Origin of the sequence: Aeromonas dhakensis (assembly GCF_002285935.1) — a bacterium.
Taxonomy (GTDB): Bacteria; Pseudomonadota; Gammaproteobacteria; order Enterobacterales; family Aeromonadaceae; genus Aeromonas; species Aeromonas dhakensis.
The window spans coordinates 3915324-3971878 of record NZ_CP023141.1 but is presented as its reverse complement, the minus strand read 5'-3'; the positions used below and the strand labels follow the sequence as shown (position 1 = coordinate 3971878).

The window sequence follows — 56555 nt, the reverse complement described above, 5'->3', positions numbered from 1 at the left end:
GTTCCGCGATCGCAGTGTGGAAGAGAACCTGGCCCTGTTCGAGAAGATGAAGAACGGCGAGTTTGCCGAAGGCACCGCCTGCCTGCGTGCCAAGATCGACATGGCTTCCCCTTTCATGGTGATGCGTGACCCCGTCATCTATCGCATCAAGTTTGCCCACCACCACCAGACCGGTGACAAGTGGTGCATCTACCCGATGTATGACTTCACTCACTGCATCTCGGACGCCCTGGAAGGGATCACCCACTCGATCTGTACGCTGGAGTTCCAGGACAACCGTCGCCTGTACGACTGGGTGCTGGACAACATCACCATCGACTGCCACCCGCGTCAGTACGAGTTCTCTCGTCTGAACCTCGAATACACCGTCATGTCCAAGCGCAAGCTGAACCTGCTGGTGACCGAGAAGCACGTGGACGGTTGGGACGATCCGCGCATGCTGACCGTCTCCGGCCTGCGCCGCCGCGGCTACACCCCGGCCTCCATCCGCGAGTTCTGCAAGCGCATCGGCGTCACCAAGCAGGACAACATCGTCGAGATGAGCATGCTGGAAGCCTGCATCCGCGAAGATCTCAACGAGAACGCCCCGCGTGCCATGGCCGTGCTGCATCCGGTGAAGGTGGTCATCGAGAACCTGGCCGCCGATGAAGTGCTGACTGCACCGGCGCACCCGAGCAATGCCGAGATGGGTACCCGCGAGTTGAACTTCACCCGCGAGATCCTCATCGATGAAGCGGACTTCAAAGAAGAAGCCAACAAGCAGTTCAAGCGTCTGGTACTGGGCAAGGAAGTGCGCCTGCGCAACGCCTATGTCATCAAGGCCGAGCGGGTCGAGAAGGATGCCGATGGCAAGGTCACCTGCATCTATTGCTCTTACGATCCCGAGACCCTGGGCAAGGACCCGGCCGATGGCCGCAAGGTGAAAGGGGTGATCCACTGGGTCAGCGCCACTCACTCCCTGCCGGCCGAAGTGCGCCTCTACGATCGTCTGTTCAAGGTGCCGAACCCGGGTGCCGAAGAGGACTTCGAAGCGGCCCTGAATCCGGAATCCCTGGTGATCATCGAGGGTGCCCGCGTGGAAGCTTCCCTCAAGGACGCCAAGCCGGAGCAGGCTTACCAGTTCGAGCGTGAAGGGTATTTCTGCGCCGACAACAAGCTCTCCAGCCCGGAACACCTGGTGTTCAACCGCACCGTGGCCCTGCGCGACGTGTGGGGCAAGGCCGAGGCCTGATGAAGGAGGGCAGGGGAGACCCTGCCCTTTCTTGTCCGGAATACGGGCACAAAAAAGCCAGCATCATGCTGGCTTTTTTATTGCGCTGGTTCTGCCAATCAATCGTCGTGCTTGCAGTCGCCGGCGGCGCAGTGGCCATAGAGATAGAGGCTGTGATTGGTCAGACGGATGTTGTGCTTCTTGGCGATCTCGGTCTGGCGCTGCTCGATCACCTCGTCGGAGAACTCGATCACCTTGCCGCAGTCGAGGCAGACCAGGTGGTCGTGGTGTTCCTGGGTGGCCAGCTCGAACACCGACTTGCCCCCTTCGAAGTGGTGACGGGTGACGATACCGGCATCATCAAACTGGTTGAGAACGCGGTAGACGGTAGCGAGACCAATCTCTTCACCCTGGTCGATCAGTCGTTTGTACAGATCTTCCGCACTGGTGTGCTGGCAGTCCGGCTGTTGCAGGATTTCCAGGATCTTGACGCGGGGCAAGGTGATCTTGAGCCCGGCCTTTTTTAACGCTTGGTTGTTGTCTGCCATTTCTATTTATTCGCATTCTCGAAGGTGTGGTTATTCTGATTGACTGCCGCTGTAATGGCAACCACGAACTCGCTTGGCCTGTCATTATAGGTCGTAGCTCACCTAAAAATAAACCCAGTAATTCAAGGGCTTTAGTGCAGCTGACCGCCTATCCACGAATTGTGCGGATTGTGACGGTGGCTTGCTCACCCGCCGAATGTTGATAAAATGTAACCTTCTTCACTCTGGTCGGATGAGATCCATGGATTGGCTTTTTGACAACGCGGCCTGGGTGCGCCGCGCCCTCAACGCCTGGCCCCCCTTCTGGGGCGCGGGCATCAAGATAGAGACATTGAGCGATGATTTTCGCTTCTGCCGGGTCACCCTCAAGTCCCGCTGGTGGAACAAGAATGCCAACCGCACCCAGTTTGGCGGCAGCATGTTTGCGATGACCGATCCCATCTATCCACTGATGCTGATGGGTTATTTCAAGAACCGCTACTACGTCTGGGACAAAGCGGGCAGCATCAACTACATCAAGCCCGGCAAGGGCAAGCTGGTGGCCGAATTCAACCTGACCGACGGCAAGCTGGCCGCCATAGTCGCGGCGACCGAAGGGGGAGACAAGCACTTTCCAGAGTTCGAGGTGACGGTACAGGATGGCCAGGGCGAGCTGGTGGCCCAGGTCAAGCGCACCCTCTATGTGCGGGCCAAGCCCGAGCACAGGGGCGGCGAGAGCGCATGACCAGAAAACAACAAGGGCCCCGCGGGGCCCTTGTTGTCAGAGGTGCTGGCAAGCGTGGATCACTCCAGCTCGGCCAGGCACATCTCTTCATGCAGCTGTTTGCACCAGCCCTTGACGCGCTCGGCAGTCATCTCGGGTTGGCGATCTTCGTCGATGCCCAGACCCACGAAGTGCTTGTCGTCCACCAGCGCCTTGGAGGCTTCGAACTCGTAACCGGCGGTCGGCCAGTGGCCGATGACGATGGCGCCTTTGGCTTCGACGATGTCACGCAGGGTGCCCATGGCGTCGAGGAAGTACTCGGCATAATCTTCCTGATCGCCGCATCCGAAGATGGCGACCAGCTTGTTGGTGAAGTCGATCTCTTCCAGCTCGGGGAAGAAGTCATCCCAGTCGGCCTGGGCTTCGCCATAGTACCAAGTCGGGATACCGAACATCAGCAGATCGAAGCTGTCGATGTCGGCCTTGCTGCTCTTGGCAATGTCACGGACTTCAATCAGTTGTTTGCCCAGTTCTTTCTGGATCATCTTGGCGACAGCTTCGGTATTACCGGTATCGCTGCCGAAAAACAGACCTACACTAGCCATAGTGTTTAGTTACCCGTATCTGGTGTTAATGCTTAACGGTCAGATTGCGATGCCTGCTGCATGTGCAGACTCAATCTGTTGCTTCAGGATAGATTGGATCAGCTCGGCTCGGCTGACGTTCTGTTGTAACGCAAGTTGGTTCAGGCGCTCCAGCAATTCGGCCTCCACCTTTAACTCTACCCGCTTCAAACCGTTCTCTCGATCGCGCTTGAGCTGGTTGCGCTTGTTGATCTTGAGCTGGGTCTCGCGGGGGAGTGGGTTGGTCTTTGGCCTGCCGGGGCGCTTCTCGTTTGCGAACAGATCCAGTGTTGTTCGATCAGTTTGCTGTTTGGCCATACATCACAGATGGAAATAAGTTAGCCGATGCCTGAGCCTTCCCAGCCCAGTTCGATCAGCCCCTTGGCGACAAAACCTGCACAACCCAGGAAGAGTACCAACCAGACGATGAATCGGCCGAAACGGGGCACATTGCCGCGTTTGAGCACGTCCTGAATGGCCAGGCCAATCAATACGAAAATGGCCACAAAGAATAACTTCAGGCCCAGACTCTCGATCAGGTCGATATGTTCACTTAGCATGGATTGCGCACACTCCTTATGACGGGCGCACTATATCACAAAGGATTTGAAACTGTTAACCGCCTGTCGACAGGAAATCCACAACCAGTTTGTTGAACAAAACCGGCTTTTCCGCGTGCAGCCAGTGACCGGTGCCGGCGATGACGCGGGCCTTGGCGGCGGGAAATTGGGCCATCACCGTCTCGGTATGCGCGGGCAGCATGTAGTCGGAATCGCCCCCCTTGATGAAGAGCGCAGGCCCTTCGAAACGGCTCTGTGGATCGGGCCAGCCCATGATGTTGGCGTAGTTGCGCTCAAGGGCCGGCACGTTGAAACGCCAGCCCCAACCCGACTCCCCCTTGGCGAAGGACTTGAGCAGGAACTGGCGCACGCCGGCAATCTCGACATGCTCGGCCAGGATGGCTTCCGCCTCGCTGCGGCTTTGCGGAGCCTGTTCGAGCGTGGCATTGAGGCTGGCAAACACGTTCTGGTGGCGGGCGTGAGGGTAGGCGACCGGCGCTATGTCGGCCACTACCAGCCTGGCGACGCGGGTCGGTGCCTGCTTGGCAACCTGCATGGCTACCTTGCCCCCCATGGAGTGGCCCACGAGCGCCACCTGTTCAAGCCCCAGCCGATCGAGCAGGGCGAGCAGATCGGCTGCCTGGGCCGGGTAGCTCATCTCGTCGGAGTGAAAGGAGGCGCCGTGGTTGCGCAGATCGACGCTGATGACCCGGTATTGTTCGCTCAGCGGGCGTGCCAGCAGGCCCAGGTTGTCCAGGCTGCCGAACAGCCCGTGGATCAGCACGACGGGTTGGCCCTGGCCCTGCTCCTTGAAGTTCAATAATGGGTTTTGTTGCAAAATGACACCTTGTCGGTCGTGAGTACGTTGCTCGCCATGATTTAACGCACTGGAAAGAAAAGGATTTCACTCATCACGGAGCAAAAAAATGTGGTTTTTTTCCTAAAAAAAGCCAGCCAGATCGGCTATCAGTGCGACGGATCACACACTTGGGCCGCTATTATGCCGTATTCTCGATGAGATTCATGCACATCTGTCCGCCCCTTGCTTGGGCTGCCGGGTTTGCCTATGTATAATCGCCGCATCCGAATTTCGACGAGTCCAGCGCATCCCTATGAAAACCATCGAGCTTGATGACGATCTCTACTTCTATATCGCCAGCCAGACCCGGCACATCGGCGAGAGTGCCTCCGATATCCTGCGCCGCCTGCTGGAACAGCCTGCCCGCCAGGCCTCGCCGGTCGCAGCAGAGGTGACGGCGGCTCCGTCGCCCACCGTGGCCGACGCCATGGGGCTGGAAACGCTGCTCGATTCCGGCGAGCTGCAAAAAGAAGAGAAGTCCATCAACCGCTTCATGCAGGTGCTCAGTACCCTCTACCGGGATGATCCGGTCGGGTTTACCCAGGCCACCGAAATCAAGGGGCGCAAGCGCGTCTATTTCTCGCGAGATCCCGATGCCCTACGCGCCAGCGGCAGCACCACCAAGCCCAAGCAGGTGCCACAAACCCCGTTCTGGGTGATCACCAACACCAACACCAGTCGCAAACAGAACATGGTGGCCCAGCTGATGGCCAGCATGGGGTATGGCGACGAGGTGATTGCCCGGGTGTGCGGCGCAATCTAACGGTTCATCAGACTCAGGCCTTGCCGGGCAAGGCCGCCATCAAGCAAGGACAACGCCATGGCACAGCATTCCCACGCCGGTCAGCCGGCCCGTTTGAGCGACCTGACCAACATTCCCCGTCTGGTCAGCGCCTACTACCTCAACAAGCCGGACATGAGCCGCCCCGAGCAGCGGGTTGCCTTCGGCACCTCCGGCCACCGCGGCAGCGCTCTGCACAATGCCTTCACCGAATCCCACATCCTGGCGGTGACCCAGGCGCTGGTGGAGTATCGCCAGCAGGCCGGCATCACAGGCCCGCTGTTTGTCGGCATGGATACCCACGCCCTGTCTGAATCCGCCTTTGCCAGCGCAGTCGAAGTGCTGGCCGCCAACGGCGTCGAGACCCGCATTCAGGCCGGCCTCGGCTTCACGCCGACCCCGGTCATCTCTCACGCCATCCTGCGCCACAATGCTGGCAAGCCTGCCGCCCGTGCCGACGGCGTGGTGATCACTCCGTCCCACAACCCGCCGGAAGACGGTGGCTTCAAATACAACCCGCCCCACGGCGGCCCCGCGGAAGGGGAGATCACCAAGTGGGTGGAGGATCGCGCCAACGCCATTCTGGAAGCTGGCCTGGCCGGCGTGAAACGGATGCCGTTCGCCGAGGCCCTCAAGAGCCCGTTCGTGGTCCTGCACGACTATGTCACTCCCTATGTGGATGACCTGAAGAACGTGCTGGACATGGATGCCATCAAGCAGGCCGGCATCAAGATCGGTGTCGATCCTCTGGGCGGCTCCGGTGTCGCCTACTGGGACGTCATCGCCAAGACCTATGGTCTGAACATCGAGGTGGTGAACTACAAGGTCGACCCGACCTTCTCCTTCATGACCCTGGATAAAGACGGCAAGATCCGGATGGACTGCTCCAGCCCGTTTGCCATGGCCAGCCTGATTGCCCTCAAGGACAAGTTCGACATCGCCCTTGGCAACGACCCCGACTACGACCGTCACGGCATCGTCACCAAGTCGGGCCTGATGAACCCGAACCACTATCTGGCGGTCGCGATCCAGTATCTGTTTACCCATCGCACTGGCTGGTCTGCCGATGCGGCCGTCGGCAAGACGCTGGTCTCCTCTTCCATGATCGACCGGGTGGCCGGCGAGATTGGCCGCACCCTGAAAGAGGTGCCGGTCGGCTTCAAGTGGTTCGTGGATGGCCTCTACAGCGGCGAGTTCGGTTTTGGTGGCGAGGAGAGCGCGGGCGCCTCCTTCCTGCGCAAAGACGGCACCGTCTGGACCACCGACAAGGATGGCTTCATCCTGGCGCTGCTGGCGGCCGAAATTCTGGCGGTGACCGGCAAGGATCCGCAGGCCCACTACGACGCGCTGGAAGCCAAGTTCGGCCGCTCCAGCTACCGCCGTATCGACGCCCCGGCCAACAGCGCCCAGAAGGCGGTGCTCTCCAAGCTGGATCCGGCGTTGGTGGAAGCCTCCACCCTGGCCGGCGAGCCCATCGTCGCCAAGCTGACCAAGGCGCCGGGCAACGATGCCGCCATCGGCGGCCTCAAGGTGGTGACCGAGAACGGCTGGTTCGCGGCGCGCCCCTCCGGCACCGAGTCCATCTACAAGATCTACATGGAGAGCTTCAAGGGCGAGGCGCACCTGGACCTCATCCAGCAGGAAGCCCAGCAGATCGTCTCCGCCGCACTGGCCAAGGCCGGGGTCTGAGTTCGACTCATCCCCCTGCGGAATGTGAAAGAGGAGCCTTGATGGCTCCTCTTTTTTATTGCGCTTTTTGTATTGTCCTTGAGCCGGCTCACGGCTTGCCGCACTGGCCTGTGCACGCCCGGCGGGCCTGCCAGCGCTTGAAGAAGGGGCGGGCTGGCAGCTTCATCAGAAACAGTGAGGCCAGGATCACCCCGATGCCGAGCCATTGGCGAGCATCCAGCGTCTCGCCCACCATCAGCACCCCGCAGGAGACCGCCACCATGGGGTTGGTGAGGGCCAGCATGCCCATCACCTCCGGGCCGTGGCGCTTGAGCCCCCACAGCCAGGCCCAGTAGGCCAGAGCCGTGTTGAGCAGGATCAGCCAGAGCAGGCCGGGGGCGCTTGCCGGCTGCGGCAGCGGCATGGGGCCGGCCAGCCACCAGGCGAGCGGGATCAGCATCAGGCCGCCCAGCAGCAGTTGCCAGGCGGTCAGCGCCAGCAGATCGCTCACCGGCCAGTGGCGCATCCAGCGGCTGGACTGGCCGATGAGCAGTGTGGCCAGCAGAGCGCAGGTCACGCCGACAGGATCCAGATTGGCGGAAGGGTTGAGCAGCAGCAAGACCCCGCCCAGTCCCATCAGGCCCAGCAACAGCCATTTCAGGGACGGTCTGACACTATCCTGCAACCAGGCCAGCAACATCAGGATCAGCGGCAGGGTGGCACCCAGGGTGCCCGCTACGGCCCCGGGCAGCCGGAAGGCGGCCACGAACAGCAGGGCAAAAAACGCAGCGATGTTGCAAAACGCCAGCAGGCACTGCTTGCCCCAGGACAGGGGGGGCAGGCGCGGGTGCAGCAACAGCAGTAGCAGGCCGGCCGGCAACGCCCGCCACACCGCCACCCAGTAGGGGGAGTAGTCGGTCAGATAGAGGCTGACGACGGCATAGGTGCTGCCCCAGAGCAAAGGGGCCAGCAGGGCGATCAGCATGGGCATGTATTTGTCTCTTCATGAAGTATCTTTAAGTAAAGATAAGTTAGCCTCAAATTAGTTTACCATCAAGTATCTCAATAAAAAGATAAGTGGCCGAAGATGGAATCAGATCATGTAGACCTGCTACTGGCCCAGTGGGCCCGGCAGCGACCGGATCTCGACTGCTCTCCCATGGGCGTGCTGGGACGGGTGGCGCGAATGGCGGCGATCGCCGGACGGGAGGTGAGCGAGGAGCTCAAGGAGTGCGGCCTGCTCGGCAGCGACTTCGACATTCTGGCGACCTTGCGCCGGGCCGGCGAACCGCTCACCCCGACCGTGCTCTATCAATCTGCCATGTTGAGCTCGGGGGCCATGACCGCCCGCCTCGACAAACTGGCAGAGCGAGGCTTGGTGGAACGTCAGGCCGCCCCGAGCGATCGGCGCAGCCTGCTGGTCTGCCTGACCGACGCGGGCCGGGAGTTGGTTGACCGGGCGGTGGAGCGGCACGTGGCCAACGAGCGGCGTCTGCTGGCGCCATTGAGCCTGGCCGAGCAGGAGCAGCTGGCCGCCTTGCTCAAGCGCTGGCTGCTGGAAAACGAGTGACCCCCAGAGCCTGGTGAGCGGTCGTCATGCCTCCGCAGACAGGATGGCCTGCATCTGGGCCAGCACGGCGTTCACCTTGGCGGCGGGCGGATGGGTGCGGCCCAGCACGCGCAATCCCCACACCATGGTCATCAGCAAGGCGGCGGTGGCGTCGACGTCGCGCCCTGCGGCCAGCTCCCCTGCCGCCTGCGCCTGGCGCAGGGCTGCACTGACCCGCAGCTCGACCTCGGCGAGGTGGCTGCTGGCGGTCTCCTGAATGAGCGGGTGGTGGCGGCCGATCTCCAGCAAGGTGTTGACCAGCAGGCAGCCACGGTGCGCCTCGCTGGCGATGGCATCCCGGGCCACTGCATCGAGCAGGGCCTGCACGCCCGCCAGGGGGGAGGCTGCCGAACCCAGGATCTGCTCGATCTGCGCCAGGCTCTGCGCCGAATAGCGCTGCAGCACCTCCATGAACAACCCCTCCTTGGAGCTGAAGGCGCCGTACAGGCTGCTGGGTTTGAGTCCCATCCGTTCGACCAGCGCGGCAATGCCGGTGTTGCTGAAGCCGGTATCCCAGAAGGCGTTGAGGGCGATTTCCAGTACCTGTTCTCTGTCAAATGATGCGGGTCTTGCCATCTCGAGTCCTGCCTTGTGCAACTCCATTTTGGAGTGATCGCTAAAAAACAACTTGACCATGGGGTGTGGTCCGCTTGATATTGTAGCGACCACTACAAAAAGGATGGTCATGATGCACACACTCGAGCAAAAAATCAAAGCGTACGATGAGCAGAAGCAGCGTCAGGTACCGGCCCCGGTACTGGCCCTGATGGAGGAGGCGACCCGCAACCTGCAGTCAAGCGGGTTGGAGCAGGCTGCGCTGGGGCGCGGAGAGCGGATGCCCGACTTCGCCCTGCCGGATCAGCACGGGGTGGTGCGCCCGCTCTCCCACTATCTGGCGGAGGGGCCTGTGCTGCTCAACGTCTATCGCGGTGGCTGGTGCCCCTACTGCAACATGGAGATGCAGGCGCTCAACGCCGTGTTGCCGGCGCTGCGCGAGCGCGGCGTGAACCTCATCGGCATGACGCCGGAAACCCCCAGTTCGGCGCAGGATACCCTCACCGCCAACGGGCTGGCGATCACCGTGCTGAGCGACGAGGGCAACCGGGTCTCGGCAGCACTGGGACTGGTGTTCGAACTGCCGGAGGCGCTCAGGCCCATCTATGCCGGCTTTGGCATCGACATCCCGGCGAGCAACGGCGACGAGAGCTTCACCCTGCCGGTGCCGGCCAGTTACATCATCGGCCAGGACCGCACCGTGCTCTACCACTTCATCAACGCCGATTACACCCGTCGGGTCGAGCCGGCCGCCCTGCTTGCCGAGCTGGATCGTCTGGCGAAGGCTGGGGCGCTGTAAACGCACACTGCGCCCGGAGGCGCAGTGTGGATGGTTGGCGAGGCGGCCCCGAGGGCTGCCTTTTTTATCCGGCCGGATCAGAAACCGCCGCGGGCATCCTTGACCGCCAGCCCCAGCTGCCACACCGCCATGGCGTAGTGGGTGCTGTGGTTGTAGCGGGTGATGGTGTAGAAGTTGGGCAAGCCGTACCAGTACTGATAGCCGGTGCCCACGTCCAGACGCAGCAGGCTCGCCTCGCTGTGGTTGCCGAGGGTGCTGGTGGGAGTCAGCCCGGCGCGGCGCAGGGAGGCGACCGGGTAGCGGGTCTGGAAGCCGTGCTCGTAGCCGGGCAGCTGGCCCTGACCGCGCACCGCCACCGGTTGTCCCTTCTCCCAGCCGTGGGCCTTGAAGTAGTTGGCCACGCTGCCGATGGCATCCACCGGATCCCACAGGTTGGTGTGGCCGTTGCCGTTGAAGTCCACCGCGTAGCGCTGGAAGCTGGAGGGCATGAACTGGCCGTAGCCCATGGCGCCGGCGTAGGAGCCCTTGGGTTCGGTGGGATCCATCCCCTCGTCGCGGGTCATCACCAGGAAGGATTCCAGCTCGCTGGTGAAGAACTCGGCCCGGCGCGGGTAGTCGAACGCCAGGGTCGCCAGTGCATCCAGGATGCGGGTCTTGCCCATCACCCGGCCCCAGCGGGTCTCCACGCCTATGATGCCGACGATGATCTCCGGCGGCACCCCATAGACCTGCTGGGCGCGGTTGAGCTCGCTCTCGTACTCACGCCAGAAGCTGACGCCGTTCTGTACGTTGTCCGGGGTGATGAACTTGGCGCGGTAGCGATTCCAGGCGCCGGTCGGGCCGGTGGGTGGCGTGGTGGTGGGGGCCTGGGCATCCATCAGGCGGATGATCCAGTCATAGCGCTCGGCCTGGGCCAGCACCCGGTGCAGCTCGGCGCCGTCGAAGCCGTGCTTTTGCACCATCCGCTGCACGAAGTTGTCTACGTTGGCGCGATTGGCGAAGTCCCCCTTGCTGACTCCCGGCTGGCTCACCTGCCCGTAGAAGGGTTTGCTCGGCGGCGTCTGGTTGATGAAGGCGCTGTTGGGCTGGGGCTTGACCACGGGCTTGGCAGCTGGCGTGCTGCTGCAGCCATAGAGCATGGGAAACAGGGAGAGGGTGAGCACGGAGACAAGGCGACGCATAAGGTTCTCATGAGCCTGAAAAAGAGTGTCGCCATGGTAAAACATTGTCGTCCATGCGCAAGTGTTCCGTAGCGGCCTCCTCCCGCCGTCCTGCCTCAACGCAGGGTGTGGTAACCACTCCAGAGCCGGGTCAGGGTGGTGATGGCGCAGAGCAGGGCAAAGCCGTAGGCGAGCGGGGCGAAGGCGGCAGGCCACAGGCACATCAGCACGAACAGGGTTATGGTCTCGCTCCCCTCGGTGAGGCCACCCAGATAGTAGAGGGACTTGTGATGGTAGACCGGATTGTCGATGCCCCGCTTGCCCGCCATGATGGCAAACGCCAGAAAGCTCGATCCGGTGCCCATGAAGGCAAACAGCAGGGTGGCGGCGGGCAGCGCATTGGCGGGGGTGGCGAGGGCAAAGCCCAGCACCACGGCGGCGTAGAAGATGAAGTCGAGCGTGATGTCGAGAAAACCGCCGCAGTCGGTGATGCCGGTCTCCCGCGCCACTGCGCCGTCGAGCCCGTCCAGCAGCCGGTTGAGCAGGATGGCCGCCAGCGCCCACTGATAGCAGCCAAAGGCCAGCAGCGGCAGCGCCAGCATGCCGATGGCAAAGCCGGTGAGGCTGACCTGGTTGGCGCTGATCCCGGCGCGACAGAGCGGTCTGGCGAGCCGGGCGAGGGGGCTGCGGATAACGGGGATCAGGTGGCGGTCAAACAAGGTGAACTCCTCGGTCAAAAACGGGATTCGGTGAGCTGGATTATGGTGCCCGGCGCGTCATCTTCGTCGTGGGTCACCAGAATGGCGGGGATGGCCAGCGCCTTGATCTGGGCGAATACCAGCGTGCGAAAGGCGGCCCGCAGCGGCTTGTCGAGGCGGGAGAAGGGCTCGTCCAACAACAATGCTTCGGGCTCGGCCAGCAGCGCCCGCAGCAGGCTGACGCGAGCCTTCTGGCCGCCGGAGAGCGCCCCCGGCAGCTTGTCCGCCTGATTTGTCAGATCCACCTGCGCCAGTGCGGCCACCGCCTTTTCCCGCCGCGCTCCGTGGCCCTTCACGCTGGCCGGCATGCCGAACATCAGGTTCTCCGCCACCGTCAGGTGGTCGAACAGCAGATCATCCTGAAACAGCATGCCGATGCGCCGCGCCTGGGGCGGCAGCTGGGTGAGCCGGCGCACGCCCAGGGTCACGTCCCCCGCCAGCCGGATGGGGCCGCTGGCCGGCAATACCCCCGCCAGCCCTGCCAACAGCGAGCTCTTGCCACAGCCACTGGGCCCCATCAGGGTCAACACCTCGCCCGGCGCCACCTGCAGGGCGGGCAGCGAGAGCAGCAGGTTTTCCTCCAGATAGAGGCGAAGAGGCGTGGTGCTCAGCATATGGCTATCTCCATCATGAGAGTTCATCGTCAGCGGGCGCCCTTGAGCGCCGGATTGAGTCGGGCCGGCAGCCAGAGCGCCAGCAGATAAATAACGAGCGGCAACAAGAGTTGCAACAGGCCGTAGAGGCCCGCCAGCCGCCGGTTGAGGCCGCTGCCGATGGCCACCGCCTCGGTGGTGATGGTGACCACCCGGCCTGCCCCAAACAGCAGGGTCGGCAGGTATTGGGCCAGACTTACCGCCGCTCCGACGCCGAAGGCAAACAGCAGCGGCCGGGCCAGCAGCGGCCCTTTCACCTGCCACCAGGCTCGCCACGGGGTTGCCCCGAGCAGCAGGGCGCTCTGGGTGATCCGTGGGTCGAACTGGCGATAGGGGCCCTGCAGGCACAAGTAAACGTAGGGAAAGACAAACAGCAGCTGGCTCCAGAGCACCCAGCCCCAGCCGATGCCATCACCCCCCCACCCGAGGCTGAACCAGTCCACCCCGAGCCGAATGCCGAACAGCAGGCTGGCCTGCGGCAGCAGCAGCGGCAGGCAGATGAGCCAGAGCGGCCAGGGGCGGCGGCCCGCCTGCGCCTCCAGGCTCAGTACCGCCATCACCAGCGCTATCGCCCCGCTCGCCAATGCCAGCAGCATGCTGGTGGTCAGCAGCGGCGACAGGGTCGGCAGCAGTTCGAGCCAATGGCGGCCGCTCCACTGGCTCGGCCAGAGGGCGGGAAAGGGCCAGCGCCGGGTCAGTGACCAGAGCAGCAGCGCCCCCAGCACCGCCAGATTGATGGCGATCAGGGTCACCACGCTGCCGGTGGCAAGGGTGCGGCCAAGAGCGCTTGTGCTGGCTCGTCTGCCATCGAGCCAGCCGGGTTTGCCAAGGGTTCGATGGGCCAGCTCGAGCAGGCGCAACAGGGCCAGCAGCAGCGCCGTGATGGCGAGCAGCAGCAGGGCGCCGCTGGCGGTGGCGCCGCGCCAGGCAAGGTCCGGGTCCTGATACCAGAGCCACAGCCGGACAGCCAGCGGGGCAGGGGCATCGGGCCCGAGCAGCTGGGCCAGATCCACTACGGCTACCCCGTAGGCGGCCACCGCGTAGAGGGGCAGACGCAGGGCAGGCCACAGCGCCGGCAGCAGCAGGCGCCACCAGATCTGGGGGGCGCTGAAGCCAAGGCTGGCCCCCAGCCACTGCTGACGCACCACCCTGGCGGGGTCTTGTGCACCGAGCGCCATCAGCAGCAGAAAGGGGGTCTCCTTGAGGGTCAAGGCGAGGATGAGCCCGAGCCAGGCGGGATCGCGCAGGGTCTGCCAGTCGGGGGGCAGCTCGAATCCGGTGAGGGTCGGCGAGAGCAGGCGCAGCAACCAGCCGGAGGGGGCGAGCAGAAAGGCAAAGCCGATGGCAAAGGCGACGTGGGGCAGCGCCAGCAAGGGCGAGAGCAGCCGACGCAGCCAGCCGACGGCCCGGCTGTCGCTGTGGGCCAACAGCATTGCGGTCAGCAGCAGGCTGGCCAGGGTCGAGGCGGCGCCAATCCACAGGCTCAGCAGCGCCGAGTGCCAAATGCCCGGCTGGGCCAGCAGCCGCTGCAGGTGGGCCAGACTCAGCCCCTCGGCCAGCAGTTGCCAGCCCCCCACCAGCAGCGGGAGGCCAAAAACCAGGGCGCACCCCGCCGTAAACAGGGGGCGCCAAGCGGATGCAGAGCTGCCAAAGCGGCTCATCAGTGGCCGTAACGCTCGGCCCAGGCCGCTTCGAGCCTGAGCTGCCAGCTGGGATGGGGTTCTGCCACCGATTTGAAGCGCAGTGCCGGCGCCTGCTGCTGGGTGGCGGGCAGGGCATCGGCGCGCAGCACGCTGGGATCGCCCCAGAAGGCGGGCTCGGCCTTGCGCTCCTGGGCGGCGGGGCTCAGCAGGAAGTTGGCCACCACCTTGGCACCGGCACGGGCGTTGGCGTTGAAGGGGATGGCGAGGAAATGGCTGTTGGTCAGCGCCCCTTTCGCCATGGCCACCGCCACCACGTTGGGGGGAAGGGTGCCATTTTGCACAGCGCTCTGCGCCTCCTGCGGGTTGAAGCTGATGGCCATCGCCAGCTCGCCGTCATCGAGCAGCTGGCGGGTTTCGGCGGCGCTGGTGGGGAACAGCTTGCCCTTGCGCCAGAGCGTCGGGTGCAGCTCGTCCAGCCAGGCCCAGAGCGGGGCGGTAACTTTGGCAAAATCGGCATCGGTCGCCTCCCGATAGAGGGGGGAGGGATCCGGAGTCAGCTCCAGCAAGATCTGCTTGAGGAAGCTGGAGCCGTGAAACTGGGGCGGCTTGGGATAGGTGAAGCGGCCGGGGTGGGCCTTGGTCCAGGCGAGCAGGGCCGCCGCCGAGGTGGGCAGCTGTATGACCTCTTCGCCGTTGACCATCAGGTTGAGCTGGCCGATACCCCAGGGCGCTTCCAGCCCCTCCACCGGTACGGTGAAGTCCTCACTCACCGGCAGGGTGCCGTCGACCAGCGCCATGTTGGGCAGCTCCCGGGTAAAGGGGGCGCCGAGCAGCCCCTGCTCCTTGAGCGCCTTGAAGTTCTCGCCGTTGACCCAGAGCAGGTCGATGGGGCCACCACTGCGCTTGCCGGCCTGCTTGTTGGCCAGCAGCTGGCTCACGCTCTGGGCGATGTCGTCCACTTTCACCTGCACCAGCTTGACCTGGTATTCGCGTGCCAGCTCCTGGCCGGCCCACACCAGATAGGCGTTGATCTCCGGGCTGCCGCCCCAGGCGTTGAAGTAGACGGTCTGCCCCTTGGCCTCCTCGAGGGTCTGCTGCCACTGCGGGTTGTCGGCGGCGTTGGCCTGAGTGAAGAGGAGGCTGCCTGCCAGCAGGGGCAGGGCGCGCAGCAGCTGTGTGAACGAGGGCAATGAGTGTCGCATCCGGGTTACCTGGAGTTGGGTCTGGCGCCGCGGCGCCAGCGGTGATAACGGGTCAGCAGCGCCAGCAGGGTGGCGGGCTGACGGGCCCGTCGCCACTCGCCCGCCAGATACTTGTTCCCCTCCATCAGGGTGGGGTAGGCGTGAACGGTGGCGAGGATCTTGCCAAGTCCGAGGCGGTGGCGCATGGCGAGCACGAACTCGGCGATCCGCTCGCCGGCGTGAGTGCCCACCAGGGTGGCACCCAGGATCTGATCCTTGCCGGGTACGGTGAGCACCTCGATAAAGCCCTGACGCTCGCCGTCGGCGATGGCCCTGTCCAGTTCGGCCAGCTCGAAGCGGGTCAGCTCGAAGGGGATGCCCTGCGCCCTGGCCTCTTTCTGGTTGAGGCCGACCCGGGCGATTTCTGGGGTGGTGTAGATGGCGGCTGGCATGACCCGATAGTCGGCCCGAAAGCGCTTGAACGGGCTGAACAGGGCGTTGATTGCGGCATACCAGCCCTGATGGGCGGCGGCATGGGTGAGCTGGTAAGGGCCCGCTACGTCCCCCACCGCCAGAATGCTGGGGTAGTTGGTGGCAAGGAAACCATCGACCGCCACTGTGCCGCGCGGTGCCAGCTCCACTCCCAGCGCTTCGAGCCCGAAGCCGCTGACGTTGGCGACCCGGCCTAGCGCCAGCAGCAGCTGATCCCCTTCCACCACCTGCATTTCTTCGCCTCGGCGCAGTTGCAGCCGGATGGGGAGATCCCCTTCGGCCGCAGGCAGATAGTCGGCTCGCTCGGCGCGCCAGCCGGTGAGCACCCGCACGCCGTCGCGGGCCAGCTGTTCCACCAGCAGCTCGGCCACCTCCCGCTCTTCGCGGGGCAGCAGCTGATCCGAGAGCTCTACCAAAGTAACGGGCACCCCAAGCAGGGCAAAACTCTGGGCCAGCTCGCAGCCGATGGGGCCGCCGCCCAGCACCAGCAGCTGGCGTGGCGCGCTGCGCAGTTGCCAGAGGGTGTCGGAGGTGAGCCAAGGCACCTGATCCAGCCCCGGCAGCTCGGGCACCAACGGCCGAGCGCCGGTGGCGAGCACGATATGGCGGCTGGCAAGGCGCTGGCCGTTCACCTCCACCTGCCAGGGGGAGACAAGCTTTGCCTCCCCTTCGATACACTCCACCCCCAGCCCCTGATAGCGCGCCACCGAGTCGTGGGGCTCGACCTCCTTGATGACGCGGGCGACTCGCTCCATCACGGCGGCGAAATCGGCGCTGGTCTGGCTTGGGCCAAAGCCCAGTTCACTGGCCCGGCGCTGTTCGGCGGCAAAGCGGGCGCTTCGGATCAGCGCCTTGGAGGGGACGCAGCCGCTGTTGAGGCAATCGCCTCCCATCTTGTGCTTCTCGATGAGCGCCACCTTGGCCTTCACCGCCGCGGCGATATAGCTGGTCACGAGGCCGCCGGCCCCGGCGCCAATCACCAGCAGGTTGTAGTCATAGCGTGTTGGCTTGCGGTAGGGGGCGTGCAACCGATGCAGGGCGAGGCGCCGCTGCAGGCCCTTGAGCAGCATCGGCATCAGCCCGAGCAGGGTCAGCGCCACCATCAGGCCAGGGGAGAGGATATTGCCGGTACTGGTGAGGTTGGCAAGCTCGCTGCCCGCCAGCACGTAGACGAAGGTGCCGGGCAGCATGCCGAGCTGGCTCACCCAGTAGTAGGTGCTGACTCTGATGGGAGTAAGCCCCATCAGCAGGTTGACCAGAAAGAAGGGGAAGATGGGGATGAGGCGCAGGCTCAGCAGATAAAGCGCTCCCTCTTTTTTCATGCCGGCCTGCAAGCTGGCCAGCTTGTCGCCAAAGCGCCGCTCGACCCAGTCGCGCAGCAGAAAGCGGGCGCTGAGAAAGGCCAGGGTCGCGCCAATGCTGCTGGCAAAGGAGACCAGCAAGAGCCCCCAGGCAACGCCAAACACGGCGCTGCCGGCCAGGGTGAGCAGGCTGGCGCCGGGCAGGGAGAGGGCGGTGCTCACCACGTAGACGGCGACGAACAGCAGGGCGGCGGCGCCAAAATGGCGCTCGACCAGGGCGGCCAGCTCGGCCTGACGGGCCTGCAGCTGGGGCAGGCTCAGGTAGTGGCCCAGGTCGAAGGCGAAGAAGGCGCCGATGAGGCAGCCCATGACCAGCACCAGCAGCAGGCGGGAGCCTCTCATCAGGCGTCCTTGCTGTTCGGCTGGGCTGGCCGCTCGGGTTGCACCGGCAGCTGGCAGAAGCCCTGCGGGGCGATATCGAGGGCGGCGTTGAACTTGGCCGACATGTTCTGGAAGGCGATGAGGCCGGTCAGCTCCACCATGGCGTCGTCATCGAACCAGAGCTTGAGGCGGGCGGCCTGCTCGTCGCTGACCCCATCGAGGCCCGTCATCGCCTCTGTGTAGTCGAGCACGGCCCGCTCACGCTCATCGAACAGCGGGCTTTCGCGCCAGTTGGCGAGCGCCTCCACCTTCTCGCTGGAGCCCGCCCGTTTGATCAGTGTCATGGCGTTGATGTCGACGCAAAAGCGGCACCAGTTGAGCTGGGAGACCCGCACCGTCACCAGGGAGCGCAGCACGGGGTCGATGGGGGAGCGCTTGCGGTTGATGACGCCATAGAGGGTGGCGACGGCGGCAAACAGGCGCGGCGAGCGGCCCCAGCACTTGCCCGGAATGAGCACCTGGCCGTAGTTGCGTTTTTGCAACCAGAAAAAGGGGCGGATGAACCAGGCATATTCCCGGTCGGCTTTCACCTCGACGCGCATGGATGACCTTCTTATTGCTTCAAATTGGGTTTGTAGGCCTGACCCAGCCGCTCGTTGAGGCGGATCAGAAACTCCTCTATACGGGCCCGGTTGGTGCCCAGGTCGCTGCGTCCCTGGCGGGAGGCGGAGCGCATGTCGATGCGGGTTTCGCTGGGCCCGGCAAAGACCCGCAGCGCCACGTCATCCTGAAAACCGAACCAGCCGGTGGTGACTACAGCCTCGAGCCCTTGTGGGCTTGGTCGCACCCGCCAGCCGAGCTGCTCCATCAGGGCGTGGGCCTCGGTGATCACCTCAGCCGGGGGGGCGCTGGTAAAGAGAGGACCGGGTTTCCCCTCAAATGCTTTCAAGGGGGCCGGATTAATGGGCAGATCCTGCGCCGTTCTGAGTTCGGCTGCCCAGAGCAGCTGGGGCGGGTTGTAAGGATCCGTGCTCACGTCGTTGACCAGCGGCGTGCGCAGCGCCTGCACCACGAAGGCCAGGGGCAACAGCAGGGGGACGGCGCCCCAGCCGTTGGCACAGCGGTTGCGACACCAGGGCAGGCGAACCAGCAAGGCGAGGGAGACGAGCGCCCCGAGCAGGCAGAGGGCGAATCCCAGCCACCAGGGCCAGAGGTGAACACGGCTGCCGAGGGCGCCGGCGAGCGGCAGCAACCAGGCCAGCAGTGGCCACCACAAATAACTGGGCATAACGGGGATCCCCTGGTTATGATGAACAAGTGCCCAGAAGGATAAACTTAATTGACTGATAACGTTAGTAAATTTATCTCAATCCTGCTGCTTTTCCCAAGCGTTCCGCTGTGGGCGGACAGCGCCGTGCTGGCGGCGGGGGACATGTGGCGCGCCGAGGCCGTTTACGAGACCCTGCCCGGGGTCAGCCGGGTGGAACCGGGCTATGTGATTCAGCGGGTGGCGACGGGGTCGAGCTGGCGGGAAGTGCCACCGCGGCGCCAGGCGGTGCGCATCGACTATGACCCGGTCAAGGTGGGGTATGGGGATCTGCTCAACGTCTTCTGGCAGCTGGTGGATGGGAACGATGGCGACGGCCAGTATTGCAACCGGGGGCTGGCATTTGCGCCGGCCCTGCTGCCAAAGGATGACTATCAGTGGCGCTTGGCCCAGGTGAGCCTGACACGCTGGCAGGCCCTGCACGGGCGGCCGAGCCGGGTTGCACTCTGGCCGCAGAGCCGGTTCACCCCGGCGCCCGAAATGGAGGACTGGGCGGCGCGCCACCCCTGGCGTTTCGGCTTCTATGCCCGCCGCTGTGGCGGCTGGCCGGTGGAGTTGAACCCAGAACCCTGAACCGGGCCCTGAACTCAGTTGCGGTAGAGCACCTTGATAAGGTGAAAGCCGAACTTGGTGCGCACCGGGCCGAGCACGGTCAGCAGCTCGCCCTTGAACACGGCATCGTCAAACGACTTGACCATGTCCCCTTTCGCAAACTCCCCCAGATCGCCGAAGCGCTTGCCGGAGGGGCAGGTAGAGAAGCGCTTGGCCATCTGGCCGAAGTCGGCTCCCTTGGCAATCTTCTCCTTGATCTCCAGACACTCTTTCTCGGTCTTGACCAGGATGTGCTGGGCACAGGCTTTTTTCATCGGGGTGCTCCTCGGTAGCGGGCAAATCGGGGGCGCAAAGAGTACTCCAATTCCTGCCGCGCGTCAGCCGTCATCGGCATATCAGCTACGGGCACGGGCCCCGAGCCGGGTTCTGGGCCGCGCCTGCCAGAGGATCTCCAGCCCAAGCAGGGCATAGAGGCTCCAGATGGCCAGCGGATTGAGCCAGTTGCCCCCTAGCTGCAGGGTTGCCAGGGCGCTGCCTGCCAGCAACAGGGTGATGCCCGGCAGGCGCCAGTGGGTCGGCAGCGGTGCCAGCATGGCCATGCCCAGCAGGATGGCGAGCCCGAACGGCAGGTTCAGCGCGGTGAAGGCCAGCGCCTGCTGGCCGTTCATGCCGGTCAGCAGGGCCAGCAGGGCGCTGCAACAGGCGAGAAAGGTGATGAATTCGAGTCTATCGGCGATGTAGTCCGCCATCTGTTCGCTGCGTGCGTGCATGCTGTGTCTCCTCTGGTGGGGCAGGGGTCTGATCCAATGGCTCCAGTGTGGGCGAGAAGTGAGCAGGGGGGCAGCGGGATAAATCGATTGGGTTGAACGAGGCTTTGATTGCGTGACGGCAACTGTTTGATCCGGCAAGATAAAATCGACAGTCCCGCGGAGGCGCGAGTGAGACGGCCCAGTGCCGGCCCAGTGTCGGCCAGGGGCCTGGCTGTGCCGCTTGGGGAGAGGGCGTTGCTGCTGTCTTGACCCGTTGCCGACAGTTGGTGTCGCGCCCATCGGGAAATCGGGGAGATTGCGCCGTCGGGCCGGATTGGCCGGCAGGGGCCATCTGGCCAGGCCCTGAGGGTCATGGATTGCCCTTTTGGGCCCATAGTGGCATAAGTCTGCGGGGGAATGCCTGAAAAATAGGCGGCCCGCGCGGGCAAAGGCTTCAATAATATGGCGAAATTCGCGGTCAACCCGCTCTGATGTCGAGCCGGGGATATGCTAGGATGAGGCGCGCTTGCGATCGAGTGAGCCTCATATTCGTTCTGAATATCGCATTATTTTAATCATGTTCTTCGGGGAAATTGACGTTTGACAGGATGCAATCCGCCCCTGCCTGCAGGGATCTCACCGCCCGCACGGGCTTTTCGTCGTGGGCTTCGCGCGCTGGGACTGAGCCTCTGTCTGCTGCTGTTCGTCACGCCCGCCATGGCGGCCAAACTCACCTATCAAATCAAGGGGTTGAAAGGGGAGAACAAGGACAACGTCGAAGCCTACCTCAATGCCCTGCCGGTCTATCAGGAGCGCCAGTACCGCCCGGCCCGCCCCAAGATCACCGAGAGCGTGCAAAAGGCGCTGCAGGTCTATGGCTACTACCAGCCCAAGATCACCCTGAGCCGGGACAAGAAAACCCCCGCTAAAGTGATCATCGAGGTGGATCCCGGCAAGCCGGTCATCATCTCCCGCCTCGACATCCTGCTGGAAGGGGATGCCGGCAGCGACGAGCTCTACAGCGAGCTGTTGGACAAGCTGCCCCTGAAAGAGGGGGATCCCCTCAACCACGGCAAATACGAGTCCATCAAGGCGGATCTGGGCAGCCTGGGGCTGGCCCGCGGCTACTTCGACGCCAAGATCAGCAAGAGCCAGGTCAAGGTGTTTCCGGATCAGGGCACCGCCGAGATCTACATCCTGTTTCGCTCCGGCCCGCGTTACCACTTCGGCGAGATCCGCTACGACGCCACGCCGGAGGCGCTGCGTCTCATCCGCCCTCTCATCAACATCAAGAGCGGCGACCCCTATCTGGCGATCCGGCTGGCGGAGATGTCGCAGGATGTCTCCTCCACCAAGCTGTTCAAGCAGGTGGACATCAAGCCGCTCATCAGCCAGGCCGAGCATAACCGGGTGCCGGTGCAGGTGACCCTCTCCAACCGGGTCGATCACGAGATTGAAACGGGTATCGGCTATGCCACCGACGTGGGGCCGCGCATGAGTGCCACCTGGGAGAAGCCCTGGGTCAACCGCTACGGTCACCGGCTCAACGCCACCGCCAAGGTCTCCCAGCCCGAGGCCGAGCTCAGCTTCGACTACCAGATCCCGGTGGGCAACCCGCTGCGGGACTACTACTCGTTGCAGGCCGGCTATCAGTACAAGGACAACAACGATACCCGCTCCGATCTGACCACCTTCAGCGTGCACCGCTGGAAGCGGCGGCCGGAGAGTTGGGACCGGGACGTGTTCATCCGCCTGGAAAACGAGGTCTATACCCAGGGCGCTGACGAGGGCAACAGCTTGCTGTTGATCCCCGGCGTCTCCTGGTCGCGGCTGCGGGTGCGCGGCGGTCTGGTGCCCGACTGGGGCGATCGCCAGCAGCTCACCCTGGAGTTCTCCGACCCCTACTGGGGCTCCGACATCAGCTTCGTGCGGGTGTGGGGGCGCAGCAAGTGGCTGCGCACCTTGGGGGAGGATCACCGCTTCCTGCTGCGGGCCGAACAGGGGGCCATCATAGGGGACAGCTTCTCGCTGGTGCCGCCCTCCCTGCGCTTCTTTACCGGTGGTGATCAGACGGTGCGGGGCTACGGCTACGAGACCATCTCGCCGCGCGGCAGCGACGGCAAGCTGCTGGGGGGCCGCTACGTGAGCGTCGCCAGTGCCGAGTACAACTACCGCTTCAGCGACAAGTGGCTGGGGGCCCTGTTCGTCGACAGCGGTACCGCCACGGTCGACTACAGCGAGGCCTGGAAGATAGGCACCGGGGTCGGTGTGCGTTGGGTGACCCCCATCGGTCAGGTCAGGCTCGATCTGGCGGTGGGCATTTCCGAAGATGAGAAGCCGCTGCGGCTCCACTTCGCGCTGGGGCCTGAACTATGATCCGGCCGCGCTCCACCTCTCTTCTCTTATGTTCTTCTGACCGGCCGCTGCGGCTGCATCTTTCGCGGGGGTCTGCACTGTGATCTGGGTAAAACGTATCTTTCTGTGGCTGATGGGGCTCATCTTCCTGCTGCTTATCGGCGTCAGCCTGCTGGGCTTCACCCATCAGGGCAACAAGTGGCTGTGGCAGCAGGCCAGGGCCGCCCTGCCCTCCCTCAAGGGGGAGCTGGTGGCGGGCCAGCTCGGCTACGGCTGGACCCTGGAAGGGGTCGGCTGGCAGGACGAGCTGGTGGACGTCACTGTAGATCGCGCCGTGCTGGACTGGGATCTGGGCAAGCTGCTGCAGGGCAAGCTCTGGATCAAATCCCTTAACGTCACCCACCCTGTGGTCAAGGTGGCCGACTCGGAGCCTGCCCCGGAAGAGCCGTCAGAACCCTTTGTCTGGCATCCGCTGCCCCTGAAAATTCAGGTCGACAGCCTGAAGGTGGCGGATCTCGATGTGACTGTGCCCGGGGTGGGAGTGAGCCTCAAGTCTCTCGACATCGGCGCCACCCTCAGCCGCAAGGGGCTGATCGTGCAGGGGCCGGTGCTGGATGGCCTCAAGGTGACCCTGGCCGAGACGCAGGCCACCGAGGCTGCCAAACCGGCTGGCGTCAAGGCGGCCCCCAACCCGCAAAATGTGGCCAAGGCTGCCGGCAACGGGAACAAAGCGGCAAATGCGGGCAAGGCGCAACCGTCCAAGCCGGCGGAGCCGATCGCGCTGCCCGCCATCCGGCTGCCGTTCCCCATCCAGCTGGAAGGCTTGCAGGTCACGGCGTTTCGCTATCAGCAAGGTGAATTGATCGAAGGGCTCGACAAGCTGCTGCTGTCGGCCAGCGCCGAGGGAAGCGATATCGCGCTGCGCGAGCTCTCCCTGCGCCACGCCATGGCGGATCTGGCGCTCAAGGGCAAGATCCAGCTCAAAGAGGATTACCCGCTCGCCCTGACCCTGGATGCCAAGGCCCGCAAGGGGCTGCTGGATGGCGAACTGCAGGGGCAACAGGCCAGCCTGACCCTCGGCGGTTCGGTGGGCAAGCTAGCGCTGGCGCTGCAGGCCAAGGGGCCGGTAGCCGCCAATCTCAAGGGCTCTCTGGCTGCCCTCGACCCCGACTTGCCCTTTGATGCTGGGCTGGAGTGGAAGAGCCTGGGTTGGCCGCTGCACAAGCCTGCCAAAGACGAGCCCAGCTACCGGCTGGAGAAGGGCACGCTGAGCGCCAAAGGCAAGCTCTCCGGCTACCAGTTTGCCTTGAATACCGCCGGCAAGGGCACGGACGTGCCCCCCTTCAAGCTGGCGCTGACCGGCAAGGGGGATCTGACGCAGCTGAACCAGATAAACCTGCTGCTCAACGCCCTCAAGGGGGAGCTCAAACTGGACGGCAAGCTCGCCTGGGACAAGGGGGTACGCTGGCAAGGCACCACGGAGTTCAAGGGGATCAACCCGGCCGAGCTGGTGCCCGAGCTCAAGGGGGCGCTGGCGGGCAAGATTGCCAGCCGTTTCGAGCTCGATGAGGCAGGCCACTGGCAACTGCAACTGCCCGAGCTGAAGGTGGACGGCAAGCTCAACCAGTATCCGCTGGCCATCAAGGGTAGCGCGAGCGGCAACGACAAGATGGAGTGGACCATCCCGGCGCTGGCGCTGCAAAGCGGCCCCAACCAGCTGGAGGCCAAGGGCAGCCTGAGCCAGCAGGCGTGGAAGCTGGATGCGGATCTCGATGCCCCCAACCTGGCCGGGCTCTACCCCGGGCTCAAAGGGGACATCAAGGGGCAGGTGCGCCTGACCGGCAATCAGCAGGCGCCGCGGGTTACCACAGATCTGGCTGCCAGCCGTCTCTATTATGCCGGCACCGACCTGAAGGGGATCGCCATCAAGGGCAATGCCCTGGTCGGCGACAAGCCGGCAGGGGAAGTGGCCCTGACGGTGGCCAGCCTGGTGCAGGGGACGACCAGCCTCAGCCAGCTGGCGCTCAACCTGAGCGGCGATCTCAACCAGCACGCCCTGTCGCTCACCATGAAGGGCGACCCGGTGGCGGCCAACCTCAAGCTGAGCGGCGGCCTGCGCGGGGATCGCTGGCGCGGCGCCCTCGGCGAGCTCAAGTTGAAGACGCCGCTGCGGCGCTGGGAGCTGAGCGCACCTTGGGGTCTGGATGTGGATCTGCCGCGGCAGCGGCTGACCATGGGGGATCTCTGCCTCGGCTCCCAGGGGGCCAGCCTCTGCGTCAAGGGCAGTCAGGTATCGGCCCAGCAGGGCAGCCTGGAGTTTTCCCTCAACCAGTTCGATCTCAAGCGCCTGCGGCCCTGGCTGCCGGACAACTTCCGCTGGCAGGCGGTGCTCTCCGCCGACGGGCGGGCCAGCTGGCGCGGCAATCAGCCGACCCTGCACGCCACCGTGCGCACCACGCCGGGTACCTTCGTGGCCGACGAGCTCAAGACCGACTATCAGCGCCTCGAGCTCGGAGTGGACTTCGAGCGCCAGCAGGCGGCCATCCGGCTCGACTTTGCCTCCGGGCAGATCGGCAACATCGACACCAAGCTCTATATCCGGGAGCCGTCCGGTCGCGGCAATCTCTCCGGTCAGCTCAAGTTTGACGACCTCAAGCTGACCACCTTCGCCCCGCTCATCCCCGAGGTGCGCTCACTGCAGGGGGTCATCTCGGCCGATGCCCGCTTCGATGGCACCCTGGCCTCGCCGCTGCTGTTTGGTCAGCTCAATCTGCTGGATGGGGAAGTACAGACCCACTCCGACATGGTGACCCTCTCCAAGCTGGTGACCCGCCTCAAGATTGAAGGCAACCGGGCCGAGCTGGACGGCACCATGCTGGTGGGCAAGGGCCCGCTGGCGCTGGGAGGCTGGTTGAGCTGGGCGCAGCTGCCGGTCACCGGCAGCCTCACCATCGAGGGCAAGGAGCTGGAAGCCCAGTATCCTGGCATGGGCCGGGTGCGAGTCTCCCCGGACATCGCCATCTCGCTGGGAGAGGAGACCCGGATCACCGGTCAGGTGGACATTCCTTGGGCGCGGATCCTGGTCAAGAGCCTGCCCGAGAGCGCGGTGGCGGTGTCGGATGACGTGACCGTGGTCTACGACGATCTGCCGCCAGTGCCCAAGGCCGCGCCGCTGCCGATGGAGATCAAGCTGGCCATCCGGCTGGGTGATGACGTGCGGCTGGAGGCGATGGGGCTCAAGACCAAGGTGGGGGGCGGCATCAACATTCGCCAGGATCCCTCGCGGCCGCTGGCGGGCAATGGTCAGCTGGTGCTCAACGATGGGCGCTTCAAGGCCTATGGCCAGAACCTCATCATCAAGGATGGCCGTATCCTCTTCTCCGGCCCCCTCGATCAGCCCTACCTCAACATAGAGGCGTATCGGGATCCCGATACCATAGAGGACAAGGTGACGGTGGGGGTGCGGGTGACCGGGCCGGCCAGCAAGCCCAAGATCACCGTCTACTCGGAGCCGCAGATGGCCCAGTCCGAGCAGCTCTCCTACTTGCTGCGCGGCAAGGGGCTGCAGACCAGCGGCGAGGATGGCGGTTTCAACGGCCTGCTGGTGGCGGGCGCAGTCAGCCAGGCCAACGGCGTGGTCTCCAGTCTGGGGGAATCCCTCGGCATGAGCGATGTGGCCCTCGACACCGCCGGCAGTGGTGAGAACACCCAGGTGACCCTGTCGGCCTACCTGCTGCCGGGACTGCAGTTCCAGTACGGGGTCGGGGTGTTCAGCCCCATCGCCGAGTTCAAGCTGCGCTACGAGCTGATGCCAAGGCTCTACCTGCAGGCCATGAGCGGGGTGGCCCAGGCGGTGGATATCTTCTATCGCTTCACCCTGTAACGGGCGACAAGAGACAAAAACGGGAGGCGATTGCCTCCCGTTTTTATTGGAGGCATAGATGCGGCTGACGCTGATGACGAACAGAGAGGGGACGCTGAAAAGCGAAAACCCGGCGCGAGGCCGGGTTTTCTTGAATAGATGGTGGAGGGAGAAGGATTCGAACCTTCGAAGGCAGAGCCGTCAGATTTACAGTCTGATCCCTTTGGCCGCTCGGGAACCCCTCCACGGGGCATTGCTGATGTTGTATCACAACCTGGGGCGTGACGGCACTTGAAATGGTGGAGGGAGAAGGATTCGAACCTTCGAAGGCAGAGCCGTCAGATTTACAGTCTGATCCCTTTGGCCACTCGGGAACCCCTCCACAAGTGCGAGGCGCATACTAACAGATCTTCTGCGGTTGTGAACCCCTCGGCGGGATTTTTCCTGCTCAAAGGATCGGATTTGCGGCCGATAAAGGATGAAACCACCGTTTCCAAGAGTTATCCCATGCTACCCAGTGCCGTTCGTGAGCAATGGCTGGTGGACGAAGCCCAGCTCGGACAACGTCTCAACCAGGATCTCCAGCACGGAGACAGGGCGGACTTTCGTCTGCATCTGGCCCTGCTGACCGATGCGGTGGAAGAGCAGCCCTGGTTTGATCCTAGGCAGCCAGCAAAGGCAGAGAGTCGGGTCTGGCGCAGCCGCTTTGAGCTGCCACCGGCTACCCCATTGCAGGGGCGCGAGGATGATGCCGAGGCAAGCGTGCTCAACGAACGGCTGCAGCAGGGGGGCTCCATGGTGGATGTGCGGCTCTGGCTGGCGCTGCGCTCGCCGCCGCTGCTCGGCACCCCGCCTGCGCTGGAGCCGGCCGTCTATGACAACCTCTCGCCGCTTGGGCGCGAACGCTGGCGAGGCAAGCTGGCGGATCAGCCCAGACGCGAGGATCCCTTGCTGATGCTGCCCGTGCTCGATGCGCTCAAGGAGGGGGTGGATGCCGGTCTGCACTGGCTCAGTTGAGGGGGCCAGGCAGCAAAAAGGCGGGGAGACCCCGCCTTTTGTGTGATGGATGTGTCGTGCTCTGGATCAGGCGTCGGCTTCGTCCGGCAGCGGGACTTCCTTGCCGGCCGCAGCGGCGCGACGGGCGATGGGTTTCTCGGTATGGCGGTTGATCTGACGCTCCAGTTTCTGCCCCAGTTCGGTGATGGCGGCGTACAAGTCCTCATGTTCTGCCTGGGCAAACAGTTTGCCGTTGGGGATGCCAGCAGTGGCTTCAACGATAAACATCAGACGCTCTTTGGAGACAATCACATGGGGTGTGATAAGAGGCACCTGAAGACGTTCGAGCTTGTCAAAGCGGGATTCAATGCGCTCGCGGATAGCCGGGGTGATCTCGATGATTTTGCTGGTAATTTCGATTTTCATATTGGCCCCCTTCGGGTCGTATTGCTTGTGTCTTCACCTTCAGATTACTCATGGCTGAACATTAAAATGTGATCTGCGTCACTAAATGGTGCCTTGCTGCGAAGGGGAGGGGGAAATTGTGATCTTTTCCCGTTCTGCACCAAAAAGCACTTGAGCTCGACGAAACAGGCAGGCAGTATGGGGAAACTTGGATCGTTTCTGTCCCTTCGTGGCAGCGCCGCATGTCGACCTCATGTCCGGTTTTCACCGCTTAGTCTCGCATCTTTCGCACTTCCCCCCGCACCGCCCTTGCCGACGTGCGCGCTGAGAATGTGGGCGCTATCGAGTCGTCAGGGACTTGAACGTGGTTGTTGTGGTGTTGGAGTAGTACATGAAACAGCAAGCCACTCAGATGATGTGGTTTTATGATCGGCAACATGCCCAGTGGAGTCTGTCCGATCATGCCTCCTACCAGCTCTGGCAAGGGGAGGGGCCTCACCCCTGGTTCGGGCAACTGGCGGCAGATGACGAGGCCGGCTTTGCCGACTTTCTCGCCAGACTCTACCACTCCCAGCAACCGGCCCAGTTCATAGGCCACCTCGGCGACGAGAACGGCGAGGTGCGTCACGTGCTCTGGAGCGGCCAGTACGTACCGGCCCAGCAGATGTGCTGTGGCTGGATTGCGCCGCTCGACACCACCCGCAGCACCCAGCTGCCCGCCGATCTCTCCCAGCAACTGCCACTGCTGCAAGACCCTCTGCTGACCCAGCTGGCTCAGGCGCTCTCCGCCCGGACCGGGCTCGATTTCTTCAATACCCTGGTCAGCCAGCTTGCCCACATTCTGGTGGCGGATGCGGTCTGGCTGGCGGAGCGCACCGGCAGCGAGCGGCTCAAGGTGCTGGCCTGTCACGGCATCGACCTCAAGGAGTACGAGCTGGCGGGCATGCCGTGTCAGCAGGTCTACCAGCGCGGCGAGACCTGCATCCTGCCGCTCACCGCCGAGCATCTGCACTGCGCCGGCTTCAAGGCAGGGCAGGGCTACTACGGCCTGCCCCTGTGCGATCGCAACGGCCAGCTGCTGGGGCACCTGGCGCTGCTCTTCTCCGATCAGAGCGCGATCCCCAATCTGGGCTCGGTGCTGACCACCTTCTCCATGCGCATGGTGGCGGAGCTGGAGCGGCTGCAGAGCGACGCCCAGCTGCGCCTCTCGGCGGTGGCCTTCGAAACCCACGAAGGGATCATCATCACCGACCCCGACTTCAAGATCCTGCGAGTCAACCACGCCTTCAGCCAGATCACCGGCTTTGACAGCCAGCGAGTCATCGGCCTGCATCTGGGCAACGATCTCTGGTGCGGACTGGGGGGGCTTGGCTACGAGCTCGGCAGCCTGAGCCGCTGGCAGGGGGAGACCCAGCGCCTGCACGCGGATGGCTATCCCTATCCGCAGTGGGAAATCGTCACCCCGGTGCAGGATGACAGGGGGGCGATCAGCCACTTCGTCATCTGCTTCGAGGATATTTCCGAGCGCAAGGAGGCGGAGCGCCGCATTCAGGATCTCGCCTACTACGACGAGTTGACCGGCCTGCCCAACCGCCGCCAACTGCACGAGACCCTGGCCCACGCCTTTGGCGAGGCGAGCCGCGACTATCTGATCGGCGCCCTGCTGTTCATCGATCTCGACCACTTCAAGACCATCAACGACTCCCTCGGCCACGCCACCGGCGACTGGCTGCTCAAGGAGGTGGCCAGCCGGCTCAAGCGGCTGGTACGCCAAGGGGATTGTCTGGCGCGCCTTGGTGGCGACGAGTTCGTACTGTTGCTGCCCTCCCTCTCGGCCAGTCCCCCCCAGGCGGAGATGCAGGCCGACCTTATCGCAGAGCGGCTCATCAGCGAGATTGCAGCCCCCTACAACCACGCCGGTCAGGTGCTGCACATCGGCGCCAGCGTCGGCATCACCCTGTTCCCCGGCCGGGAGCAGGGGGTGGACGATCTGCTCAAGCAGGCGGACACCGCCATGTATCAGGCCAAGTCGGCCGGTCGCAAGACCCGGCGCTTCTTCGACGCCTCCATGCAGCTGCAGGCGGATCGCCGGCTGCTCATCCACAACGAGCTGCGCAGCGCCCTCAACCAGCAGGAGCTGACCCTCTACTACCAGCCCCAGCACATGGTGGAGGGGGGAGACATCATCGGCGTCGAGGCGCTGATCCGCTGGCAGCCGCCCGGTCGGGCGCTGGTGTCGCCTGCCGAGTTCATCCCCATCGCCGAGGAGACGGACCTTATCGTCGACATCGGCAACTGGGTACTGTACGAGGCCTGCGCCCAGTACGTGCGCTGGGAGGAGAACGGCATCCACATCCCGCAGCTGTCGGTCAACGTCAGTGCCAAGCAGTTTCACGCCGCCGATTTTGTCGACCGGATCCACGACGTGCTGGCCTCCACCGGCATGGATCCCGCCAGCCTGAATCTGGAGATCACCGAATCCGTGGTGCTGGGGCACGCGGAAGACACCATCAGCAAGATGAGCGAGCTCAAAGCGCTCGGCATCAGCTTTGCCATCGACGACTTCGGCGCCGGCTACTCCTCCCTGAGCTACCTCAAGCGGCTGCCGGCGGACGAGCTCAAGATCGACCGCTCCTTCATCCAGGACATACCGCGCGATGGCGACAACATGGCCATCGTCGAGGCGGTGATCGCCATGGCGCGTCACATGGGATTCAACGTGACGGCGGAGGGGGTGGAGTCGCGCCAGCAGCTGGAGTTTCTGCAGGCCCAGGGTTGCCACTTCTACCAGGGCTACCTGGCCTCCAAGCCGCTGCCGGTGCCCTATCTGGAGCGCTATGTGCGGCGCCTCGCCCGCAGTGAAAGCCTCGCCAGCGGCGAGTAAAAATAGTCTCGCCGGCGAGCTGTAGCCCCCGGGGTTAACGGGTAGAATGAGGGAATATGACACCACCGCCAACGGGCGGTGGCATTGCCTCTCAATGGAGACGTCTCTCGTGAAAGCCGTGCAGGGAATCATTTTATCGGCGCTGTGCGTGCCGGGGCTGCTGACGCAGGTGGCGGCGCAGACCTTGGAACAATCTCTCTATCGCCAGGCTTATGACGCTGTGCGTGCCGACGATCAGGCCCGTTTTCAGCAAATTCGTGCCCGTTTGACCCATTATCCGCTGCTGCCCTATCTCGACTACTACCAGCTGGCCTTCCGGCCCGGGGCGGCGGACTATGACGACGTGACCCGCTTCATCCGCGAGCACGGCGACACCCCCCAATCCAACCGGCTGGAGCGCAGCTACCTCACCTATCTGGCCCAGAGCCAGCAGTGGTCCCAGTTCCTGCGTTTCTATCCGGCCAAGCCCAACTCCACCGATCTGCTCTGCATGCACTATCAGGCGCGCTACTACACAGGTCAGCAGAGCCAGGCGCTGCAGGAGGCGGGCAAGCTATGGCTGAGTGGCCAGTCCCGTCCCGATGCTTGCGATCCCCTGTTCCAGCTCTGGCAGCAGGCGGGCTTGCGCACCCAGGAGAAGATCTGGACCCGCATGACCTTGGCCTTCGAGGCGGAGAACCCGAACCTCATCCGCCACCTCGGCGCCCAGCTTGGCAGTGGCATGAAGGCTTATGGGGATCAGATGATCACCCTGTTTGAGCAGCCCGCCAAGGCGATGAACACGGCCTATTTCACTAACGCCGCACCCTCCAAAAAGTTGCTGCTGCTGGGACTGGCCCGCTATGCCAACCAGCAGCCGGAGGCGGTGCTGGGGCAGCTCGGCTATCTGCGCTCGCGTTTTGCACTGAGCGCCGCCGAGCTCAAACCGGTGGAACGGGCGGTGGCCAGACGGCTGCTGCTGGATCGCTCCACTGCCCAGCGTAGCTGGCTGGATGCCACCGTAGTGCGCCAGGCCGACCCGGATCTGCTGGAGCTGCGGGCCCGGCTCGCCATCTGGGAGCAGGACTGGAAAGGACTCTCCGGCTGGGTCAAGCGCATGCCCATGGGCCTGCAGAAGGAGGATCGCTGGCGCTACTGGCTGGCGCGCTCGCTGGAAGTGCAGGGCCAACAGAAACCGGCGCGGGATCTCTATCTGGAGACCGCCAATCTGCGCGGTTTCTACGGCTTCATGGCGGCGCAGCGCACCGGCGTGCCCTATCGGATGAAGAACCAGAGCGTGGCGCACAAGGTGCCGGACTGGCGCACCGCCAGCCGCCGCTGGCCCTTCCTGCTGCGGGTGCGCGAGTTGCTCGACATGAACGAGATCACGGCGGCGCGGGCGGAGTGGATCCACAACATGGATCGCAACCCGGTGGCCCAGCGCCTCGAGTTTGGTCACATCGCCCTCAATCAGGGCTGGCACGAGCTGGCCATTCTGGCCAGCATCCGGGCCGAGGCCTGGGATGCCCTCGACTTGCGCTTCCCGCTGCCGCTCAAGCACACCTTCTCCCAGATGGCGCAGGAGCGAACCATGAACACCAGTCTGCTCTACGCCATCTCCCGCCAAGAGAGCGCCCTCTACCCGCTGGCGCAGTCGCCGGTGGGGGCGAGGGGACTGATGCAGCTGATGCCGACCACCGCCAAGGAGACGGCCAGCAAGCTGGGGGTGCCCTATCGCAACGAGCAGCAGCTGTTTGATCCCGCCATGAACATCCGCCTTGGCAGCGCCTATCTCAAGCGGCTGCTGGATGTGTATGACGGCAACCGGATCCTGGCGGCGGCGGCCTACAACGCCGGCCCCGGCCGGGTCAAACGCTGGCGCGATCAGAGTGCGGACAAGCCGATGGATGTCTGGGTCGAGAGCATTCCCTACAAGGAGACGCGCAATTATGTGCAGAACGTGCTGTCGTTCGACCTCATCTATCAGCACAAGCTGCAGCAGCCGCTGCGCTTCATGTCCGAGCGCGAGCTGAGTCACGCTTATTGAGACGGCTGCCGCCTGGGCGGCAGCCGGATTCCCATTCCTTCCCCAAAATGGTTATTATCCCATAAGGTTTTGTTACAAAAGGAAACCTGCCAGGTGATCGGGCGCCCTCTCTTGGTCTGGCAGGTTCGTTATAATCGCCCGTTCAACACAGACAGGCTTCCCCAACAAAGGAATTGATAGTGGCAACGATTAAAGACGTTTCCCGGTTGGCTAATGTGTCCATTTCAACTGTGTCGCGAGTCATCAACAACACGGCGCAGGTGGCACCAGAAAAGCGTGAGGCCGTATTGGCGGCCATGAAGGAACTGAATTTTCGTCCCAACAGTTTTGCCCAGGCGCTGGTCAGCAAGCGCTCCAACTGCATCGGCGTGCTGGTGGGGGATCTGTGTGGTGGCCCCTTCTTCGCCCAGATGATGCGCGGCATCGAGAGCGTGGTGGACAAGGCGGACAAGTTCACCATCGTCATGTCCGGCAATCACGACGAGGTGCGCGAGCGCCACGCCATCCAGGCCCTGCTGCAGCGCCAGTGCGATGCGCTGATCCTGCACAGCAAGGCGCTGCCCGACGAGGAGCTGAGCGAGCTGGTGGCGGGCAGCACACCGGTGGTCTTCATCAACCGCCAGGTGCCGGGCGCCGAAGATCGCTGCGTCTGGCTGGACAACCAGGCCGGCATCACCACCGCCTGCCAGCACCTGCTGGATGCAGGCCATCGCAAGATTGCCTTCGTCACCTCGGACGATGAAGAGTTCGTCGATGGTCAGCAGCGGATGGCCGGATATCACCACGCCCTGCAGCGGGCCGGCATCGCGATCGATCCTGCTCTCATCGGCCGCGCCTTTGCCGACGAGAACGGTGGCTACGTGGCGATGGGCGAGCTGCTGGATCGGGGCGTCGAGTTTACCGCCGTGCTCGGCTTCAACGACGCCATGGTAGCGGGGGCCATCTCCTGTCTGCTGGAGCGCGGTTACAAGATCCCGCAGCAGATTTCGGTGGTGGGTTTTGATGACATTCCCTATGCCCGTTACATCTATCCCAAGCTCACCACGGTGCGTTACCCCATCGAGGAGATGGGCGGCCGGGCTGCCGAGCTGGCGCTGAGCCTGCTGGATCACAAGCCGGCCGAGGGGTTGGAGCTCAAGTTCGAGGCCGAGTTGGTGAGACGGGAATCCGTCGCCTGAGTGGCCGACATTGGCCCTGAACGGGCCAATGTCGCTCCCGAATTTTGCAGAAAAATTGAAAGCGTTTTCAGAAATCCTTTTCAACTGTGATCCGCTTCAAAGCTTTTTGGACTGCCTGCCACTAGCATAGGCCCCACGAATTAGGAGCCTGCGCTCCCGATTTTCCCGCTGTGGGAGGTAACTGGTTAATCCAGCTATTTCCTTCGTTACTTTCGACGGTCATCATGGATGGCCGTTTTTTTTTTGCCAGGATTTTGTCATGACAACAGAGCGTGAATACCAGACCGGGATCGTGGGGGCAGGCTGGCTGGGACTGCCGCTGGCCCGGGCGCTGCAGGCCGAGGGCCGCCAGGTGGCGGTGACGGTCAGCTCGGCCGAAAAAGCCGCGCAGCTGACCGCAGAGGGGGTGAAGGCCTGGCCGCTGCAACTGGGCACCGGGCTGACCGCCCTGCCGTTTCGCTGCCGCGAGCTGGTGATCTGCGTGCCGCCGAGCAAGGTCGAGGATTACCCGGCCGCCATCGGGCGGGTGGCCGAACTGGCGCAGGTCACCGGCGTGCAGCGGCTGCTGTTCGTGAGTGCCACCTCGGTCTGGGCGCCGGGGCAGGGGGAGGATGAACACCCCATGCCTGCCCACGAGCGCGGGATGCGGATGCTGGCCGCCGAGCAGGCGGCGATGGGGGCCGGCATTCCCTGTGCCATGGTGCTGCGCCCGGCCGGGCTGTACGGGCCATTGCGCCATCCCGGCCGCTTCCTGGCGGGCAAGACCCAGGAGGGGGGCGGCCAGGCGGTGAACCTGGTGCACCTGGATGACGTGGTGGCCGCTTGTCAGTTGTTGCTGGCGCAGGGAAAGGATGGGGATGCCTACAACCTGAGCGCACCAGTGCACCCGCGCCGGGAGCAGTTCTACCCCTTTGCCGCGCGTCAGTTGGGCCTGCTGGCCCCGGTCTTCATTGAGCCGGCCGGCCGGTTTGCTCCCGTCGAGGGGCTGCGCATCTGTGAGCAGCTCGGCTTTGTCTATCGCTGGCCCGATCCGGCGCACTGGTTTGCCGAGCTGGCGGCCCGGGGGCTCTGAGCATACTGCCCGGTGCTATGTGTGGCTATGGCGGTGAGGCACAGGCGGCTCCGCTCCTTGGTCGGGCCTGCCGTTTGACGGGCAATTGAGGTTTGCCAAGGGGGAGCTCGCCCCCTATCATGCCGCCATCCATATAGAGAGAGCGGTAATGATGGTAGATACAAGACGTCACCCCGATGGGGAACTGTTGCTGAGAACCCTGGCAATGCCAGCCGATACCAACCCCAATGGCGATATCTTCGGGGGCTGGATCATGTCCCAGATGGATATAGGTGGGGGCATCATGGCCAAGGAGCTGGCAAAAGGACGTATTTGTACCGTATCCGTCGAGGGCATGACCTTTCACAGCCCGGTCAAGGTGGGCGACGTGGTGTGCTGCTACGGGCGCTGCCTGAAGATTGGTCGCAGTTCCATGCGGCTGAAGCTGGAGGTGTGGGTCAAGCCGGTGTTGCGTGAAAACGAAGCCCAGCGCTACTGCGTCACCGAGGGGATCTTCACCTATGTCGCCATCGACGAACAGGGAAAATCCCGCCCGGTACCGGTCTGATCCGGGTCAGATCAGCCGGGCGTTGATGATGGATATTTCCTGCTCAAACCCGGTTTTTTGCCGTATCATGCGTTCCAGCATCTCTTCCGAGCCGACGCACTGCTGGGTGTCGAACAGGCAGAGATCGCACTGGGGATCCCGTCTGATCTGATAGACGGTGGAAAGCTCCACTTGATGACAATTTCCTTGTTGATCATAAAACGTCACGCGGTACTGGTGCTGTCTCGCCATCGTTGAATTCCTTCTGGATGAGCCGGGCCGGACACGAGTTATGAGCCTAGTCGGCAGCGATGACGTTTGGGATGGTCATGACACAATGCAGAGGCAGGTGGTTGTTAGCCAATGAAAAATAGTTATCGCATTCTGGGTACGTCGCTGCTGACGTTGGGACTGGTCGGCTGTTTCGAGGTGCCGGATCAGGATCACCTGGTCACGGCGCAGGGCATCATCCCCGGCGCCAGCTGCCAGAAGCCGCCGCTGGTGGCGCTGGCCTCCACCGCCTTGCCCCGCGAGTTTGGCATTACCGTCTGGAATCTCTACAAGGGTCAGCGCAAAAACTGGCGCGAGGGACTGGACGAGTATGCCAAGGCCCAGGATCTGGTGCTGTTGCAGGAGTCGGCGACCCGCCCCGAGATGCTGGCGTGGCTCAAGGCCGGTGATTTCCAGTGGCAGCAGCTGCAGGCCTTTACCCAGGGCGGCGTCTCCTTCGGCGTGATGACGGTCGCCAAGACGCCGCAGGCGTTCGTGTGCGGCGTGCGCTCGCCCGAGCCGCTGCTGCGCATTCCCAAATCCGGTCTGGTCAGCCTCTACCCGTTGCAGGGGGATCCTGACGGTGTGCTGGTGGTCAACCTGCATGCGGTCAACTTCGAGCTGGGGATGGCGACCTTTCGCGAGCAGATCAACGATCTGACCGCTCTCATTCATCGTCACCAGGGGCCCGTCATTCTGGCCGGGGATTTCAATACCTGGAGCGACAAGCGGGAGTTCTGGCTGAAGCAGCTGGTAAGCGATCTGGGGCTGCAGGAGGCGATCCCGATGCCGGATCTGCGCCGGACCGCCTTCGGCCGGCCGCTCGATCACCTCTACTACCGCAATCTGGATCTGGTGGAAGTGAGCAGCCCGGCGACCGATGCCTCGGATCACAATCCCATCGTGGCCCGTTTCGCGGCCCAGGCCATCACCCCCTAAGCCCTGCTCCAGATAAAAAAATACCCCGCATCAGGCGGGGTATTTTTTTATGAAGTGATGAACGATCAGCTGTTGTTCTTCACGAACAGGGTCAGCTCCTGACCCGGCTTGAGGTAATCGCTCTTGCCCAGCTGATTCCAGCGCATCACGTCCATCACGGCGACCTGAAAGCGGGCTGCGATGGAGGAGAGGGAATCGCCGCGGCGCACCTGATAGACCATGGACTTGTTGCCGCCCTTGCCCTGCTTGGGCCAGACCACCAGCTTCATGCCAGGTTTCAGGGCCGATTTGGCGTTGAGACCGTTCCACTTGGCCAGCTCGTCATGGGTCACCCCGTGTGCCTGGCTGATGCTCCACAGATTGTCGCCGGCCCGTACCTTGTACTGGATCTTGCCGCTGCCACGGCTGGCGAGCTGCTGTGGCTTGCTCTGGACGCTCTGGCTGACCACCGGTTTGCTGCCGCTGGTCGGGAGCATCAGGGTCTGACCACGGCGCAGGTTGTTGCTGCGCAGGTTGTTGGCCAGCTTGATCTGCTGCACGCTCACCCCGTGATTCTGGGCGATGCGGGAGAGAGTGTCGCCACTGGTCACCTGATAGGAGCGGGTGCGGATGCGCTCGCTCTGCGGCAGGTCGGCCAGGGCCAGCTCCAGGGTATCGGCATATTCAACCGGTACCAGCAGGCGATAGGGGCCCTTGGGCGAGGTCGACCAGCGGGTCAGCGCCGGATTGACCTCTTTCAGCTGGGCCGGGCGCAGGCCCGCCAGCTGGGCTGCCACGTTCAGGTCGATCTGACCCCCCGTGTTGACCACCCGCAGTTGCGGTTTGTTGGCCAGCACCGGCAGGGTGACATTGTACTTGTCCGCATTGCGGATCATGTCAGCCATGGCCAGGATCTTGGGCACGTACATCCGGGTCTCGCGAGGCAGATCGAGCGACCAGTAGTCGGTCGGCCGGCCAGCCTTCTGATTGCGGATGATGGCGTTGCGCACCCGTCCTTCACCGGCATTGTAGGCGGCCAGCGTCTGCAGCCAGTCGCCGTCGAAGAAACGGTTCAGGTACTCCAGATAATCCAGCGCGGCATTGGTGGAGGCCAGTACATCGCGGCGGCCGTCGTACCAGTTGTCGTGGCGCAGGCCGAAGTTCTTGCCGGTCGCAGGAACGAACTGCCACAGACCCACCGCATTGCTGCGGGAACGGGCGTGGGGATCGAACATGCTCTCGATCATGGGAATGGTAATAAGCTCCATTGGCAGCTCACGCCGTTCGATTTCCTCTACCATCAGATACAGGTAGGGCTCAGCCCGGCTGGCAATGGTCGCCAGATGCTTATCATTGCGCAACAACCAATCACGCTGCTGGCGGACACGATCGTTCTCCTGCGGATCAAACTGCATATCATCGCTGATACGCACCCACAGGTTATCGGTGTCATCCAGTTCGTCGATCTGTTCGTCACCGAACAGGAAGCGCGCAGAATGTTTTTTATACGCTTTTTTGTTGACTTGGGGGGACTTGATCGGCTCGATTGCCGTTAGCGCCCGGTCATCCTGATGGCTCAGGTTTTGGCAGCCGCTGAGAAACAGCGCCGCCAATAAGGCCGTTCGTACCTTCATCTCGCTCAGGTCATCTTTGGGAAAAACAGCTCGCATCATAAGGGGCAATGGCCCCCTGATCAAGGTTTGTTCAAAAAACATCCTTCCATTGGCGCAGGATCGTGAAGGTATCTACCGGATTTTCCACGCATTTCAGAGCGTGTTTCTCAGCAGAAAATTTCACGGAATCCAGCTCGCAACGCAGAAAAACATTGAAGCGCTTCTCATCTCCCAGCCGTGAGGGGAGACTCGGCAGGCCCTGCTGGCGCAGCTTGCTGATCAGCCCGATCTGTTGCTGGATCGCCTGGTTGTCGGGCTCGACAGCGTGGGCGAAGCGCAGGTTGGAGAGGGTGTACTCGTGGGCACAATAAATGAGGGTGTCATCGGGCAGGGCGGCGAGGCGCTGCAACGATCCGAACATCTGGGCCGGGGTCCCTTCGAACAGGCGGCCGCAGCCGGCACTGAAGAGGGTGTCGCCACAAAACAGCATGCCGTGACCGTGGTAGGCGATGTGACCGTGGGTGTGACCGGGCACGTGGATCACCTCGAGGCTCAGGCCGTGCCAGTTGATCTGATCCCCGTCATCGAGCCACTGGCCGTGGTGCGCCGGCATGGGGTCAAGCTTGGGGCCATAGAGGCGGGCATGGGGAAAATGTTCCAGCAACTCGCCCACGCCGCCCACATGATCGTGATGGTGGTGGGTAAGCAGGATGGCATCCAGTTGCAGCTCCAGCACGGCCAGCCGTTCCAGCACGGGAGTGGCCTCGCCCGGATCGACGACCAGGCAGTGATTTTCGTGTCGGATCAACCAGATGTAGTTGTCGTTAAAGGCCGGAACTGTGATCACTGGATACATGTGTCTGCTTCTCTTTATGGAGGGTATCTTATATAACTGGATGGCGTTCGAACCCCAAGTTGAGCCCTATTATGCAGGTGGCACGTACCGAACAACAAATCGAGATCCCGACCAGCTGGTCGGCACTGCCCATGGGGGACTGGGTAGCGGCCGAGATCCAGGAGCGACTCGACAGCTGGTGTCCGCATCTGTTTGGTTATCATCTGCTGAAGGTTGGCGCGCTGAGCGCCGAGCTCTCCTGCGGTTGCTCCTCCATTCGCCACCAGATAGGGATCGCCCCTGGCGGTCGCCTGCTGGATCTCAAGGGGGATCCGCTGGCCTTGCCGGTACGCACCGGCAGCGTGGATGCCTGCCTGCTGGCCCACTGTCTCGATTTTTCGCCCGACCCGCACCAAGTGCTGCGGGAGGCGGAGCGGGTACTGACCGACGATGGCTGGATCATCGTCAGCGGCTACAATCCGCTCAGTCTGGTCGGCATCGGCCATTGCCTGCCTTTCCTGCGTCAACATCTGCCCTGGTCCGCCCGCATGTTCATCCCGGCACGGGTCACCGACTGGTTGCAGCTGCTTGGCTGCGAGGTGATGTTTGACGAGCGCTTCGGTTATTCGTTCATGGGCAGGCAGAGCCGGATCGGCTGGTGGCGGGAGAGTGTGGGGCGGGATTACTGTCGGCCGTTTGCGTCTGTCTACGTGATAGCGGCGCGCAAACGGCGCTTCCCCCTGACACCGGTGCGCCGTCGCTGGCGTCTGCCGGGTTCCATCGCCACGCCGGGGATGGCGCGCCAGGGCGGCTAGTCGTCAGCCGCCGATCAGGCTCATGCGTCAGAGGGGAAGGCTGTCAGGGTTGATAGCCGGTATCTTCGGCCAGCTGTTTGCCGCTGGCGGCCTCGCGGGCCAGTTCATCGCAGCGCTCGTTCTCCGGGTGTCCGGAGTGCCCCTTGACCCAGAGCCACTCGATCTGGTGGCGACTGACTTCCGCATCCAGCGCTTTCCAGAGATCGACGTTCTTGACCGGTTGACGGTTGGCGGTCATCCATCCCTTCTTCTTCCAGCCGATGATCCACTGGGTGATCCCCTGGCGCACATACTGGCTGTCGGTGGTGAGGCGTACCTGGCAGGGCTCGTTCAGGGTGCGCAGCCCCATGATGGCGGCCATCAGCTCCATCCGGTTATTGGTGGTGAGGCGAAAGCCGGCGGCGATCTCCTTGCGATGCTTGCCGTAGACCATGACGGCACCATAACCACCCGGGCCCGGGTTGCCGAGGCAGGAACCATCCGTATACAAATCAATCTGTTTTAACATGAGGCTTGGGGTAAACTAGCGGGTAAAGCCGAAGTTTGACATAGATTGGATCATGAGCACACCCCAACTGAATCGCCAGATCATTCTGGATACTGAAACCACTGGTATGAACACGGCCGGTGGCCCCGTCTATCTGGGACACCGGATCATCGAGATCGGCTGTGTGGAGGTGATCAACCGCAAGCTGACCGGGAACCACTTCCACGTCTACATCAAGCCGGACCGGCTGGTGGACCCGGAAGCCATCCAGGTGCACGGCATTACCGACGAGTTTTTGCGTGACAAGCCGTCGTTCAGCCAGATTGCCGACGAGTTCATTGAGTTTATCCGCGGCGCCGAGCTGATTGCCCACAACGCGCCGTTTGACGTGAGCTTCATGGACTATGAGTTCAGCAAGCTCGGCCTCAATTTCAAGACCGCCGACATCTGCGGCATCACGGATACCCTGGCGATGGCGCGGGACCTGTTCCCGGGCAAGCGCAACAACCTGGACGTGCTGTGCGATCGCTACGGTATCGACAACTCGCACCGTACCCTGCACGGGGCCTTGCTCGATGCGGAGATCCTGGCAGACGTCTACCTGTTGATGACGGGTGGCCAGACCAAACTGAACCTGGCCACCGAGAGCAACGAGAATGAAAGCAACCAGGACACCAGTATCCGGCGGCTGGAGAGCAACCGTCCACCGCTCAAGGTGATCCGGGCCAGTGCCGACGTTGAGGCGGTACACGAGGCGCGGCTGGATCTGGTGCAGAAGAAGGGAGGAGCCTGCCTGTGGCGGCAATGAGCAAGCTATGGGGCGGCCTGTTGCTGCTGGCCTCGCTGACGGCTGGGGCCAACGAGGTATTTGCCCCCTCCGACATCCCCCTGCTCGATAATCGCTTTCGCATCGATTACGGGGTGAAGGAGATCACCTTCATCGTGACGCGCAAGCCGGGCACCCCGTCGGTGATCCTGGTGCGGCCCGATGGCAGCAAGCTCTATGTGAGCAAGGTGACGCCGCCCGATGTGGGCTGGCTGGCGCTCAAGGATCAGGATCTCATTACCATCCGCAATCCCATGCCGGGCCCCTGGCAGGCCATTGGCGAGGTGGACCACGACAACCGGGTGCGCCTGCTGTCGAACATCAAGCTGGAAACCGATCTGTTGCCGACCCAGCTTTATCAGGGGGAGAAGGTCAAGCTCAAATCCTGGCTGCTGATCGACGACGCGCCCCCCAAGGATGGCTACTACCTGTCCGATCTCGGCATGACGGTGAGATTGCAGCGTTTCAATGACGCCAAGCCGGAGGGGGAGCCGGTGGTCGATGAGGTGCTCGGTCACTATCGTGACGATGGCAAGGGGCTCGACGAGGTGCCAGGCGACGGCATCATGACCGCCGAGGCGGTGCTGGATGTGCCTGCCGGGAAATACCGGGCCATGTACAGCACAGGCAATCAGGTCTTCTCCCGTGCCCGCTATCAGGATGTGCTGATCTATCCGCTACCTGTCAGTTACTCCCTGGCGCCTCCCTCCCAGGAGTTCGGGGCCAAGCTCTCCTTCCTGATCGACGTGGATGAACTGGATCCCGCTTCCGTGGTGATCCAGGGCAAGGCGAGCAGCACGGTCGGGACCAGCATGGCGTTCAATGCGGTGGCCACCGAACACAAGGTGGAGGTGGATCTCTCCGCCATCAAGGAAGTCGGCCAATATGAGGTGACGGCTACCCTGTTTGGCACGACCCGCTTGGGCCGCGAAATTCAGGTGAGCCTGCCGGTCAAATCCTTCAATATCTTCCCGGTGCTGGCAACGCCGCCATCGGCCGCCTCTGTCGCGTCAGAAGCCTCGGCGGCAATTCCGAGCCAGGTCAAATTCGAGGAAAAGGAGAGCGGCGGCTGGCTGGTTTGGCTGCTGGGTGGCGCTGGCATATTATTGCTGCTTCTGCTCGGCGGCGTGGGCTTCATCGTGCTGCAAAAGCGGCGGGCGCTGAAAAAAGCCATGGCATCGCAAAAAGCCGAGAGCGAGAGCGCCAAGCCGGAGGCCAAGCTGGATCTCAACCTGCCCGAACAGTAGGAGAGGGGAATGCTGTAAGCAGCAAAAAGCCGCCTGTCAGGGCGGCTTTTTCTATATGTGCAGATTATTGGGGTGGTTGAACAACCCATCCAGCTCAATGTTCCCCGACGTATATATCCTTGTGCTGTTCGCGGATCTCGAGGAATTTATCGAGGTTGGCCAGCATCAGCTCCACCAGCTGGGGGTCGAAGTGCTGGCCTTTCTCCTCCTGGATCAGCGCCAGAACCTTGTCCAGCGGCCAGGCCTTCTTGTAGCAGCGATCCGAGCCGAGTGCATCGAACACGTCGGCCAGCGCCACTACCCGCCCTTCCAGCGGAATGGCATCGCCCTTGAGGCCACGGGGATAGCCGCTGCCGTTCCACTTTTCGTGGTGGTTGCCGGCGATGGTGGCACCAATCTGGAACAGCGCCAGATCGCTGCCGGAGAGCATGTCCTGCCCCAGCTGGGCGTGGGTCTTCATGATCTCCCACTCCTCCGGGGTCAGCTTGCCCGGTTTGTGCAGGATGGCATCCGGAATGCCCACCTTGCCGATGTCGTGCAGCGGAGAGGCGCGCTTGATGAGCTCGCTCTGCTCCTCGCTCATGCCCAGCAACTGGCAGAACAGCTCGGTATAGAGGGCGACCCGCTTGACGTGCAGGCCGGACTCCTTGGAGCGGGTCTCCACCAGTTCGCCAATGCGGTAGATGATCTCGCGCTGGTTGTCGGCGATGACCTCGTTGAGTCGGATGTTCTCCAGCGCCACTATGATGTTTTCGGTGAACAGGCTGAGCAGGCCCGTATCCATCTGGCTGAGCTGGCGAGTGGTCTCGATGTGAAACAGCAGATGATGGCGTGGATTCTGGCAGTAGAGCACCATCTGGTTGCCGTCATAGACGTTGGCGCGATTGTTCATGGCCTGACGCAGGATGACGGGAGCATCGGCCAGACGCAGCGACGGATGGCCCGGCAGCAGAGGTTCCAGGATCTGATCCCGTACCTCGTAGGCATACTGCTTCACATCATAGATATGTGAATCTTCCAGATTGAGCAGGGCACTGAGCTGCTCTTGGGCCCCTTCGACAAACTGCCGCAGTGCCCGCTTCTCGAAGATCCCTTTGGAGGCCTCGATGACCTTCTCCAGCCCCTGGCGGTTGCTCTCGAGAGTACGGATGTCGCGATAGGAGCGCAGGCTGGCCCGCAGCAGGGTGCGCAGCTTTTGGGAGGTGAGCTCGGTCTTGTCCTTGTAGTCGTTGATGTCGTAGTTGCTGACCACGTCATCTTCCGGGGCTTGGCCCGGCTGACCGGTACGCAGCACGATGCGCACCATCTTGTTTTGCAGATCCTCGCGCACGAATTTGACCACATCGAGACCGGCGTGATCGACCTCCATGACCACGTCCAGCAGCAGCAAGGCCACGTCCGGGGTCTTGGCGAGCAGCTCCTTGGCCTGAGCGGCTGAATAAGCATGCAAAAATTCAATGGGTCTATTATCGAATTCAAACTTGCTCAGGGTGATCTTGGTGATGCGATGTACTTCGGGCTCATCGTCCACAATCATCACCTTCCATCCAGCTTGCTGGTCATCGAGAAGGGGCAGATCGTCATCGTCAATAATCAGGATTTGGTCATCCATCATGCAATCCTGTTTGGGATCCTGTGCTTACATTAACTGCTTCACTAAGGATAGGAAACTTATTGGGAAATAAAATTTGATCTGTGAAATCTCTTTGTCGTCATCCTGATCCTGCCCCATAAAAAACGCCTCCACTTGGGAGGCGTTTGACTATCTATCAGGCGTTCAGGCGGCTCTGTGATAGGCCGATGGCTCGAACAGGGCCTTGTTGGCGACCAGCTCGATGGGATCAAAATCATCGACGTTGATGGTGCGCAGACGACTCTCTTCGGCGCGGCGCAACAGGTCCGCTTCGGTCTGGTTGAGTACCCCCAGAGTCAGGCCGGCTTCCGCCACCTTGTCCAGTTGCATAAACGGACGCTTGATGCCGTCAGCCTTGCATACTTTCTCAAATAGTGGCTCGGCAGAGAGCACGTCGTCCAGTGCCTGCTCCAGCAGACCGAAGGGGTTGCCCTCTTCGCGGGTGAGATACTGACCCTGAGCCAGTCGACTGCGGGTTTCGCTCGGGGTTTGCAGCAGGCGGGCCACCTGGTTGTCCAGCTTGTCGCTTGGGCGTTTCAGGTCGCGCCCCAGCGGCAACACCACGGCGCGCAGGGCAAGGCCAATCCAGCGGTTCGGGAAGTTACGCAGCAGCTCGTCGATCGCTTCCTGTGCCTTGAACAGGGCATCCTGCAGCGCCCAGTGCAAGAGCGGCAGATCGGCGTGCTGGCGGCCTTCGTCCTGATAGCGCTTGAGGGCGCTGGAGGCCAGATAGAGCTGACTCAGCACGTCGCCGAGGCGGGCGGAGACCCGCTCCTTGCGTTTGAGCTCGCCCCCCAGGGTGCCCATCGCCATGTCCGACAGGAACGCCAGGTTGGCAGAGAGGCGGGAGAGCTGTTGGTAGTAACCCTTGGTCTGGTCCTTGAACGGCGCGGCGGCGAAGCGGGCACCGGTCAGACCCAGCCAGAAGCTGCGCACCAGGTTGCTGATGGCAAAGCCGACGTGGCTGAATACCGCCTTGTCGAAGTCCTTGAGGGCCTGCTCCTGATCCGGGTGGCTGGCCGCCAACATTTCGGGCAGCACGTACGGGTGGCAGCGGATGGCGCCCTGACCGTAGATGATCATGCTGCGGGTCAGGATATTGGCCCCTTCCACCGTGACGGCGATGGGTGCGCCCTGATAGCCACGGGCCAGGTAGTTGTTGGGGCCCATGCAGATGGCCTTGCCGCCGTGGATGTCCATGGCATCGATGATGCACTTCTGGGCCCGGTCGGTGAGGTGGTACTTGACGATGGCGGAGATGACCGAGGGTTTCTCGCCAAGATCGATACCGGTCACGGTCAGTTTGGCGGCGGCGCCCATGATGTAGGCGTTTCCACCGATACGGGCCAGCGGCTCTTCAATCCCTTCCATCTTGCCGATGGGCAGCTTGAACTGACGGCGGATGCGGCTGTAGGCGCCGCTCGCCAAGGCCAGCATCTTGACGCCGCCGGTGCTGTTGGAGGGCAGGGTGATGCCGCGTCCGACCGACAGGCATTCGACCAGCATGCGCCAGCCCTGACCGGCCATGGCCGGGCCGCCGATGATGAAATCGAGGGGGACGAACACGTCCTTGCCGCGGGTCGGGCCGTTCTGGAACGGTACGTTGAGCGGGAAGTGGCGACGGCCGATCTCGACACCCTTGATGTGGGTCGGAATGAGGGCGCAAGTGATGCCGAGCTCTTCCTCGTCACCCAGCAAGTGCTCGGGGTCACGCAACTTGAAGGCGAGGCCCAGTACGGTGGCGATGGGGGCAAGCGTGATGTAGCGCTTGCTCCAGGTCAGGCGCATGCCGAGTACTTCTTTTCCTTCCCACTCGCCCTTGCAGACGATACCGAAGTCGGGGATGGAGCCTGCGTCAGAGCCCGCTTCCGGGCTGGTGAGGGCGAAGCAGGGGATCTCTTTGCCGACCGCCAGACGTGGCAGGTAGTAATCCTTCTGCTCATCGGTGCCATAGTGTTGCAGCAGTTCGCCCGGGCCCAGCGAGTTGGGCACGCCGACGGTGGAGGCGAGTACGGCGCTGGCGCCGCACAGCTTTTGCAGCACGCAGGACTGGGCGTAGGCGGAGAACTCCAGGCCACCGTACTTCTTCTTGATGATCATGGCGAAGAACTTGTTGTCCTTCAGGTATTGCCACACCTCGGGGGAGAGGTCGGCCCGCTCATGGGTCACTTCCCAGTCGTTGACCATGCGGCACACCTCTTCCACCGGGCCGTCCAGAAAGGCCTGCTCTTCGGCAGAGAGGGTGCTGACCGGGATGGCGTGCAGCTTTTTCCAGTCCGGGTTGCCAGCAAACAGGTCGGCTTCCCACCAGGTGGTGCCCGCCTCAATGGCCTCTTTCTCGGTGCGGGACATCTCCGGCATGATGGATTTGTAGAGTTTGAACAGCGGCTTGGTCAGTTGATTGCGACGAAAATCCACCAGATTGAGAGGTATGGCGATCACCGCAAACAGTACCCAGACCAGCAGGGGAACGTGGCCATAGAGGGTGCCGGCAATCAGGGCTGCCGCCGTGGCAAGCGTGGAGGTGAACAGAGACGCCCGGCGATAAGCCATGGCGCCGATCACCAGGATCACTCCGAGCAGAGTGAGGGTTGTCGTCATTTTTCGCTCCTTGCATGAGTTGCCGAAATTGGGTGAACTGGGGGTTAACCGATCCAGAGGTCTGACCTGTTGGATGTGGCCTCTGTTGTAATTCATACGCACAAACTTATCAAGCTGTTTACAAGCTTGTTACCTTGGCTCTGTGATCGGCATAACGTAGTGTCGGCGCCATCTTGACGGGCGGGGGGCGACTCCGGGATTGGCTTGTGCGACAATGGCGCCGCCCATATTTTGGAAGAGACATCATGTACCAAGAACTGATCCGCAATGAATTGACCGAAGCTGCCGGCGTGCTCCAGGCGTTCCTGGCAGATGAGCAAAATCTGAAGAACATCGAAGCGGCCGCCAAGCTGCTCGCTGACTCCTTCAAGCAGGAAGGCAAGGTACTCTCCTGTGGCAACGGTGGCTCCCACTGTGACGCCATGCATTTTGCCGAAGAGCTGACCGGTCGTTATCGCGAGAACCGCCCCGGCTACGCCGGCATCGCCATCTCCGATCCCAGCCACCTCTCCTGCGTTTCCAACGACTTTGGCTACGACTACGTCTTCTCTCGCTATGTGGAAGCGGTCGGCCGTCGCGGCGACGTGCTGCTTGGCATCTCCACCAGCGGCAACTCCGGCAATATCCTGAAGGCCATCGAGGCGGCTCGTGCCAAGGGCATGAAGGTGATAGCGCTGACCGGCAAGGATGGCGGCAAGATGGCCGGTCTGGCCGATGTGGAGATCCGGGTGCCGCACTTCGGCTATGCCGACCGCATTCAGGAAGTGCACATCAAGGTGATCCACATCCTGATCCAGCTGGTCGAAAAAGAGATGGCCAAGTAAGGATGTGATCCCGCGCCGGAACCGCTGAATCCTGCGGGTTTATGTTCCGGCCAGCGTGATCCGGTGCAAGAGGTCGGCCGGCAGAGTTCTGAATCCCCGCCGGGCGACCCCTTGAACGTGCGACGATCAAGTAAGCAAGGAGCCCGCAGCCTATGTGCGAACTGCTCGGCATGAGTGCCAATGTGCCGACCGATATCTGCTTCAGCTTCACCGGCCTGATGCTGCGCGGCGGCAAGACGGGACCCCACAAGGATGGCTGGGGCATTACCTTCTATGAAGGAAAGGGCTTTCGTACCTTCAAGGATCCCGAACCCAGCGCCCAGTCCCCCATCGCCAGGCTGGTGCAGGCGCTGCCCATCAAGAGCCGCGCCGTGGTCAGTCATATCCGCCAGGCCAACCGTGGCTGTGTGTCGCTGGAAAATACCCACCCCTTTACCCGCGAACTGTGGGGTCGTTACTGGACCTTTGCCCACAACGGCCAGTTGACCGGCTACAAGAAGCTGGCCACCGGGCGACACAGGCCGGTGGGGGATACCGACAGCGAGCACGCTTTCTGCTGGTTGCTCGAGCGGCTGGAGCAGAAATACCCCAGGCGCCCTGCCAATTTCCCCGCTATGTTCCGCTATCTGGCGACCCTGTGCGACGAGCTGCGCAGCCTCGGGGTATTCAACATGCTGCTGTCGGATGGGGAGTTCGTGATGACCTATTGCAGCAACAACCTCTACTGGTTGACCCGGCGAGCTCCATTCGGGGAGGCACGTCTGCTGGATGAGGATGTCGCCATCGATTTTCAGAGCGAGACAACCCCGAACGATGTGGTGACCCTGATTGCCACGCGGCCGCTGACCGGCAATGAAGACTGGGTCAGGATGGCGCCTGGCGAGTTCAACCTGTTTCGGCTGGGTGAGCGGGTGTCTGCCGATCAGAAGTGATAACACCCTGATCTCAATGTAAAAAAATACCAGGGTAGAATCCTACCCTGGTTCTTCGCAGCAGCCATACAGGCAAAAGGGATGAGAGAGGTGTTGCTGAGTCGCATCATTCTCACGGCTGTCATTGTTATTTAATTGTTAATTTATTGGCAACCATTATGTTGCAATCCGGCCATCTATTGTCTGGTTAGGCGAGCTCGATCACGTTTTTCATCCTATGCCCCGTGCGGGTCTAATTGTTGGCAGGGAAGCAGACGTGACGGTACCATGCCGGGCATCTATAGTATGGTCTGTTTGAATACCACGGGAGGATGATGAAATGGAGTGGCTGGATCAGAAGGTATTGCGACAATTGGCGGAAGATATCGGCCAGGAGATGATGCCGGTGGTGATCTCGGTGTTTATCGAGGAGGTGGGTGAGCAGCTTACCCAGCTGCGTCCGCTCTATGAGCGGCAGGACTGGACGGCCCTGGCCCGGCTTGCCCACAGCATGAAGTCTTCTTGCGGCAGTTACGGTGCTCAAGTCAGCTATCAGCAGGTGATGGCGCTGGAGCTCGCCTGCAAACAAGCGGATGGGGCCGAGGTCGCCCGTCTGCTCAACGAGCTTGAACAATCCTTGCCCCAGGTGCTCTCCCACCTTGCCAACTACCATTGAGCCCGGGCAGCCGGCGCATGGGCGCCGGACTTGCCAGACTCCACCTGCCCGCTAACGTTGATTGACCAGTTGTTGGATCACCCTGTCCAGGGCCAGTTTCAGTTTCAGGCGATCATGGCGATGGGGCAGCGCGGCTTCACCCAGATCGGCCTGGATCAACCTGCCAGCCAGTTCAGGTTGGTACTCTCCTGCAGGAGCCAGGATGGCGTCGAGCCGTCCCGTACCGACCCGTGATTCCAGCCAGCGCCACTGATCGAGCAGGCTGAGCTGGCCAGCCGGGCCATTCTCCGCCACCAGATTGCAGATGAACACCAGCATGGCGTTACTCTCGTTGATGGCCTGCGCCACCTCCGCCAGCAGCAGCGGGGGCATGATGGAGGTGAGAAAACTGCCGGGCCCCAGAATGATCATGTCGGCCTGCTCCAGCGCCTGTACCGCCTCGCGGGTGGCCGGAACCTCGGGGCTCAGGCTGAGTGAGAGCGGCGGGGTATCGAGCTGATCGATGGATACTTCCCCAAGGATCTGGTTGCCACAGACGGTGTGGGCACACAGGTCGGTGGGAAATTCAGACATGGGTAACAATTGTGACTCTATTTTCAGCATGTCGCTGATGAGCTTGATAGCATCAAGAGGGCGCACGCAGAGGTTGTCGAGTGCCAGCAGCATCAGGTTGCCGAGGTTGTGGCCGGCCAGTTCACCACGACCGGCGAAGCGATACTCGAACAGCAGGCTGCCGATGCTGGGATCGGTGACCAGTTGATTCAAACAGTTGCGCAGATCACCCCAGGCGATACACTCCTGGCTCTTGCGCAGTCGTCCGGTGGAGCCGCCATCATCCGTGGTGGTGACGATGCCGGTCAGGCGCGATCCCAGGAACGAGAGGGACGAGAGCACGCGGCCCATGCCATGGCCGCCACCGATGGCGACGACCCGGTCAAAATCATTGATGTTCTTTTGCCACATGCGGCTGTCCTGTGCTTGGTCTCGATTGAGAGCATTCTAGTCGATGAAACGGGATAATTGTTTGATTAAGGTATGATTTTTGCTTACCCCCAGCATCATGCACAACTAGGAGATGGTGTTGAACTTTCTGACGGCTCACTCTCTTGAAGAGACCTCCCTGCTGGCTGCCCGACAGATCAGTGAGCGGCTGCTCGCTCAATCACCCGATTCCCCTTCGCTGTTGTTGGTCTATTTTACTCAGGCTCATGATGCCGAGGAACTGCGTCATCATTTCAAACAGCAGTTCCCGTCGTCTCGGCTGATCGGTTGCAGCTCCTGCGGCGGGGTCATGACCCAGACCGGCCACCATGCCCGCCAAGGGCGAGGGGTGGCGGTTGCGGCCATCTACGATGACAAGGGCGCCTACGGTGTGGCGGGTCAGGCGGGGGCTGCCGTCGATGTGCGCCAGCTGCTGCGCAGCGCCATTGCTGACGGGGGGCGCCCCGGCGAGTTGCCGCAACTCATCTTGTTGCATGCAAGCCCGGGCCAGGAGGAGGCGATGCTGGAGAGCATCGAAGCCGAACTGGGCACAACGGTGCCGGTGGTCGGCGGCTCCGCCGCCGACAACAGCGTGAGCGAGGAGTGGCAGTTGTGCTGGGACGAGGGCAGTACTCGCGAGGGGGTGGTGCTGGCGGTGCTCTATCCCGATTGCCAGCTGGCGTTCCAGTTCCACTCCGGCTATGTCCCCACCGAACAGCGCGGCATCATCACGGCGTTGGCAGGACGTGAGATCCTCACCATTGACGATGAACCGGCCGCCACCGTCTATGCCCGCTGGACTGGACGCACGACGCCCTGGCCGGTGGGGCCCATCCTGCGAGAAACCACCTTGTCTCCGCTGGCGAGGCAGGTTGGCACCCTGGATGACATGCCCTATTACAAGCTCTCCCACCCCGAAGCCGTGACAGAAGGTGGCGGATTGCGCCTCTTTACCGATACTCAGGTCGGGGAGCGGTTGCTGCTGATGTACAGCAGCCAGGAGGGCCTGTTGCAGCGCTGTCTGAATGCGACCCGCATCGAGCCAGAGTACGGCATGGCCACCGAGATGCAGCCGTTTGGTGCCCTCGTGATCTTTTGTGCTGGTTGCCGCTTGGCTCTTGGTGATAGCTTATGCCAATTTGTCGATCAATTTCATACCCGGCTGGGGGACATCCCCTTCATCACCCCGTTCACCTTCGGTGAGCAGGGACGTCTGCCACACGGTGAGCTGGCACACGGCAACCTGATGATATCGAGTGTGATCTTTCTCGACAGCTGACACTGCGCTGGAAACAAGATGATTGGTAATACGGAACTGGAAGCCCTTGGCGACAAGCTGCAGACCACCCTGGTGGAGCTGGTGCGCTGTCGGGAGCGCGAGGCCAAATACCGGCAGGAGTCGCAAACCCTGCTGTGCGGGGTGGCCACCCTGGCCGATGCCCAGACGCTGGAGCAGGTGCTGGACAGCCTCATCCAGGTGCTGAAACCCTTCATCGGCTTCGAACACGCGGATGTGGTGGCCTGGGAGGGCGAGGGGGGGCTGACCCACCTCAGCACCCAGGAGGGGGAGGTGGGCCGCCCCTGGCAGCTGACTCCTATCTTCTCCCGGGCCATCGAGGGGGAGACCCTGGTCATCTATGACCCGACCCAGTTGCCCGAGCTGGCGCCGCTGGCCGATGTGACGGGTTGGGCCAGCGTCATGATGACGGGGCTGCGGGCCCCCGGTTTCTCCGGCGTGCTCATCTGCCGCCACTCCCTGATGGGCACCTTCGATCTCAAGAGCAAGGCAGCCATGCAGCGCTGCCGGCCGCTCATCTCCCAGGCACTGGTCAACATCGCTTATCGGGCCCGCTTGCAGGAGCAGGTTGAACTCAAGACCCTGGCGTTGCAGGCGGGTGAGCAGCGTTTTCGCAGCTTTGCCGGCATGGCTTCCGACTGGTTCTGGGAGACGGATACCGAGCACAGGCTGAGCTACGTCTCGGCCCCTGGCCAGCAGGAAGAGATGCTGGTGCATCAGACTGGCCAGAGTCTCTACGACTACGCCCATGACAGGCGGGATCCCGAATGGGGCAAGTACCGCCGGCTCATCGGCCTGCACCTGCCGGTACGGGCGGTGCGGGTGCAGGTCAGCCTGGCGCGGGGGCCGCGCTGGATGGAGATCAACGCCGAACCCTGTTTCGACGGGGCCGGTGTTTTCATCGGCTATCGCGGCACGGCGCGGGATGTGGGCAACCAGATCCGCCGTGAGCAGGAGCTGGCCAGGGCGCGGGACGAAGCGGAAGCAGCCAACCGTGCCAAGTCGCAGTTTCTGGCCATGATGACCCATGAGATCCGCTCCCCCATGAACGCGGTGCTGGGCATGCTTGATCTGCTGCAACACGCCCAGCTCGAACCCCAGCAGCAGACGCTGCTTGGCCATGCCACCCATGCGGCGCGCCTGCTGCAGACCATCATCGACGACGTACTCGATTTTTCGAAGATTGAGTCTCACACCCTGGAGTTTCACTGCGAGACGCTGCAGCCGGCCCAGCTCTGCCAGTCCCTCATCGAGCCGTTGCTGGCGCGGGCTGTCGCCAAGGGCATCGATCTGCGCTGGCAGGTCGATGAGGCCGTGCCGGCCCAGTTGCAAGGGGATCCGGTGCGCCTCTCCCAGGTGATCAGCAACCTGCTTGGCAACGCGGTGAAATTCACCAGCACGGGTCGGGTGTTGTTGCAGCTGGAGTGGCATGATCAGCAGTTGCGGGTGACGGTGACCGACACCGGGATCGGCATCTCGGCCGAGGATCAGGCGCTGCTGTTTGAGCCCTTTTCCCAGGTGGACAGCTCGGCCACCCGCCGCTTCTCCGGCACCGGACTGGGGTTGGCCATCAGCAAGCGACTGGTGGAATTGATGGGGGGCAGCATCCATCTGCGCAGTGCCCCCGGCGAGGGCAGCTGTTTCTGGTTCGATTTGCCGGGCATGGCGCTGCCATGCGAGTGCAGCAGCCGACCCGAGCCGGATCAGCAGCCCATTCAGGCTCTGGATGTGCTGGTGGTGGAGGACAGCCCGGTCAATCAGCTGGTGGTCTCGCTCATGCTGCAAAAGCTGGTGAGCCGGGTCAGAGTGGCCGCCAACGGACTGGAGGCGCTGGCGCAGGTCGCCCAGCAACAGCCGGATCTCATTCTGATGGACATGCGAATGCCGCAGATGGATGGACTGGAGGCGACCCGCCGCTTGCGGGAGCTGGGTTACCGCATGCCCATAGTGGCGCTGACGGCCAACGCCATGGCGGAAGACAGAGCCCGGTGCCTGGCACAGGGTATGGATGATTTTCTGGCCAAGCCCATCAGTCTGATGCGGTTGCGAGAGTGCCTGCAACGTCATTTTCATCCCGCATCACCGGATCGCAGCTAAAAAAAATGGTCAACCTGGGTGGTTGACCAATTCTTCAGCAAATACTGAAGAGAGCACGGGATAAATCGGGTTGTACGATTCTATATGAAAAAGTCGTGCCAACTTTTCAGAACCGGTTTTACAGGGCTTGCAGCGCGATTATCGGTTTTTATTGCGTCCTGCAATTTGCAAAATGCGAAATTGACATTTTCATTATCGGAATATTTGCATTTTGCAAAGCCCGAATTGACTCACTGTGCGATCAGACGGCGCAAGAATTGACGAGCCGCTTCGCTATTTTGTTTGGCAATCAACATCTGCTTCTCATAGATCGGCATCGGCAGGATCTCGAGCCAGCGTTGGCAGAGCCAGGCTGCATCGTCAAACCGCTTGTCCGGATAGAGCTCGTCGAGCTCCGGATATTGTTCGAACACTTCCTGCAACCGGGTGACCAGCGGCTTGTCGCTGAAATTGGAGTGGGTGCTCGGCCAGTTGGGCAGGGCCTCGACCTTGGCCCGGCGCAGACCCAGCTCGTCAGTCTCCATCTCGTGGATGCAGAATCTTTCCATGCCGAGCACGGTGACACCGAGCAGGCCGTCATTCAGGGTGTAAAAGTCGGTGACTTTGACCCGGGTGCCGACCGGCAGGATCCGACCCGACTTGCCCGAGGTGGTTGCCTCTTCCATCACGATGCCAAACCCCTGGTCATTGATGAATGACTCTTTGAGCATCTGCAGGTGGCGCGGCTCAAACAAACGCAGAGGAAGCTTGCCACCAGGCAGGATGTGGGAAGGCAAGGGGAACAGTGCCAAAGGTTGAAGTTTCATGTTCCATCCTCCATTCAGTTGTTACTGAACAGGACAATGCAGCGACTGTGCCAGAGGATGAAAAAAGCCACCGGACGGTGGCTTTGGCTGGGTAAAAAGGGGGCTTAGTTGCGCTGCTCCAGGTACATGACAGCCGCTTCCACGCGGCTTTGCGCCTCTAGTTTCTTGAGCAGGCTCTTGACGTGAACTTTGACCGTGCCTTCGGAAATATGGAGCACGGAGGCGACCTGTTTGTTGGAGAGGCCCTTTGCAATTTCACGCAGGATTTGCATTTCGCGACGCGTTAAGCTCTCCAGCTTCTGCTGCAGGTGATCCAGCTCGTAGATGTTCTCGAGGTAGGGGCGCAGCGGTTCGCTCAGGATCTGCTTGCCGGTCATCACGTCTGCCAGCTGGGCCAGCAGCATATCGGGCTCGGTGTCCTTGAGCAGGTAGCCGTCGGCACCGGCCTTGAGCAGGGCCACCACATCCTGACGGGCATCGGAGACGGTCAGGATCACCACCCGGGAGGTCACCTCCTCGGCGCGCAGCGCCTTGAGGGTGTCCAGGCCCGAGAGACCTTTCATGTTGAGGTCGAGCAGGATCAGGTCCGGTTCGGACTCCTTGGCCATGGCGACGGCGTCGGTACCATTGGAAGCTTCACCGACGACCTCGATGTTCTCTTCCAGTGCCAGCAGTTGCACAATCCCTTTGCGCATGAGGGGATGGTCATCCACGACCAGAACACTATATTTCATCTCGTCCATCAGGCGTCTCTTGTTAGGCTGGTGGGAAAGGTCAGATGTACGCAGGTGCCTCTGGGCGGCCTTTCGCTGATGGTCAGCAGGCCATGCAGCTTGTTGGCACGCTCGTTCATGATGCTCAGGCCGTAGTGGTTGACCGCCGAGCTTGCGATCCCTATTCCGACACCATCATCTGAAATCTGAACCTGGATGTTACCATCGGCGAGGGTCTCACAGCTAACATCAATCACTTGTGCGCTGGCATGTTTGATGGCATTGAGGACTGCCTCACGGATCAGCTGCAAAATGTGAATGTGCTGACCCGCCTCGAGGTCGGTATCGGCCAGACCGTAATGGAGCCTGATCTCGGCCTGGGTCTGCGGCTTGAGCTGCTCCAGCATCACCTTGATGGCTTCGCCGAGATTGGCGTCACCAATGCTGAGGCGGAAGGTGCCGAGCAGCTCGCGCAGCTGGGTGTAGGCGCTGCCAAGTCCCTCGTCGATCTGCTGCATGGCGGCTTCGGCCTTGGCGGTATCCCCCTTGGCGAACGAGCGCTTGAGCAGGGTGGCCTGGATCTTGAGATAGGAGAGGGCCTGGGCCAGAGAGTCGTGCAGCTCGCGGGCGATGACGGCCCGCTCTTCCATCAGCAGCAGGCGCTGGTGTTGCAGCAGGGTCTGATCCTTGTGCAGCACCTGGGCCAGCAGCATGGAGAAGTTCTTCATCAACCGCTCGTCGATGGGATGGCTGCTGATGACGTCGAGCCGGCCATACTCCTGCTCGTCCATCTGCAGATAGAAGCTGACCACCGCCTCCAGATCGCCTGGCCAACCCTTGCGGCCGGTGATGTAGTCCGGCATGGCGTTGTGCTCGAAACGGGTCAGCCGGATGTAGTCGATGTGCTGGTGGGCCGCCGCCCGCTCCAGCAGCTTGAGCAGGGTGCGCCGGCTCAACGGAGCCGCGTGCAGCTTCTGGGCTGTGCTATAGAGGAAGGAGAGGGTGTCGTTGGCCTGTTGCAGCTTGGCGGTCTTCTCTTCCACCTTGCTCTCCAGCTCCCGGTAGAGCTTGCCGAGCTCGTCGGCCATGGTGACGAAGGCCCCTGACAGCTCACCCAGTTCGTTTTCGCAGCGGGGGGGCAGGGTCAGATCGAACTCCTGGCGCTGGATCTGGCGGGCGCAATAGACCAGCTGGTTGAGCGGGGCCACCACCTGCTGGCGGGTAAAGCGCACCGTGAACCAGGCGATGGTGATGATGGAGAGCAGCCCCAGCCCCTCGGCCAGCGCCAGCATGCGCACCTTGAACTCCACGTGATACTGCATCTGGTTGACGAAATCATCGATGGCGGCGACGAACTGCTCTGTGTTGTCGGTGTAGCGCCGCGGGGTGGCATTCTCGATGTGCTCGCGCATTACCTGCCACTGCTGCAGCACCTCGCCATAGGTGCGACGCAGGGAGGCGGGGGTGATCCAGCGCTGGGTCTCCTGCAGCTCGGCGGCGTGCAGGGTCTGTTCGAACTGATCGAGCCGGCTCAGCACCTGCTGGCCCTGTTCAATCTCGTAGGCCATCCGGTAGGCCTGCATCCGCAG

General features: G+C 62.5%; 52 protein-coding genes and 2 tRNA genes (2 of these 54 cut by a window edge). 24 read left to right on the top strand and 30 right to left on the bottom strand.

The window, feature by feature from the left end; genetic code table 11:
- On the top strand, positions 1-1231 hold the 3' portion of the coding sequence (glnS, locus tag CK627_RS18435; protein WP_025201933.1) for a glutamine--tRNA ligase. 431 nt of this gene lie to the left of the window's left edge; only the last 1231 of its 1662 coding nucleotides appear in the window; the start codon falls outside the window, past its left edge; the stop codon is at positions 1229-1231.
- 98 nt (positions 1232-1329) lie between these two features.
- On the opposite strand, the gene fur is transcribed toward glnS, so the two are convergent.
- A complete protein-coding gene (gene fur / locus CK627_RS18430) occupies positions 1330-1758 on the bottom strand; it encodes a ferric iron uptake transcriptional regulator (protein WP_005299160.1) in 429 nt (142 codons plus the stop codon).
- Between the two features lie 241 nt (positions 1759-1999).
- On the opposite strand from fur, the gene CK627_RS18425 reads away from it, so the two are divergent.
- A complete protein-coding gene (locus CK627_RS18425) occupies positions 2000-2482 on the top strand; it encodes a DUF4442 domain-containing protein (RefSeq protein ID WP_005299162.1) in 483 nt (160 codons plus the stop codon).
- Positions 2483-2541: 59 nt separating this feature from the next.
- Here the strand turns inward: CK627_RS18425 and fldA are convergent, their stop codons facing one another.
- The 4 genes from fldA to CK627_RS18405 are packed head-to-tail and all read right to left on the bottom strand — an operon-like array spanning position 2542 to position 4464.
- Positions 2542-3066: a flavodoxin FldA gene (gene fldA / locus CK627_RS18420; protein ID WP_005299167.1), complete on the bottom strand. Its 525-nt coding sequence runs from the start codon at positions 3064-3066 to the stop codon at positions 2542-2544.
- A 39-nt stretch (positions 3067-3105) separates the two neighbouring features.
- On the bottom strand, positions 3106-3402 hold the full coding sequence (gene ybfE / locus CK627_RS18415) for a LexA regulated protein (protein WP_005299169.1): 297 nt from the start codon (positions 3400-3402) through the stop codon (positions 3106-3108).
- A gap of 20 nt (positions 3403-3422) precedes the next feature.
- Entirely contained in the window at positions 3423-3644 is a 222-nt protein-coding gene (locus tag CK627_RS18410; protein WP_005299172.1) for a DUF2788 domain-containing protein, read from the bottom strand.
- A 55-nt stretch (positions 3645-3699) separates the two neighbouring features.
- Complete coding sequence (locus CK627_RS18405) at positions 3700-4464, bottom strand: alpha/beta fold hydrolase (protein WP_095593062.1); 765 nt, start codon at positions 4462-4464, stop codon at positions 3700-3702.
- 292 nt (positions 4465-4756) lie between these two features.
- Here CK627_RS18405 and seqA point away from each other — a divergent pair, with 292 nt between their 5' ends.
- Together seqA and pgm are read left to right on the top strand one after the other, a co-directional pair.
- Entirely contained in the window at positions 4757-5266 is a 510-nt protein-coding gene (gene seqA / locus CK627_RS18400) for a replication initiation negative regulator SeqA (protein ID WP_005299178.1), read from the top strand.
- Positions 5267-5323: 57 nt separating this feature from the next.
- Positions 5324-6973, top strand: a complete 1650-nt coding sequence (gene pgm / locus CK627_RS18395; RefSeq protein ID WP_095593061.1) for a phosphoglucomutase (alpha-D-glucose-1,6-bisphosphate-dependent) — start codon at positions 5324-5326, stop codon at positions 6971-6973.
- A gap of 88 nt (positions 6974-7061) precedes the next feature.
- Here the strand turns inward: pgm and CK627_RS18390 are convergent, their stop codons facing one another.
- Positions 7062-7943, bottom strand: coding sequence for a DMT family transporter (locus CK627_RS18390; protein WP_095593060.1), 882 nt, complete (start codon positions 7941-7943; stop codon positions 7062-7064).
- A gap of 96 nt (positions 7944-8039) precedes the next feature.
- Here CK627_RS18390 and CK627_RS18385 point away from each other — a divergent pair, with 96 nt between their 5' ends.
- On the top strand, positions 8040-8522 hold the full coding sequence (locus CK627_RS18385) for a MarR family winged helix-turn-helix transcriptional regulator (protein WP_095593059.1): 483 nt from the start codon (positions 8040-8042) through the stop codon (positions 8520-8522).
- Positions 8523-8546: 24 nt separating this feature from the next.
- On the opposite strand, the gene CK627_RS18380 is transcribed toward CK627_RS18385, so the two are convergent.
- Positions 8547-9137, bottom strand: a complete 591-nt coding sequence (locus CK627_RS18380) for a TetR/AcrR family transcriptional regulator (RefSeq protein ID WP_017781822.1) — start codon at positions 9135-9137, stop codon at positions 8547-8549.
- 112 nt (positions 9138-9249) lie between these two features.
- Between CK627_RS18380 and CK627_RS18375 the strand changes: the two genes are divergently transcribed.
- On the top strand, positions 9250-9915 hold the full coding sequence (locus CK627_RS18375) for a peroxiredoxin-like family protein (protein WP_095593058.1): 666 nt from the start codon (positions 9250-9252) through the stop codon (positions 9913-9915).
- A gap of 77 nt (positions 9916-9992) precedes the next feature.
- On the opposite strand, the gene mltB is transcribed toward CK627_RS18375, so the two are convergent.
- The 8 genes from mltB to CK627_RS18335 all read right to left on the bottom strand — a co-directional run bounded on the left by mltB (position 9993) and on the right by CK627_RS18335 (position 18772).
- Positions 9993-11096 (bottom strand): lytic murein transglycosylase B, encoded by a 1104-nt coding sequence (gene mltB, locus CK627_RS18370; RefSeq protein WP_095593057.1) that lies wholly within the window; start codon positions 11094-11096, stop codon positions 9993-9995.
- A gap of 95 nt (positions 11097-11191) precedes the next feature.
- Entirely contained in the window at positions 11192-11794 is a 603-nt protein-coding gene (locus tag CK627_RS18365; RefSeq protein ID WP_042050743.1) for a CDP-alcohol phosphatidyltransferase family protein, read from the bottom strand.
- Between the two features lie 14 nt (positions 11795-11808).
- Entirely contained in the window at positions 11809-12447 is a 639-nt protein-coding gene (locus tag CK627_RS18360) for an ATP-binding cassette domain-containing protein (protein ID WP_095593056.1), read from the bottom strand.
- Positions 12448-12476: 29 nt separating this feature from the next.
- Entirely contained in the window at positions 12477-14147 is a 1671-nt protein-coding gene (locus CK627_RS18355) for an ABC transporter permease (protein WP_095593055.1), read from the bottom strand.
- Positions 14147-15331: an ABC transporter substrate-binding protein gene (locus CK627_RS18350; RefSeq protein ID WP_167385382.1), complete on the bottom strand. Its 1185-nt coding sequence runs from the start codon at positions 15329-15331 to the stop codon at positions 14147-14149. Before CK627_RS18350 ends, CK627_RS18355 begins: the two co-directional genes overlap by 1 nt.
- A gap of 5 nt (positions 15332-15336) precedes the next feature.
- Positions 15337-17505: a dihydrolipoyl dehydrogenase family protein gene (locus CK627_RS18345; RefSeq protein WP_095593053.1), complete on the bottom strand. Its 2169-nt coding sequence runs from the start codon at positions 17503-17505 to the stop codon at positions 15337-15339.
- Positions 17505-18086 carry a carboxymuconolactone decarboxylase family protein gene (locus tag CK627_RS18340; protein ID WP_095593052.1) on the bottom strand — a complete coding sequence of 194 codons (582 nt, stop codon included), beginning with the start codon at positions 18084-18086 and terminating at the stop codon, positions 17505-17507. Before CK627_RS18340 ends, CK627_RS18345 begins: the two co-directional genes overlap by 1 nt.
- An 11-nt stretch (positions 18087-18097) precedes the next feature.
- The gene (locus CK627_RS18335) at positions 18098-18772 is read right to left on the bottom strand and encodes a DUF1499 domain-containing protein (protein WP_095593051.1); all 675 of its coding nucleotides are present in this window, start codon (positions 18770-18772) and stop codon (positions 18098-18100) included.
- A 51-nt stretch (positions 18773-18823) separates the two neighbouring features.
- Here CK627_RS18335 and CK627_RS18330 point away from each other — a divergent pair, with 51 nt between their 5' ends.
- Positions 18824-19384: a peptide-methionine (S)-S-oxide reductase gene (locus CK627_RS18330; RefSeq protein ID WP_095593050.1), complete on the top strand. Its 561-nt coding sequence runs from the start codon at positions 18824-18826 to the stop codon at positions 19382-19384.
- Positions 19385-19398: 14 nt separating this feature from the next.
- Here the strand turns inward: CK627_RS18330 and CK627_RS18325 are convergent, their stop codons facing one another.
- A complete protein-coding gene (locus CK627_RS18325) occupies positions 19399-19677 on the bottom strand; it encodes a peptidylprolyl isomerase (RefSeq protein ID WP_010634465.1) in 279 nt (92 codons plus the stop codon).
- 81 nt (positions 19678-19758) lie between these two features.
- Positions 19759-20133 (bottom strand): hypothetical protein, encoded by a 375-nt coding sequence (locus tag CK627_RS18320; RefSeq protein WP_017783883.1) that lies wholly within the window; start codon positions 20131-20133, stop codon positions 19759-19761.
- 579 nt (positions 20134-20712) lie between these two features.
- Between CK627_RS18320 and tamA the strand changes: the two genes are divergently transcribed.
- Together tamA and tamB are read left to right on the top strand one after the other, a co-directional pair.
- Positions 20713-22488 carry an autotransporter assembly complex protein TamA gene (tamA, locus tag CK627_RS18315; RefSeq protein WP_017779264.1) on the top strand — a complete coding sequence of 592 codons (1776 nt, stop codon included), beginning with the start codon at positions 20713-20715 and terminating at the stop codon, positions 22486-22488.
- Between the two features lie 79 nt (positions 22489-22567).
- Complete coding sequence (gene tamB, locus CK627_RS18310) at positions 22568-26350, top strand: autotransporter assembly complex protein TamB (RefSeq protein WP_095593049.1); 3783 nt, start codon at positions 22568-22570, stop codon at positions 26348-26350.
- A 139-nt stretch (positions 26351-26489) separates the two neighbouring features.
- Here the strand turns inward: tamB and CK627_RS18305 are convergent.
- Both CK627_RS18305 and CK627_RS18300 read right to left on the bottom strand, forming a co-directional pair.
- Positions 26490-26574 (bottom strand) — tRNA-Tyr (locus tag CK627_RS18305).
- Positions 26575-26626: 52 nt separating this feature from the next.
- Positions 26627-26711: transfer RNA gene (locus tag CK627_RS18300), tRNA-Tyr, on the bottom strand.
- 125 nt (positions 26712-26836) lie between these two features.
- Here CK627_RS18300 and CK627_RS18295 point away from each other — a divergent pair.
- Complete coding sequence (locus CK627_RS18295) at positions 26837-27346, top strand: VC2046/SO_2500 family protein (protein WP_095593534.1); 510 nt, start codon at positions 26837-26839, stop codon at positions 27344-27346.
- Between the two features lie 66 nt (positions 27347-27412).
- Here the strand turns inward: CK627_RS18295 and hpf are convergent, their stop codons facing one another.
- Positions 27413-27751, bottom strand: a complete 339-nt coding sequence (hpf, locus tag CK627_RS18290; protein WP_010634460.1) for a ribosome hibernation-promoting factor, HPF/YfiA family — start codon at positions 27749-27751, stop codon at positions 27413-27415.
- Between the two features lie 370 nt (positions 27752-28121).
- On the opposite strand from hpf, the gene CK627_RS18285 reads away from it, so the two are divergent.
- From CK627_RS18285 to yciA, 5 genes are all read left to right on the top strand, one after another.
- Entirely contained in the window at positions 28122-30614 is a 2493-nt protein-coding gene (locus CK627_RS18285) for a putative bifunctional diguanylate cyclase/phosphodiesterase (protein ID WP_026139253.1), read from the top strand.
- Positions 30615-30723: 109 nt separating this feature from the next.
- Positions 30724-32640 carry a transglycosylase SLT domain-containing protein gene (locus tag CK627_RS18280; RefSeq protein WP_025201923.1) on the top strand — a complete coding sequence of 639 codons (1917 nt, stop codon included), beginning with the start codon at positions 30724-30726 and terminating at the stop codon, positions 32638-32640.
- Between the two features lie 179 nt (positions 32641-32819).
- On the top strand, positions 32820-33818 hold the full coding sequence (locus CK627_RS18275) for a LacI family DNA-binding transcriptional regulator (protein WP_054545194.1): 999 nt from the start codon (positions 32820-32822) through the stop codon (positions 33816-33818).
- A 259-nt stretch (positions 33819-34077) separates the two neighbouring features.
- A complete protein-coding gene (locus tag CK627_RS18270; RefSeq protein WP_095593048.1) occupies positions 34078-34890 on the top strand; it encodes a Rossmann-fold NAD(P)-binding domain-containing protein in 813 nt (270 codons plus the stop codon).
- A 148-nt stretch (positions 34891-35038) separates the two neighbouring features.
- The gene (gene yciA, locus CK627_RS18265; protein ID WP_024942822.1) at positions 35039-35437 is read left to right on the top strand and encodes an acyl-CoA thioester hydrolase YciA; all 399 of its coding nucleotides are present in this window, start codon (positions 35039-35041) and stop codon (positions 35435-35437) included.
- Between the two features lie 6 nt (positions 35438-35443).
- Here yciA and CK627_RS18260 read toward each other — a convergent pair whose 3' ends face one another.
- Positions 35444-35668, bottom strand: a complete 225-nt coding sequence (locus CK627_RS18260; RefSeq protein WP_005299261.1) for a hypothetical protein — start codon at positions 35666-35668, stop codon at positions 35444-35446.
- A gap of 111 nt (positions 35669-35779) precedes the next feature.
- Here CK627_RS18260 and CK627_RS18255 point away from each other — a divergent pair, with 111 nt between their 5' ends.
- Positions 35780-36625 (top strand): endonuclease/exonuclease/phosphatase family protein, encoded by an 846-nt coding sequence (locus tag CK627_RS18255; protein WP_095593047.1) that lies wholly within the window; start codon positions 35780-35782, stop codon positions 36623-36625.
- A 65-nt stretch (positions 36626-36690) separates the two neighbouring features.
- Here the strand turns inward: CK627_RS18255 and CK627_RS18250 are convergent, their stop codons facing one another.
- A complete protein-coding gene (locus tag CK627_RS18250; protein ID WP_095593046.1) occupies positions 36691-38238 on the bottom strand; it encodes a lytic transglycosylase in 1548 nt (515 codons plus the stop codon).
- Between the two features lie 70 nt (positions 38239-38308).
- Entirely contained in the window at positions 38309-39073 is a 765-nt protein-coding gene (gloB, locus tag CK627_RS18245; protein ID WP_095593045.1) for a hydroxyacylglutathione hydrolase, read from the bottom strand.
- 71 nt (positions 39074-39144) lie between these two features.
- On the opposite strand from gloB, the gene CK627_RS18240 reads away from it, so the two are divergent.
- Positions 39145-39867 carry a methyltransferase domain-containing protein gene (locus CK627_RS18240; RefSeq protein WP_167385431.1) on the top strand — a complete coding sequence of 241 codons (723 nt, stop codon included), beginning with the start codon at positions 39145-39147 and terminating at the stop codon, positions 39865-39867.
- A 43-nt stretch (positions 39868-39910) separates the two neighbouring features.
- Here the strand turns inward: CK627_RS18240 and rnhA are convergent, their stop codons facing one another.
- Complete coding sequence (rnhA, locus tag CK627_RS18235) at positions 39911-40375, bottom strand: ribonuclease HI (protein ID WP_005299276.1); 465 nt, start codon at positions 40373-40375, stop codon at positions 39911-39913.
- Positions 40376-40427: 52 nt separating this feature from the next.
- Here rnhA and dnaQ point away from each other — a divergent pair, with 52 nt between their 5' ends.
- Complete coding sequence (dnaQ, locus tag CK627_RS18230) at positions 40428-41162, top strand: DNA polymerase III subunit epsilon (protein WP_042050764.1); 735 nt, start codon at positions 40428-40430, stop codon at positions 41160-41162.
- Positions 41159-42427 carry a TIGR03503 family protein gene (locus CK627_RS18225; RefSeq protein ID WP_095593043.1) on the top strand — a complete coding sequence of 423 codons (1269 nt, stop codon included), beginning with the start codon at positions 41159-41161 and terminating at the stop codon, positions 42425-42427. The genes dnaQ and CK627_RS18225 overlap by 4 nt, the downstream gene beginning before the upstream one ends.
- Positions 42428-42521: 94 nt before the next feature.
- On the opposite strand, the gene CK627_RS18220 is transcribed toward CK627_RS18225, so the two are convergent.
- Positions 42522-44039: an HD domain-containing phosphohydrolase gene (locus CK627_RS18220; RefSeq protein WP_005299285.1), complete on the bottom strand. Its 1518-nt coding sequence runs from the start codon at positions 44037-44039 to the stop codon at positions 42522-42524.
- 165 nt (positions 44040-44204) lie between these two features.
- A complete protein-coding gene (fadE, locus tag CK627_RS18215) occupies positions 44205-46661 on the bottom strand; it encodes an acyl-CoA dehydrogenase FadE (RefSeq protein ID WP_095593042.1) in 2457 nt (818 codons plus the stop codon).
- A gap of 245 nt (positions 46662-46906) precedes the next feature.
- On the opposite strand from fadE, the gene lpcA reads away from it, so the two are divergent.
- The 3 genes from lpcA to CK627_RS18200 all read left to right on the top strand — a co-directional run bounded on the left by lpcA (position 46907) and on the right by CK627_RS18200 (position 49072).
- The gene (gene lpcA / locus CK627_RS18210; RefSeq protein ID WP_005299294.1) at positions 46907-47485 is read left to right on the top strand and encodes a D-sedoheptulose 7-phosphate isomerase; all 579 of its coding nucleotides are present in this window, start codon (positions 46907-46909) and stop codon (positions 47483-47485) included.
- Between the two features lie 152 nt (positions 47486-47637).
- Positions 47638-48417, top strand: a complete 780-nt coding sequence (locus CK627_RS18205; RefSeq protein WP_005299296.1) for a class II glutamine amidotransferase — start codon at positions 47638-47640, stop codon at positions 48415-48417.
- Positions 48418-48736: 319 nt separating this feature from the next.
- On the top strand, positions 48737-49072 hold the full coding sequence (locus CK627_RS18200) for an Hpt domain-containing protein (protein WP_005299299.1): 336 nt from the start codon (positions 48737-48739) through the stop codon (positions 49070-49072).
- Positions 49073-49123: 51 nt separating this feature from the next.
- Here the strand turns inward: CK627_RS18200 and CK627_RS18195 are convergent, their stop codons facing one another.
- Positions 49124-50035 carry a gluconeogenesis factor YvcK family protein gene (locus tag CK627_RS18195; RefSeq protein WP_005299302.1) on the bottom strand — a complete coding sequence of 304 codons (912 nt, stop codon included), beginning with the start codon at positions 50033-50035 and terminating at the stop codon, positions 49124-49126.
- Between the two features lie 112 nt (positions 50036-50147).
- On the opposite strand from CK627_RS18195, the gene CK627_RS18190 reads away from it, so the two are divergent.
- Both CK627_RS18190 and CK627_RS18185 read left to right on the top strand, forming a co-directional pair.
- Positions 50148-51332, top strand: coding sequence for an FIST signal transduction protein (locus CK627_RS18190; protein ID WP_024942817.1), 1185 nt, complete (start codon positions 50148-50150; stop codon positions 51330-51332).
- Positions 51333-51350: 18 nt separating this feature from the next.
- Positions 51351-53447: an ATP-binding protein gene (locus CK627_RS18185; RefSeq protein ID WP_167385381.1), complete on the top strand. Its 2097-nt coding sequence runs from the start codon at positions 51351-51353 to the stop codon at positions 53445-53447.
- 230 nt (positions 53448-53677) lie between these two features.
- Here CK627_RS18185 and CK627_RS18180 read toward each other — a convergent pair whose 3' ends face one another.
- The 3 genes from CK627_RS18180 to narQ all read right to left on the bottom strand — a co-directional run.
- Positions 53678-54253: an LON peptidase substrate-binding domain-containing protein gene (locus tag CK627_RS18180; protein WP_005299312.1), complete on the bottom strand. Its 576-nt coding sequence runs from the start codon at positions 54251-54253 to the stop codon at positions 53678-53680.
- A gap of 104 nt (positions 54254-54357) precedes the next feature.
- The gene (narL, locus tag CK627_RS18175; protein WP_005299317.1) at positions 54358-54996 is read right to left on the bottom strand and encodes a two-component system response regulator NarL; all 639 of its coding nucleotides are present in this window, start codon (positions 54994-54996) and stop codon (positions 54358-54360) included.
- On the bottom strand, positions 54996-56555 hold the 3' portion of the coding sequence (gene narQ, locus CK627_RS18170) for a nitrate/nitrite two-component system sensor histidine kinase NarQ (protein WP_005299320.1). The gene runs 153 nt beyond the window's last position; the window shows 1560 of its 1713 coding nt (coding positions 154-1713); its start codon lies beyond the right edge, outside the window; the stop codon is at positions 54996-54998. The genes narL and narQ overlap by 1 nt, the downstream gene beginning before the upstream one ends.

Bases quoted from the DNA above. Each gene is read 5' to 3' on its own strand.
- fur (WP_005299160.1), bottom strand. From the start codon at position 1,758: ATGGCAGACAACAACCAAGCGTTAAAAAAGGCCGGGCTCAAGATCACC.
- CK627_RS18425 (WP_005299162.1), top strand. From the start codon at position 2,000: ATGGATTGGCTTTTTGACAACGCGGCCTGGGTGCGCCGCGCCCTCAAC.
- fldA (WP_005299167.1), bottom strand. From the start codon at position 3,066: ATGGCTAGTGTAGGTCTGTTTTTCGGCAGCGATACCGGTAATACCGAA.
- ybfE (WP_005299169.1), bottom strand. From the start codon at position 3,402: ATGGCCAAACAGCAAACTGATCGAACAACACTGGATCTGTTCGCAAAC.
- CK627_RS18410 (WP_005299172.1), bottom strand. From the start codon at position 3,644: ATGCTAAGTGAACATATCGACCTGATCGAGAGTCTGGGCCTGAAGTTA.
- seqA (WP_005299178.1), top strand. From the start codon at position 4,757: ATGAAAACCATCGAGCTTGATGACGATCTCTACTTCTATATCGCCAGC.
- pgm (WP_095593061.1), top strand. From the start codon at position 5,324: ATGGCACAGCATTCCCACGCCGGTCAGCCGGCCCGTTTGAGCGACCTG.
- CK627_RS18390 (WP_095593060.1), bottom strand. From the start codon at position 7,943: ATGCCCATGCTGATCGCCCTGCTGGCCCCTTTGCTCTGGGGCAGCACC.
- CK627_RS18385 (WP_095593059.1), top strand. From the start codon at position 8,040: ATGGAATCAGATCATGTAGACCTGCTACTGGCCCAGTGGGCCCGGCAG.
- CK627_RS18380 (WP_017781822.1), bottom strand. From the start codon at position 9,137: ATGGCAAGACCCGCATCATTTGACAGAGAACAGGTACTGGAAATCGCC.
- CK627_RS18375 (WP_095593058.1), top strand. From the start codon at position 9,250: ATGCACACACTCGAGCAAAAAATCAAAGCGTACGATGAGCAGAAGCAG.
- mltB (WP_095593057.1), bottom strand. From the start codon at position 11,096: ATGCGTCGCCTTGTCTCCGTGCTCACCCTCTCCCTGTTTCCCATGCTC.
- CK627_RS18360 (WP_095593056.1), bottom strand. From the start codon at position 12,447: ATGCTGAGCACCACGCCTCTTCGCCTCTATCTGGAGGAAAACCTGCTG.
- CK627_RS18355 (WP_095593055.1), bottom strand. From the start codon at position 14,147: ATGAGCCGCTTTGGCAGCTCTGCATCCGCTTGGCGCCCCCTGTTTACG.
- CK627_RS18350 (WP_167385382.1), bottom strand. From the start codon at position 15,331: ATGCGACACTCATTGCCCTCGTTCACACAGCTGCTGCGCGCCCTGCCC.
- CK627_RS18345 (WP_095593053.1), bottom strand. From the start codon at position 17,505: ATGAGAGGCTCCCGCCTGCTGCTGGTGCTGGTCATGGGCTGCCTCATC.
- CK627_RS18340 (WP_095593052.1), bottom strand. From the start codon at position 18,086: ATGCGCGTCGAGGTGAAAGCCGACCGGGAATATGCCTGGTTCATCCGC.
- CK627_RS18335 (WP_095593051.1), bottom strand. From the start codon at position 18,772: ATGCCCAGTTATTTGTGGTGGCCACTGCTGGCCTGGTTGCTGCCGCTC.
- CK627_RS18325 (WP_010634465.1), bottom strand. From the start codon at position 19,677: ATGAAAAAAGCCTGTGCCCAGCACATCCTGGTCAAGACCGAGAAAGAG.
- CK627_RS18320 (WP_017783883.1), bottom strand. From the start codon at position 20,133: ATGCACGCACGCAGCGAACAGATGGCGGACTACATCGCCGATAGACTC.
- CK627_RS18295 (WP_095593534.1), top strand. From the start codon at position 26,837: ATGCTACCCAGTGCCGTTCGTGAGCAATGGCTGGTGGACGAAGCCCAG.
- hpf (WP_010634460.1), bottom strand. From the start codon at position 27,751: ATGAAAATCGAAATTACCAGCAAAATCATCGAGATCACCCCGGCTATC.
- CK627_RS18285 (WP_026139253.1), top strand. From the start codon at position 28,122: ATGAAACAGCAAGCCACTCAGATGATGTGGTTTTATGATCGGCAACAT.
- CK627_RS18270 (WP_095593048.1), top strand. From the start codon at position 34,078: ATGACAACAGAGCGTGAATACCAGACCGGGATCGTGGGGGCAGGCTGG.
- yciA (WP_024942822.1), top strand. From the start codon at position 35,039: ATGATGGTAGATACAAGACGTCACCCCGATGGGGAACTGTTGCTGAGA.
- CK627_RS18260 (WP_005299261.1), bottom strand. From the start codon at position 35,668: ATGGCGAGACAGCACCAGTACCGCGTGACGTTTTATGATCAACAAGGA.
- CK627_RS18255 (WP_095593047.1), top strand. From the start codon at position 35,780: ATGAAAAATAGTTATCGCATTCTGGGTACGTCGCTGCTGACGTTGGGA.
- CK627_RS18250 (WP_095593046.1), bottom strand. From the start codon at position 38,238: ATGAAGGTACGAACGGCCTTATTGGCGGCGCTGTTTCTCAGCGGCTGC.
- gloB (WP_095593045.1), bottom strand. From the start codon at position 39,073: ATGTATCCAGTGATCACAGTTCCGGCCTTTAACGACAACTACATCTGG.
- CK627_RS18240 (WP_167385431.1), top strand. From the start codon at position 39,145: ATGCAGGTGGCACGTACCGAACAACAAATCGAGATCCCGACCAGCTGG.
- rnhA (WP_005299276.1), bottom strand. From the start codon at position 40,375: ATGTTAAAACAGATTGATTTGTATACGGATGGTTCCTGCCTCGGCAAC.
- dnaQ (WP_042050764.1), top strand. From the start codon at position 40,428: ATGAGCACACCCCAACTGAATCGCCAGATCATTCTGGATACTGAAACC.
- CK627_RS18225 (WP_095593043.1), top strand. From the start codon at position 41,159: ATGAGCAAGCTATGGGGCGGCCTGTTGCTGCTGGCCTCGCTGACGGCT.
- CK627_RS18220 (WP_005299285.1), bottom strand. From the start codon at position 44,039: ATGGATGACCAAATCCTGATTATTGACGATGACGATCTGCCCCTTCTC.
- fadE (WP_095593042.1), bottom strand. From the start codon at position 46,661: ATGACGACAACCCTCACTCTGCTCGGAGTGATCCTGGTGATCGGCGCC.
- lpcA (WP_005299294.1), top strand. From the start codon at position 46,907: ATGTACCAAGAACTGATCCGCAATGAATTGACCGAAGCTGCCGGCGTG.
- CK627_RS18205 (WP_005299296.1), top strand. From the start codon at position 47,638: ATGTGCGAACTGCTCGGCATGAGTGCCAATGTGCCGACCGATATCTGC.
- CK627_RS18200 (WP_005299299.1), top strand. From the start codon at position 48,737: ATGGAGTGGCTGGATCAGAAGGTATTGCGACAATTGGCGGAAGATATC.
- CK627_RS18195 (WP_005299302.1), bottom strand. From the start codon at position 50,035: ATGTGGCAAAAGAACATCAATGATTTTGACCGGGTCGTCGCCATCGGT.
- CK627_RS18190 (WP_024942817.1), top strand. From the start codon at position 50,148: ATGGTGTTGAACTTTCTGACGGCTCACTCTCTTGAAGAGACCTCCCTG.
- CK627_RS18185 (WP_167385381.1), top strand. From the start codon at position 51,351: ATGATTGGTAATACGGAACTGGAAGCCCTTGGCGACAAGCTGCAGACC.
- CK627_RS18180 (WP_005299312.1), bottom strand. From the start codon at position 54,253: ATGAAACTTCAACCTTTGGCACTGTTCCCCTTGCCTTCCCACATCCTG.
- narL (WP_005299317.1), bottom strand. From the start codon at position 54,996: ATGGACGAGATGAAATATAGTGTTCTGGTCGTGGATGACCATCCCCTC.